A 57671-nucleotide genomic window follows, 5' to 3' on the forward strand; every position below is an offset into this window, starting at 1 on the left:
GCTTCTTCAGCAATTTTCGCTTGCTCTGCATTGATAACGTCCATAATGACGCCACCTTTTTGCATTTCTGCCATTCCTCGTTTTACACATTCTGTACCTGTTTTCATTTTCACATTTCCCCTTGCTATATTTTTATTACTGAACATCAGTGTTAATAAATTAATACCAAAATTAATATGAGTACCTCTATACAAACTACTGTACTTCCTTGTAAAAATATTATAAATCCCCTTTTGTTTCTATTAACCTTTTTAATTTTATATTCAGTGGATCTTTATTTACCCTCCTACCAATTTCTTTTTCTAACATGATAATAAACTCTTGTTCAATCTTTAAATTAATACTTTCATGATAAGTGGTTATTAGGAATTTATCGTCTAAATTGTGCAATAGCAACTTAATCTCCCCCTTAGAATTTTATATTCTTCTACTATTAAATTTAATGAATACCTCAATTTTTATTAAACACTACTAATTTCATTTCTGTAATTTCCTCAATCGCATTCTTTTCCTTCACACCACCTTATGGCATATTGTCGAATGTGCTTTATCAATAATTACCACCCTTTATTATTATTTCAAAAGAAATAGTTTCATTTAACTATTTCTACACTTTTTACAATGCAAAAAACGTGCCAAATATTCAGTTTTATCTAACTATGTGTTGAATTTAAATAACCGAGATCTAGCGGCCAAAAGTGCCCACTAAAAAGCCTTGTAACGAACCAAGACCTTCCCCACTTGGGCTTTACAGAAACAAATATAATAACAGATAATTACCTAAATCATCTATATCAGACCCTAAGGAAAGAAAAGAACCTGTCTAACACCTCAATTAATGATATATACAAAATCATTAAACAAGTGCTGCAGTATGCTCATTAGAGAAAATGGATTGTTGAAAATGTTACGGAGATGGTAGAAGCACCTTCGAGAGACAAAAAAATTGAATTATGGGGATATGATGAGTATCAAAAGTTCTTAAAAACAACTAGAGTACATTGAAAATACATAGAATACTATAATGCGAAACGGATAAAGGCAAAATTAAAAATGAGTCCGGTTCAATACCGAACTCATTTTGAGCAAGCTGCCTAACGAAATAACCGTATCTAACTTTAAGGAGTCACTTCAAATCAAATTTTTTTTGTTTTCTATTAGATGGAGCATAACGGGATCGAACCGATGACCTCTTCGCTGCCAGCGAAGCGCTCTCCCAGCTGAGCTAATGCCCCAAGTTAAGTGGTCTTTGCTCTATTATAGCAATATGTTTGAACAAAGCAACAAATTTACACACAAATAAATGATTAAATTTTTTCTAAGTTGGCAATTAGAGTAAGAGCATTAATCTTAAGGGGGGGGTTCATTTATTGTTTACGTTATCTGATATACCAATTCTACTCGTTTCCCTTTTCATCATCCTCCCACTTATTACGATTATCCACCAAGCTGGACATGTGTTTTTTGTGTGGATCTTCGGAGGAAAATTAAAGTTCGTGATTGGTGCAGGGAAACGATTATTCGGCTTTGGCCCTATAGAAGTTAGACGCATCTACTTTTGGCATTCTTTCTTTCAGTTTGAAGAATTAAAACACGATACAACTCTTAGTCATTTTCTTGTGTTTATTGGCGGTTCGCTTTTCAACTTTATAAGCATCCTTATTGTAAACGGGTTAATTCTAATGGATATATTTGCTCCCCATATTTTCTATTATAACTTCGTTTACTTTTCAATTTACTATATATTCTTTGCATTATTTCCCGCTCGTTATTCGAAAGATCATCCAAGTGACATGATGGCGATAATCGATTTGTTAAAATACGGAAAAAGATGCGATCCTTTAGACTAATTTTAACAAATTTTGATTTATTTTGAAATTTCAAGTTTAGATAATTTTCAACTTAGGTAAACAGGGAGTGTAACATCACTAAAATTTTTTAGGAGGATGATTTACATGGCTAGTAATAATAATCAAAATAACAGTAAGACAATGAGTTACGAGGAAGCCGGACGTAAGGGCGGAGAAAAAGTGAAGCAAGAGTATGGTAAAGAACACTTTGCTGAAATAGGCCAAAAAGGCGGAGAAAACTCAAATAATCAAAACAATACTACTACTAATAGCAATAGCTCTAACAATAATAACAACAGCAACAACAACTCTAACAGCTCTAACAACAGTAACAGCTCAAATAGCAACTCCAACAACAATAACAACAGCAACAGCTCGAATAACAACAACTCTAACAACAATAACAACAGCAATAGTTCGAATAGCAACAACTCTAACAGCTCTAACAACAGTAACAGCTCGAATAACAACTCTAACAGGAATAACCACAGCAACAGCTCGAATAGCAACTCCAACAACAATAACAACAGCAACAGCTCGAATAACAACAACTCTAACAGCTCTAACAACAGTAACAGCTCAAATAGCAACAATTCTAACAGCTCTAACAACAACAGCCAATCGATGAGTTATGAAGAAGCAGGGCGCAAAGGCGGAGAAAAAGTGAAGCAAGAGTATGGGAAAGACCATTTTGCAGAGATCGGCAAAAAAGGCGGACAACGTTCTAGCTAATTAAATACCGGACTATCTCCAACACAAAAAGGGAGCTTTCTAACGAAAGACTCCTTTTTTGTATGCAAATTATTAAAAAAATAAGTCGAGGATCCACCAACCTAATGCTCCTATCACCCCTACTACTAAAGAACTCACTATATTCTCTAAAGTGAGTTTTTTTTGCTTGGTTACATCAAAAACAAGCCATCCACAAAAAATAGCGAACCCAAAAATGATTGCCGTTATCATAATTCCTCTCCTCTTCACACATTCCCTTTCATCTTAGCAGAGATGCGATTGTTTGAACAAGAGACTGGTTATACTGGGTACTATCATTAATTAATCAATGGCGAGGTGTGGATATGTTAGAGTTCGTTGTTTTACGTGCACTTGTCGGGCGTATCCCCCTTGTTGCACGCTTAGTTTTTATCGTTTTTCTGTTGGCTGCAACGATTGGACTTATCATCCACTTAATCGAACCAGCCGTTTTTCCTACGTGGTTTGATGCTGTGTGGTGGGCATTAGTGACGGTTTCTACGGTCGGTTATGGTGACTTTGTACCGATGACGACGATTGGAAGGATCATAGGCATTCTATTAATTTTTTCTGGTGTTGGTTTTATGACGCTATTTGTTACCTCGCTTGCAACTAAAACAATTTCAAATGTAAATGCATTTCGTGAAGGGGCGTTGACTTATATGGGAGAAGACCATGTCATTATGATTGGATGGAATGAACGGAGCAGGCATGCTATAGAAAATTTACAAAAGGTGAAGCCAAAGGCCAGTGTAGTTTTAATTGATGAGACATTAAAAGAAATTCCTCAAGGGTTTAAACATATTCATTTTGTAAGAGGAAATAGTAGTGAAGATGCTACTTTAAAACAAGCAAATGTCGGTCTTGCAAGCAGTGTCTTAATTACAGCTCAGAATCAAGGAAGTGAAATCTCCTCAGATGCACAGTCTATTTTATCCACACTCGCTGTCAAATCACAACATCCAGAAGTTTATACGATTGTGGAAATATTAACAACTGAACAAATTGGAAATGCTAAGCGCGCTGGCGCAGATGAAATTATTGAGTCGACTACTTTAACTGGATCGGTCCTGATCAATAGCCTGCTCTACCACCATATGAGTGATGTTCTCGATGATTTACTGACATTTGATGAGAAAAACCAACTAACCTTTCAAGCATTGACAAAGGATCAAATCGGGTTGCCATTCGCAAGATTATTACAAGGTCTTTATGAAAGTGGACAATTGCTAATAGGAGTAAAACGCAATGAAGACGTTTTACTCCACCCACCACAGGATATGCTGATGCAAGAGAATGACTTATTAATCGTTATTAATAGACCGCATTTAATACAGTAAAGTAAGTTCAAGCTCCTGAATTAAGCTTCTCGCAACAGTCATGTACTTTTGATCTACTTTAGCGTCTTTATCCACAGGCTCTGTAAATTGGTTAAAGACACTATTGTAGGTCATAGGAACTAACCCATTCAAAGGGTCTGTATTATCATCTAGTCCTTTTTGATATTTATGATTTAACAAGAAAGGTTGTCCTAATGCGACACTCACTCCACGCTGGTCTAACTCACCATCAATCGGTTTAAAAGGGATACGGAGAAAGGTATAGCCAACATCTTCATCAATTTTATAATCAAAATAACCATGCTCGTAACCCCAATTCCCACCAATACTATAGCCCAGCGGCTTCAATTTCTCTTCTAACGCTTGAAGTTTGAACTCTTTCCCTTCGATAGCAGATTGTAACGCAATCATGCCAAACACTCCTTCGCACACAATTTTATACCAATAGTGTGACCCAAAAAGAAAACAATATGACAAGAAAAGCGGAAGCGACTGTACTGGCATGCGGTAAAACGAGGGGGAGCAATATGAAGTCGCACTTTGACTTCATTTGATTCACCGCTTTTACCCGCAGGACAAGGATCTGAAGCTAGACATGAAAAGCGGAGGGGCTCGTTTAGGTATGAGAACGGTGGAGGTTTGACAATTAGAAGCGCTTTTTGCTTCGTTTGGCAAAGTGAAGCGATCGATGACCTGAGCCCTGAAGCCAGACAAAGAAAAGCGGAAGCGACTGCACTGGCATGCGGTTAAACGAGGGGCAAGTGAGCCTCTCATATCCCTTTTGTGCGAAATTATTGAATTATGAGCGAGCGTGGTGGTATTTAGTGCGAACTCCAATGCGATATGTGCGATAGTTGGCGAGTTATGTGCTAAAATTTGGTTTTATGTGCTATCGACTATTTATTTCTCTTTATATGTGCGAAACAACTTCTTAACACTCCTTCACCACCTCAATATCTTCAAAATTTCCAGCCAAAAAAAAGGACCATACGACTAAAACGTCGCATGGCCTTTCCGTAAGTTCATATTTATTTTAAACGCTTTTCAAGTTCAGCTTTCTCAACTTCGAATCCTGGTTTGCCAAGTAGTGCAAACATGTTTTTCTTATAAGCTTCAACACCAGGTTGATCGAATGGGTTTACTCCAAGTAAATACCCACTAATACCACAAGCTTTCTCGAAGAAATAAATTAAATATCCAAAGTGATACTCATTTAATTCTGGGATGTTCACAATTAAGTTTGGAACTCCACCATCTGTATGAGCAAGCATTGTACCTTCAAAAGCTTTCTTATTTACAAAGTCCATCGTTTCACCAGCAAGGTAATTAAGGCCATCAAGATCGCTATCTGCTTCTTCAATCTTAATTTCTTCACGTACCTTACCAACATTTAATACCGTTTCAAATAAGTCACGACGACCATCCTGAACGTATTGTCCCATTGAGTGAAGATCGGTAGAGAAATCAACTGCTGCTGGGAAAATGCCTTTACCATCTTTCCCTTCACTTTCTCCGTATAATTGTTTCCACCACTCTGATACGTAGTGAAGAGATGGTTCGTAGTTTACCATTAGTTCAATTGTTTTCCCTTTATTATAAAAGGCATTACGAACAGCTGCGTACTGATACGCTTGATTTTCAGCTAAGTTTGGATTAGCTAAATCTTCACTAGCATCCGCTGCACCTTTCATCAATGCTTCGATATCAAGTCCACTTACAGCAATCGGAAGAAGTCCTACAGCTGTGAGAACCGAGAAGCGTCCACCTACATCATCAGGGATAATAAACGACTCATAGCCTTCCTCTGTTGCAAGTGTCTTAAGAGCACCTTTTTCACGATCAGTGGTTGCATAAATACGACGACGCGCTTCTTCTTTTCCGTATTTCTTCTCTAAGAACTCACGGAAAATACGAAATGCGATAGCTGGCTCAGTTGTTGTACCTGATTTTGAAATCACATTGACTGAGACATCTTTTCCATCAAGTAGTGAAAATAAATCTTTAACGTAGTTTGAAGAGATATTATTTCCTACAAAGAATACTTGTGGCGCTTTGCGTTCTTCTTTTGAAAGAACATTGTAAAAAGAGTGATTAAGGGCTTCGATTGCCGCGCGTGCTCCGAGATAAGAACCGCCAATTCCCACAACTAATAACACGTCAGAATCGTTCTTGATTTTATCTGCTGCTGCTTGAATACGTGCAAACTCTTCCCGATCATAAGCAGTCGGAAGGTCAATCCATCCTAAAAAATCACTTCCTGCACCCGTCTTATTATGTAGAGCCTCATGTGCTGCAGTCACTGCATCTTGCATGTAATCAATTTCATGTTGTCCAAAAAAAGACAAAGCTTTTGAATAATCAAACTGAATTTTTTCCATGAAGGTAATGCCTCCTTAGTCGTTAACATTCATACCACTATTCACTTTAACCGAATGCACATATAAGAATCAAGTTCAAGAATGAATGTAAGCGGAACCACTTTAAGATTATAGAGAAAACGAAGAAAAAGACGAAAGCTCGCCTTTTTCTTCGTTTACATCATTTATAGTGCAGCAGTTAAAATGTTTTCGACATCTTCTTTATTTAGCTTTTTGAAGTTTCCAAATTCCCCGTTCTCAGCTGCAATTCCAGCCATACGCTCAATTTGTGAGCGATCAATCTTATAGTCAGCTAAGCGATGCGGTGCACCAATTTTTGTCCAGAAGGCAGATAGCTTCTCAATACCTTCAAGTGCAATATCGCGGTCAGACTTCCCTGTAGGATCGACACCAAGTACTCTTGTTGCAAGTTTAACATGACGCTCAATTTTCTCATCAAGGCTATAACGAAGCCAGTGAGGGAAGATAATCGCTAAACCACCTGCATGCGGAATATCATACACCGCTGAAACCGCATGCTCAATGTTATGTGATGCCCAATCACCACGAAGCCCCATTTGCGTAATGCCATTTAGAGCCATCGTCCCACAATATAAGATCGTTTCACGGTGCTCGACATTTTGTAGGTCTTCAAGTAATTTCGGAGCTGTTTCCATCACAGTAAGCAAGATGGATTCCATAATGCGATCTTGCAATAGAGTATTTTCTGCATGGTGGAAATAAGCTTCAATGACATGACTCATCATATCAACCATTCCATAGATCGTTTGATCTTCTGGAACAGACAAAGTGTTTTTTGGATCTAAGATAGAGAATGTCGGGAATGAAAATGGGCTACCCCAGCCAACTTTTTGACTTGTTTCCCAGTTTGTAATAACAGAGCCAGCATTCATCTCTGAACCAGTTGCTGCTAGCGTTAAAATTGTTCCAAATGGCAAAGCTGATTGAGGAGTATCTTTTTTCGTGATGACATCCCAAATATCTCCCTCATATTTCGCCCCAACTGCGATCGCTTTTGTTGCGTCAATGACACTTCCTCCACCTACTGCTAAAATAAACTCAATATCATGTTGTTGGCAAAGTTCAATTCCTTTTTTAACTGTTGTTAAACGAGGGTTCGGTTCAACACCTGCCAGTTCAACCACTTCAGCATTAATTTCTTTCAATTGACCGATTACATGATCATAAAGACCATTTCTTTTTATACTTCCACCACCGTAAACAACTAATACTCGCTTACCATAACGCGCCACTTCTTTTGCTAACACTTCATTTTGACCTTCACCAAAGATCAACTTCGTCGGGTTCTTAAAAACAAATGGATTCATATGTATCCTCCTTAGTTAATTAGGGATTTACTATTATTATCAACAAACGGTTCCTTTATTGTAAAGCAAAGAGGCTCATCAGCTAAAATAACCAAAATATAACATCCTCTCCTAACAATAGCCAATGTTATATATGCATAATTGTTAGGGAACAACCTCATTCTAAAAAGGAAGCACACCCTCACATCGATGGTTGTGCAAATCCCTTTAAAATGGAGGTGAATGGTGTGAGTGGTATTCAACGTACAGCGCTTGTCTTAGCGATTATTGGCGCAATTAACTGGGGGCTTATCGGATTCTTCCGTTTTGACCTTGTCGCAGCTATTTTTGGCGGACAAGCAGCAGGCCTATCTCGTTTAATCTATGCCCTAGTTGGTCTTGCTGGTCTTTATTGTATTTCAATTCTGTTTAAGCCTGATGAAGAGCTTGAACGCGTACCAGAAACAGAACGTTAATACATGGCTTTCTTTTGCATCTCAAGTGATTATTCATTTGAGATGCTTATTTAATAGTTGAAACTATACTTAGTTCTATTCTTTAGCACAGCCTTCTTTCCCTCCTGCAATTCCAGAAAAAAGACAAATAAAAAAGCATCCGATTACCGGATGCTTTTTTTGTGAAGTTATTTTTTCGCACGCTTGTTAAGATCCGCTTGAATTTCGTTAGATTGCTTTAACCATTCTTTAAGCTTATCTTCTAGTGTGTTGAAGCCTTGTTGTGGTTTGTTTTGTTGTTGAGGCTTACGTCCGCCACCTTGACCGCCACCAGTGTTACGAGGCTTAGCTGGGCGAGCTGGACGCTCAGGAGCTTCTTGAGTAGCACGGATTGAAAGTGAAATTTTACCAGACGCTTCTTCAACGTTCATGATTTTCACTTTAACTTCATCGCCTACAGTAAGAACATCATTAATATCTTTAACGAAACCGTGAGCTACCTCCGAAATGTGTACTAAGCCTTGCTTTTTCTCGTCAAGTGCAACGAAAGCACCGAAAGGCTTGATTCCTGTTACTTTACCTTCTACAATACTGCCTACTTCATAATTTGACATCTACATACATCTCCTAACTATTTATTAACCTTTTAATATTAACATAGGATGTTACTTTACGCAAAAGATCATTTAAAAATATTTTAACTTTTCTTTAGCTTTTCAGTCTATTTTAACAGGTTTGTGTGCATCCGTAAAATAGACTGTATGATCGAGCTTCATTCACAAACATTTTAACAGCCTAAAAGCCCCCTCAAAATTGCAGGCGGCTTTTTTTGTGATTTAACGTTTATTGGACTTTGGCTTTACATCAGTTAGGGAGCCTCCAACAACAAACCGTTCTTCAAGTTCAATCCCTAACTCTCTTTTATACTTTTCTACCTTGTATTCATCTTTTCGTTCAATAAACGTTACGACAGTACCTTCTTTCCCAATTCTTCCCGTTCGACCTGCTCTGTGCAGATAACTATCAGGACTTGCAGGTGGGTCCACTTGAATGATATGGGTGACATCGTCAACATCTAGTCCACGTGCAGCTAAATCCGTTGCTACTAAGATGTGGATATCCCCTTTGCGGAACTGATTTAAAGCCTTTTCTCGCTCTTGTTTCGTACTATCAGAAGAAAGGGAAGCGGCTTTAATTTTACGATAGACAAGCTTCTCAGTTGTCTCAGCTAATTTTTCAAGCTGATTTACAAACACAATTCCTCTTTCAACCTTTTCAGCATGAATCACTTTGCGCGCCATATCTACACGTTCTCTCGCTTCCACTCGTACGAACAAATGCTTCACATGATCAACCAACAAACCACCCTCTGCTTCCATTTCTACTGTAAACGGAGCGAATGCAGCAATTTGATCTGCAAAATCTTTAGGTAATGTTGCGGATACGAATAAAAACTGACGATCTCGTCCAACTCTTTTTGCAATCTCAGTAAACGCATCCCAAGAAGGTTTCTCACCCATCATTCGATCCGCTTCATCAACTGCAACTACTTTTAAATCATGTAATTTTAACTTTTTCATCTCCACTAGCTCAAGGACACGTCCTGGTGTACCTACTGCAAGCTGTGGTTTTTTCTTCTTCAAACGTTCTAATTGGCGTTTTACATTTGCCCCACCAATAAATGAACCAATTTCAATTGGTGCATTCTCAGTAAGCCCTCTAGCTACTTCAACAATCTGCATAGCAAGCTCTTGAGTGGGAGCAAGGATTAAGGCTTGCAATCCTTTTTCATCTTCATTGATTTTTGCTAATGTAGGCAAAAGAAAAGCAAGTGTCTTCCCTGTTCCTGTTTGTGAGCGAGCGATAATTGATTGCCCTGCTATTGCTTCTGGAATCATTTTTGCTTGGATATCGGTTGGTTCCGTTACACCGATTTTTGATAATGCCTCTTGATAAATGGACGGCAACCCGTCGATTTGAAACGTTCCTGTCATTAGTTAGCCTACTCTCATTAAAAATTATTTTTTTGTTCGTATTAACTGCTTAATATCTAAATCTGTCATCTTATTTAAATGATTAAGAAATGCTTGTTGGAAAGAACCAATGCCTTCTTCGTTCGTCTCAGCAAATGCACGTTCACTTGCTATTCCATAATAAGCAACTGCATCGACACAAGCTGCTTTGATATCCTTTTTTGATACCGAAACAAATGCTGCAACAACCGCGCCTAATAAGCAGCCTGTCCCAACGACTTTCGTTAACCACGGATGTCCGTTGTAAATGGTATGCACATGATGACCGTCTGTTATGACATCCATTTCACCGGTTACAATCGTTACACACGAAAATTTCTTCGCAGCATGTTTCGCAAGTTCTATCGTATCACCTTCTATGGCTCCGTCAACACCCTTCACAGTCGCTTTCACACCGACGAGAGAGGCGATCTCCCCTGCATTCCCCCTTAAAACAGTGACATCTACTCTATTTAAAAGATCTAAACACACTTCAGTGCGAAAGGAAGTAGCTCCAGCTCCAACAGGATCTAGTACCACGGGAACATTGTTTTTATTCGCTGCCTTCCCCGCTAAGATCATCGCTTCTACTTCGTCAGTTGACAAGGTTCCAATGTTTAACAGAAGGCCTCCTGCTATGCCCGCAAGATCAGCTACCTCCTCTTTTGCATAGGCCATTACTGGTGACGCACCTAACGCAAGTAGACCATTTGCAGTAAAATTAGTCACCACAACATTTGTCATACAATGAATGAGTGGATTCTCTTTTTTTATTTTTTTAAGTAACATTAGTCGACGTCCTTTCGTGCTTTTTCATGTCATTTTTGAAATGTATCTCTTGAGGAAATCTTACCTTTTTTCATTTCTGAAAACAAATTTAATTATTTTTTAGAATTGATGTTTAAAATTGTATCCATTGGTGATAATGAGTATTACAATCGTATTCCCCCATAATTGAGGCAAGGGCGCCATGCTCTTGCCTCCTTTTTTGTTTTCGCTATTAAAAAATGCACACTTCTAAAAACGAAGTGTGCATCCTTACTTAAAATTGCTTCAAAAATCGTCCTATTCTTTCTACCGATTGTTCAAGGTTATCCATTGAGGTTGCATAGGAGCAACGAATATGTCCTTCGCCCCCTGAACCAAAAACATAACCTGGGACGACCGCTACCCGTTCTTCCATCAATAGTTTTTCAGCGAATTGTTCAGACGATAGACCAGTCTTTTCAATAGATGGGAACGCATAAAACGCACCACCTGGCGTATGACAAGTAAGACCTATTTCAGCAAATGATTTGATAAAGTAGTTTCGACGTTGCTTATAAGACTGTTTCATTCGATACACTTCATCCATGCCTGTTTTCAATGCTTCTAGTGCACCGTATTGAGCCATTGTCGGCGCGCACATTAAGCTATACTGATGGATTTTCAGCATGGCACTTAAGAGATCTGGCGGAGCACATACAAACCCAAGACGCCAGCCCGTCATCGCAAATGCTTTTGAAAACCCTGAAATAATAACGGTTCGCTCCTTCATTCCTTCAAGACTTGAAAAACAAACATGCTTTTCATCATAAGTTAACTCTGCGTAGATTTCATCGGAAAAGACAAGAAGGTCGTGACGTTCTGCTAATTCCGCAATCGCTTTAAGCTCTTCTCTATTCATAGTTGATCCTGTTGGGTTGTTCGGAAAACAGAGCATCATCGCTTTCGTCCGGCTTGTAATGGCAGCTTCTAGTTGTGCTGCGGTTACTTTAAAGTCTGTATCAATGTTCGTCCCTACTGCGACCGGAACGCCTCCTGCCATTGAAACGAGCGGAGCATATGAAACAAAGCTCGGTTCCACAACGATGACCTCATCACCTTCATCAAGGATCGCGCGCATACCGACATCAATCGCTTCACTTGCCCCTACCGTAACCAAAACTTCTGTTTCAGGGTCATAGTCTGCAGCGAATCGCGAGCTCATGTAATCAGCAATCGCTTCTCGTAACTCGATAATTCCAGCGTTTGCAGAATATGCTGTGAATCCACGTTCCATTGAGGAAATACTAGCTTCACGTACATTCCACGGTGTGACGAAATCAGGTTCTCCGACACCAAGCGAAATAATATTATCCATACTGGATGCCAAATCAAAAAAACGTCGAATTCCAGAAGGTTGAATCGCTTGAACTTTTTTAGATAAACGTTTGTTTAATTGTTTTGTGGTCATGGTGTCACCACAATTCGGCGATCTGCTTCTCCTTCTCCAAAGACGACCCCATCATGCTTATATTTTTTTAATTGAAAATGAGTAGTTGTTGACAAAACTGATTCCACTGTCGATAATTTTTCTGAGACAAAACGTGCAATCTCTGACATCGTCTGTCCTTCTATAACAACTGATAAGTCATAAGCCCCAGACATCAAATACAATGCCTTCACTTCAGGAAAACGATAAATTCTCTCAGCAACTTGATCAAATCCAACCCCACGTTGAGGTGTAACCTTTACATCGATCATTGCTGTAACACCTTCATTTAGATCAACCTTACTCCAATCAATTACCGCAGAATAACTTAAAATAATGTGATCATCCTCTAGCTTCTTTAATAACCTCTTTACATCCTCTTCAGATGCGTCTACCATTTTAGCTAAGGTCGGAATGGAAACGCGTCCATTTTCTTCTATAATTCGTAAAAGTTCAATTGCCTTGCTCTCCATCTCTCTCTATCTCCTTTCGCGAAAATCGCGCATGGATTGTTGTAATTTTGTTTATCATAACATATTAGCTAAATGACGATACGCGTTTCACGTAAAATTCTGAATAAATCCACTTTTAAGGGGTGCTATAGGATGGAACTTTCAAATTCCTCAAATAAGAATACAGCATTATTAATTATAGATATGATTAGCGATTTTGAGTTTGAAGATTCAGAGCTTCTCATTAAACATGCCTTGCCTGCTGCTAAAAAAATTGCGGCTTTAAAAGAACGAGCATATAAAGCAAATATTCCTGTCATCTATGTAAATGACAATTACGGTAAATGGCAGTCTGACTTCCCTCGACTAGTTGCTCATTGCCTTGAAAATGATGTAAAGGGTCGTCCCATCGTCGAATTGCTACGTCCCGATGAAGATAATGATTATTTTATATTGAAACCAAAGTTCTCCGGCTTCTTTGCGACACCTCTAAATCTGCTGTTGGAACACCTTAATGTAGATACGTTAATATTAACAGGAGCAGCAGGGGACATGTGCGTTCAATTCACAGCAAATGACGCGTATATGCATGATTACCGTATCTTTGTACCAAGTGATTGCTCCGCTTCTAATACACCAGAAGCTAATACTAATGCTCTTCATATGATGAGAGATGTTGCCAAAGCTACAATTACACCTTCTGTGGATTTAGATTTACCACTTTAACAAAAAAACGCCAGCCTCTTAGATGCAAGGCTGGCTTCCTTTATTGGTGAGAGGATTGTTTCTCATTTACATAATCTAAAACTGTACGCGCCTCGTAAAATTCTGCCTGCAAATGAGGCAGTACCTCAGTCTCCACTGAAAAGCCTTTACTCGGATCAATCCCGCTTTGCACTAAGATCTTTTCATACGACATTAAAGCATCGACATAATCCCGATATTCAGCTTCACTTAATACATCTTTACTGGACGGCAGATTGTTTAACTGATCAAAATACGGCTGAATGATCATCAAAGTATGTTCAAGCTTCTCAACTGCTTCATTTGGAATTTGATTATAATCTATGTTTCCATGGGGATCGCCATACTCTAATTTGGCCGCAGTAATTACCTTCAGATGACTTTTGAACTCTTCGAAATCTTCTTTTCCCAAGTCTCCTTTTGCCTGCTCTAGCTTTGCGTTCAAAATTAAATATTGTTCCATTGTCGCATAAGAGATTTTTTGCTTCACATCATCAAATGATCCGTACAATTCATCAGCAAACATCGTTTGAAAAGCAAAGGCACTCGTCGGTAACAAGAGAAGCGCTGCGAGGATTGCTCCTGCCAGCCTTGCCTCAAAAGACTTTCCACTTTTCACAATTGTAATTTGACTCATTACACGCCTCTTTAAATCTTGGGAAGGTTGAAGAGTTTCACTTTCCATTTTCAAGGATTCCTTAATCCGCTTTTCAAATTTCATAGAACATTCCTCACTTTCTCAAGATTAATAGGGTTGTGCTTACTTTTCTGACGAAGCTTCTTAAGTGCTTCATGGATACGAGATTTCACCGTTCCAACAGGAATCTTTAAAATTTCTGCAACCTCTGATTGTTTGTAGTCATTTAAATAATGAAGAATGACAACTTGCTTTAACTTAAATGGAAGCTGGTCAATCAAGGTAATTAATGTTTCATTTGATAACTGTTCAATCAAACCTGGTGTGAAGTCCTCACTATATTCACGGGAAACCGTCTCTGCTCGTTTGAGTATCCGAAAGCTCATCCATTTTTTCCTACGGTAAGAATGAATTTGTTTGATCGCCACCCCTATTAACCACGGCTTAAATGGCTTTGTTGGGTCATATTTTTTTAGAGATTTGTACATTTGGATGTATATTTCTTGAATGACATCCTCAACATCCGTTTTATCTTCCATTAAAAAGTGAACATTTTTATATACATCTTTAATGGTGGCATCATACATATCTTGATAAGCATGGTCATCACCATTAAGTGCACGTTTTACTAAGGGTAAGTAATCCACTTCTTCATCCATTTTTTCGCCTCCCTTGCTGTTCTACTTTATATTGGTACGTTTTTGTATTTCCGTTCGACTTTTTTACATTAATTTTAATTTATAGTAAAAAAAGAGAACCCGCATTAAAATAATGGCAGGTTCTCTTCACTTTATTTAGTTTCCCACTTCTCATTAAAAATCAAGCTCTCTAACTCGCGTCGCTTCTCCCACCCTGATGATTGAAGAATGGGTTTGTCTGGATAGTTATCTGTATAACCGATCGATAAGAGCGCAAGCGGCTCAATATGCGGTGGAATATTTAAAATATCACGAATATCGTTTTTCTTATAGAAACTGACCCAACCAAGAGCAAGCCCTTCAGCAGTAGCAGCTAGCCACATGTTTTGGATGGCACATGCCGTTGAGAGGATATCTGTTTCTGGGATTGAATTACGTCCTAATACATGAGAGCCACCACGGGTTGGATCACATGTCACACAAATTGTTACAGGTGCTTGCTTCAATCCTTCAATTTTCAACGATAAAAACTTCTGATGCCGTTCGTCTTTATTTTCATAGTGGATTGCTAGGGCGCGACGTTCTTTATCCGCTGCCCACGCTAGCTTTTCTTTTACTTCATCACTTTTCACCACGATGAAGTTCCAAGGCTGCATAAAGCCAACGGATGGTCCTTGATGACCCGCTTCAATTATGTTTTGAATTTTTTCCTCTTCTACTGGATTCGTTAAAAATGTGCGAACATCACGACGTGTCGCAATGACTTTATAGATTGCCTCTATTTCTTGTTGATTGAACATTTTATGGAACTCCCCCTTACTAACATCTTATGTTTCTTCAAATAGCTAATAATACTTTTACTTAACCTAATGATTTCGTATCCAATTCATATCATACTCCATTCTATGAGTATTTTTAAGAATGAGCTAGTCTTTTATTAAAATATCACTATTAGTTTTTAACTACTATTAAACAAGGAAACTACCGAGGATTGTATCCAACGTCACTATAAATTGTTGTAGCTTCTCCTCCTATTTTCAGAAAAATCAATTTTATGTATTGTGCATGAAGTGTATCATGCTATATAATTTTTTAAAAAAGCATTTCCTTCAGTATCATTTAGAAAGGAGGTTCTCATGCAAGAGCAGTCATTTATAGATTTGGTAAAAGACTATTTCCCTTTTCTATCACCAGGTCAAAAAAAAGTAGCAGAATGTATTCTACACGAAATGGATCATTCCGTCTTACTGACCGCTTTTCAACTTGGACAAAGGGTAGGTGTAAGTGAAACAACAGTGATTCGATTAGCTTATACATTAGGATTCAATGGTTACTCGCATATGCAAGAAGCGATTCGCAAAAATTGGTTAGTTAAAAAGACCACTGCTTCTAACCAAACTCATGAAGATCCGAATGAGTCTAGCTTCCAAAATCAGATTAATCAAGAAATTAAAATCTTACAGCTACTATCTCAAAACCTTGACCACAATAACATTTCACAAGCTCTAAACTTACTAGTTAAATCAGAGCGAATATTTATTGGTGCTTTCGGAAGTTCGTTCGCAGCAGGATATTGGCTTGAGTATCATTTAAAACAACTACGCCCAAATGTTATTCTCTCTCACCCTTATGGCTTCACCCCTCAAGACATTCTTGAGATAAACAAAGAGTCGGTCGCTCTCTTATTCTCCTACCCTAGGTACAGAAAAGAAACGATTCGACTAGCAAACTGTTTTAAAAAACAACAGACAAAAATTATTGCCATTACCAGTGATATCCTCTCTCCGGTGGCCCAACTCGCTGATATTACTTTAGTTACAGAAAATAATATAGGGGCAGGTCACCACTCTATCGCCTCGGTTATTAGCTTTCTTGAGATTCTCATCACTGGTTTTGAAGAAAAGGTACCGGAGGCCTCAGGTAGAAGACAGCAAAAATTAGAATCAATTTATCATGATCAGGACTTATTTATCGAATAGATCATTAGGAGATATTAATTATTAGGAGGAGTTATATGGGGCTTATAAATCTGAAAGAGGAAGTGCATCCAACATCTTTTAGTAAGAAGGATTATGCGAAGTTTGTGATCCCATCGTTGATTGGTATGTTACTCTTTATCACACCTATTGCAACTGAGGATGGAATTACCATTGCTGTTGCCTACTTTGCAAGCCAAATTAACGCGCTAATTGGTGACTTTATTCCCGCTATCACTGTTGGGATTATGATTCTATCTGTTATCGGATCAATATTCTCAATTGTTCTCAAGCCAGTTTTCATTCACAGCAACCCATTTATGAACAACTTATTTAACATTAGTATATTTTGGTTGATAGCAAGAATCTTAGGTACACTATTTGCAGCAATGACTGTATTTAAAATAGGACCTGAATGGATTTTCTCGGATGATACAGGTGGATTGCTCATTTATGATTTGATTCCAATTTTATTTTCAACATTTCTTCTTGCAGGGTTATTATTACCTCTGTTATTGAATTTCGGGTTACTTGAATTTTTTGGAGCCTTATTACGTAAAATCATGCGACCTCTTTTCACCTTACCTGGCCGGTCATCTCTTGATTGCTTAGCGTCCTGGGTAGGTGATGGTACGATTGGGGTTTTATTAACAGCAAAGCAATATGAACAAGGTTACTATACAAAACGCGAAGCCGCTGTTGTTGCAACAACTTTCTCTGTTGTATCTATTACGTTTTCCATTGTCATCGTATCTTACTTAGAGCTTGAGGCTTACTTCATTCCGTTTTATTTAACGATTGTCTTTGTGGGAATTATTGCGGCAATTATTATGCCGAGAATTCCTCCACTATCTAGAAAGCTAGACATCGGATATGAACAAACTGAGTTGAAACAAGAAGAACCAATTCCCTCTAATGTATCTTTGGTTCGTTTCGGTTTAGATCGAGCTGTCACTAAAGCACACCACAATAAAAAGACATCTTCCATCTTTACTGATGGTTTAAAAAATGTATTAGATATGTGGTTTGGCGTATTACCAATCGTAATGGCCATTGGTACAGTAGCATTAGTCATTGCTGAGTTTACGCCTGTATTTACTATTTTAGGTAAGCCCTTTGAACCAATTCTTATGTTAATGCAAGTGCCTGAAGCACAAGAAGCAGCACAGACAATGGTTGTTGGATTTGCTGATATGTTTTTACCAGCTGTAATTGGAAGTGGAATTGAAAGTGAGTTAACTCGATTTGTTATTGCTTGTGTATCCGTTACTCAACTTGTTTATATGTCTGAGATGGGGGGCCTCTTACTCGGTTCGAAACTTCCGGTTAAATTTAGAGACCTATTGCTTATCTTTATTATTCGTACGTTGATCACTTTACCAATTGTAGTTGCGATTGCTCATATTATTTTCTAAAAAATCAGCAAGGAGAGTTCAATGGAGATTAATAAAATCATCTTAAGACATGTTAAAATGGATCTTCTTACCCCATTCACAACAAGTATAGGAACTGAATACGATAAAGACTTTATTCTCGTTGAAGTTCAGTCTAAAAGCGGACAATCTGGTTGGGGGGAATCTGTCTCAATAAAAGAACCGATCTATAACGAGGAAACAGTGGAAACAAATTGGCATATGATGCGAGACCACTTAATCCCATTATTGAGAAAGACGGAGATTATGCATCCAAATGATGTTTCGCAACATTTTTTACCTATCCGTAGAAATTACAACGCTAAAGCTGCCATAGAAGGAGCAATTTGGGACCTGTATGCAAAAGAAAACAACATCTCTCTTTCTAAAGCATTAGGTGGGGTTAAAGAGAAAATAGAAGTGGGTGTCAGTGTTGGTATTAAACAATCACAATACGAGATGCTTAGACAGATTGAAAGTTATTTAGGGGAAGGTTATAAGCGCATTAAAGTTAAAATCAAACCGGGATGGGATATTGAAATTATTAAAGCAATTCGAAAAGAATTTCCTGAAATCGCTTTAATGGCTGACGCCAATTGCGCATATAACTTAGACGACATCTCTCATCTTCAAGCATTGGATGAATACAGTCTCACGATGATTGAACAGCCACTTGATTGTGATGATATTGTTGATCACGCCATCTTACAATCTCATCTAAAGACCCCTATCTGCCTAGATGAAAGTATCCATACAGTTGAAGATGCAAGAAAAGCAATTGAACTTGGCAGTTGCAAAGTGATTAACTTAAAAATTGGTCGCGTTGGAGGGCTTAGTGAATCATTGAAAATACATGATTTATGTAAGTCTCACTCAATTCCTATGTGGTGTGGCGGGATGCTTGAGGCAGGAATTGGAAGAGCACACAATATTGCAATTACCTCTCTTTCCAATTTTTCAATCCCAGGAGATACAGCTCCTTCTTCCCATTACTGGAGTGAAGATCTCATTGCACCTGAAATAACCATGGAGGACGGCTATATTCACGTACCCAATTCGGCAGGAATTGGCTTTGAACCAAACCTTGATAAAATTAATAACATCATGGTCACCACCCAGCCATTTACCATTTAATGCAAAGAAAGCCTCCCACATTATTAGTGGGAGGTAGTTTTGTATACCAATGCCTCATATGGGCTTAGGGTCACCATCGCATCATTTGGCAATTCTGTTGGATAATTACTTATTAACACCTCATATGGGGTGCAATCATTTAATTCAAAAGTTGTCTTTTCTCCGTAAAAGTTACATAAAACAAGAAGCTTCTCGCCATTTAGTTCTCGCTCATAAGCAAATACAGCTGGGTGGTCTTCTGCTAGCAAGGTATAGGATCCATATACCATCACCTCATGCTGCCTTCTTAGCTCGATTAATTTCTTATAGTAATGAAAAATAGAATTCTCATCTGCTAAAGCATTCTCTACGTTAATCTTTTTATAATTAGGATTAACCTTTATCCACGGGGTACCGGTTGTAAATCCTGCTTCTGCACTTGAATTCCATTGCATCGGGGTCCTCGCATTATCACGGCTTTTCGCATAGATGGAAGGCATGATGTCATTAGGAGTCTTTCCATGTTCCCCTACCATCTCCTGATAGTAATTAAGCGTTTCGATATCACGGTAATCGTCAATTGAGTCAAAATGACAATTTGTCATCCCAATTTCTTCACCCTGATAAATGTAAGGTGTCCCTTTCATCATATGCAAAAGTGTCGCAAGCATCGTTGCTGATTGACGGTGGTATTTACCATCATCACCAAAACGAGATACAATTCGAGGCTGGTCATGGTTACACCAATATAAGCTATTCCACCCGTCATTCTCTAACTCTTTTTGCCACTTTGAAAGATTCTCTTTTAAGTCCCGAAGCTCGAGCGTCTTAAGCTCCCACTTACTCTTACCTTTATATTTATCAAGGCCCATATGTTCAAATTGAAAGACCATATCTAGCTCTTGTCTATGTTCTGCTGTATATTTTTTTGCTTCGCTTGGTGTCACTTTCGGGCATTCTCCAACGGTCATGATATCGTATTTTGATAACACTTCCTCATTCATTTCACGTAAGTAATCATGCACACCTGGTAAATTAAATTGATACGGTTCAGCCTTTGCATAGCCAGCTTGGAATTCCTCATAAGTTGGTAAAATCTCTTTTTTAGAGATCATATTGATGACGTCCATCCGGAAACCATCTACACCCTTATCTAACCAAAAACGCATCATTTCATAAACATCTTTACGAACCTTCTCGTTTTCCCAGTTGAGATCTGGTTGTTTTTTTGAAAACATATGTAAGAAATACTCGTCTGTCTCCTCATCATATTGCCAAGCAGAACCACCAAAAGAAGCGATCCAGTCAGTTGGAGGTTTACCGTCTTGACCCGGTCTCCAAATATAATAGTCACGATATGCGTTTTCTTTTGACTTTCTTGATTCAATGAACCAATCATGTTCATCTGAAGAATGGTTAACCACCAAGTCCATTACGAGTTTCAACCCTCGTGTATGCATTTCTTCTAACAACTGATCCCAATCAGCCATTGTTCCAAAGTCAGACATAATCGCTTCGTAATCACTTATATCGTAGCCATTATCATCATTTGGTGATTGATAGACCGGTGAGAGCCAAACTACATCAATTCCTAGTTCTGTCAGGTAATCTAATTTAGAAATAATCCCTTGAATATCACCAATACCATCCCCATTACTATCATTAAAACTTCGAGGGTAAATTTGATAGACGACACTCTCTTTCCACCATTGCTTACTCATTACTTCTCTCATCCTTTCTCTTTATTCTTTACTGTTTCGCGTAGCTTCACCTCAAAAGGAATCATTATTTTCTCAAATGATATCTCTTCTTGACCAATTTGTCTGAGCAACATATCCGCTCCCTGCCTACCTAGGTCTGTATAAGAATAATGAACACCTGAGAGTTTTAACCTAGAAGCTTGGGTGAGCACCGTATCATCTAATCCGAGGACCGATACATCATTTGGAATGTTAAAACCATGGTCTTGTAGACAATTTAATGCTCCAATTGCCATACCATCATTAACAGCAATGACCGAATCAAACCTCTTTCCTTTTTGAATAATTTTTTCCATCTCATTGTACCCGCTCTCGATCAAGTAATTTCCTTGTCCGATTAACTCACGATCCAATTGAAGCCCTACTTCCCCTAACGCTTCTTCTACACCTGATTTCCTTTCAGCTGAGTTAACAGAGTTCTCTGGGCCACCTAAATAGGCGACAGCTTGATGACCTTGTTCGAGCAACGTTTTAGTAGCTTCTTTTGCAAATCGCTTATTATCAAACGCCACAAATGGGATCTCCTGCTCTTGTGTATCTTGCAGCAACACTACAACTGGTATAGGTAGCTTTTTAATCCATTCAGCGTGTTCTGGCTTAAACTGACGCGTAGCAAATATGATCCCATCTACTCGTTTTAGTCTGAATAACTCAAAGTGTTTTTTTTCGTTCGCAAAGCTTCCTTCAGAACAAGCAATTAAAAGGTTATATCCATTTTCATCTAATACTTGATTGACCCCGTTAATCGCTCTAGGCAAACCTTCCCCTGTCAGACTGTGAACAATCATTCCGATTAAATGTGTTTTTTTCTCCGCTAATTCTCTGGCTAAAACATTTGGTCTGTAGCCTGTTTCTTCAATAATCGCTTGAATTTTTTTACGAGTGCTTTCTTTGACACGACCTGAGTTATTAAACACTCTTGAAACGGTCGCAATCGAAACACCTGCTTTCTTTGCCACTTCACTAATATTAATATCTTTTTGCAAGTTGAACACCCCACAATGGGCCCATCATCTCATTGATAAATCCCATTTCTTAGCCTGAAACGAAGCTTGTCCGCCTTGTGCAAAAAACTGAATACCCGTACTATGATCTGAAGGAAAGATGCGCGATGTAAATACTTCCTCGCCATCATTTATAAACACTTCACAAGAGGATACATCGACAAACAAATGAAAAGTAATGGTCTCCCCATCGTATCCGACTGCCCTCGTGGTACCATACGTAGTACCCACCTCTTTACCAGATTCACTTCGATCAAGTGTTATTTTTTTGTTTAGATGATTATAGTGTACAATTGTTTTTTCGTTTTCACTAGTTCGGAATTCGATACCAACAACTTCACTCGTTCCTACTTCAAACTCTACTTCTAACTCATAAGTAGTACCATAGATGTGAGGGTAACTCTTTCTTTCATTCAATAGTTGGTCTGCCACCTCTTCTTGGTTACTACGTAGGTTGGCTAATTCTCTAACTGGTCTTTGGATCAATTTTTCATCCTTTAATACAAGTTCTCTTGGCAAAGTTAAGCAATGGGCCCATCCATTTTCATCTGTAGGGTAATTCATTTCAGGAAGCCCCATCCACCCGATCATGATTCTTCTACCATCTTCAGAAAGAGTGGTTTGTGGGGCATAAAAGTCAAATCCTCGATCTAATTCTTGAAATGGACCATGGTCAAAATTCATTGTGGATCTATTTAATGGCCACCCAACGAGATACCCTGATTGATAGATATTATTATAGAGATCTCCCTCTGCTTCAATCCCTTGAGGAGAAAAAATAAGTATACCTTTGTGATCTAATTCAATGTAATCAGGACATTCCCACATATAACCGAAGGCATCTAGTTTCGTGATTACCTCACCTAGAAACTCCCACTCTTTTATATCTCTTGATTGATAAAGTAAGACACATCCAGTCTTATCTTCTCGCTGTGCACCAATAATCATGTAAAATAGAGATCCAGTCTTCCACACTTTCGGGTCTCTTACATGCTCAGTATACCCCTTAGGAGGAGAAGAGATGATTGGACCTGCAGCTTTCACTAGCTCATTTTCTTTCGTCATTTTCGCCATACATTGGTAGGGATGTCGATGCCATTCCTCATCACGAGTGTTGCCCGTATAAAAAAGGTACAAATCTCCCTGATCAACAATTCCACTTCCTGAAAAAGCTCCATGACTTTCATAAAATTCATTTGGTTCTATGGCTAACCCCTTATTCTGCCAATTGACCATATCTGTAGACGTTACATGATACCAATGTTTTAAGCCATGGACCGGCCCATGTGGAAACCACTGATAGAATAAATGATATTCGCCGTTAAAATAAGCAAAACCATTTGGATCATTTAACAAACCCGTTGGTGGTTGAATATGAAAAGACTGCCTCCAAGGACATGCATTTACTTTTTTCTTCAAGAGCATTCTTTCCTTTTCACTCACATCCCGGTATTTACGATATCGTTCTTCCCTTGACCATGTCATAACTTAACCCTCACTCTTTAAGATGTTTAAGCTTCCTTTTTCGCAGCACGTTTTGCTAATACAATCGTCATTGCAAATGAGACGGCAAACGCAATAGCTAATCCAATTAAAAAATGCATCATTGAGTCAGGACGGATGGCAATAACACCAGGTAATCCGGCTGGCCCCAATGCGATTGATAATACTTTCATTAAAGTTACATAAGCAGAAGATACACCAGCTCCAATAATGGCTGCATAAAATGGGTACCGCAGCTTTAAATTCACTCCAAACATCGCTGGCTCTGTAATACCGAGTAATGCCGAAATACCTGAAGCAGAAGCGATGCTTTTCATTTTTGCATTAGCTGTTACAACAATAACTGCAAGAGCTGCAGCCCCTTGTGCCACATTCGACATGGCTGCAACTGGAAAGACAAAAGATCCACCTGTTCTTGCAATATCAGCTAGTAATTGTGTTTCGACTGCAATGAAACTATGATGCATCCCCGTAATGACAATTGGCGCATACAAAAGACCAAACAATCCACCACCTACGAACCCTGCTGTTTCATATAAAAAGACAAGTCCATCCGTTACTAAATGTCCACTCTGCCTCATCAAGGGACCTACAACTGTAAATGTAAGAACACCCGTGATAAAGATTGTTAATAACGGTGTTAGTAAATTATCTAATGCAGACGGCACAACACGTCTAAAGAATTGTTCAACTTTTGCTAAAATAAAGGCTGCTGCCAATACTGGCAAAACCGTCCCTTGATAACCGATTTTCTCAATTTCAAAACCAAGGATATTCCATACAGGAATCTCTCCATCTACCACTGCACCACCATAGCCCCATCCATTTAATAGATCTGGGTGAACCATGATCATCCCCATTGCTGCACCTAAATATGCATTCCCACCAAATCGTTTGGCTGCAGAAAATCCTATTAATACCGGTAAGAAAACGAAGGCTGCATTCGCAAAAGTATTAACCATGGCTGCTAAGTCAGCAATTTGTGGATAAACATTAATGATTGATTGCCCATCAAAGAATAAATCCTCTGATGTTAATAAATTGTGAATACCCATTAATAAACCCCCAGCCACGATGGCTGGTATAATCGGAACAAAAATATCAGAAAGCATTTTTACAAAACGCTGAATTGGATTCATCTTTTTATTTCCTTCAGCTTTCACTTCATCTTTTGACATCTCTTCAATTCCAGTCAACTGAACAAACTCACGATGCACATTATTAACAGTACCGGCCCCAATAATAATTTGATATTGACCAGCTGTGGAAAAGGTACCTTTGACTGCATCAATCTCTTCTAGCTTTTTTTCATCAACGAGAGATTCGTCTTTTAATACAAGGCGTAATCTTGTGGCACAATGAGCTGCGGCAGATACATTTTCCTTACCACCAATTGCTTCTAAGATCTCACTTGCAATCTGTTTATAATCCATCTCTTTTTTCATCCCCCCAAAATGTAAAGCTTTACATTTTATTTGATAAAATTAGTGTAAAGCTTTACATTGTATCCGTCAATCTTTTTTTGAATGCGCTATCACTCTACTCGAAAGATGAGATGTTATCTTCTATAGGTACGTCCAGAGTTAAAATACACTTTGAACGGTTCTCTCCCGTTTGTTGAAGAACAAATTATAAAGAACGAGGACTATCGGGAAGCGTATTAGCAAGAATTATATATATCAGCAAATTAACAGGTGAAAATAATATAAAAGTTAGTCTTATAAAGAAAGAAGATATCCCAAAAAACTCAGCTATTCCTCACAAACTCCAGATACAGATTTATCTATTAATGACTTTCGTAATTTTCTATCTTTCAAATGCAATTCCCCCACAATATCCCATAGCCACAGCTCCTTCAGGATTTTTAATTTGATTAACTTCTTCAATCGGTTCACAATAGTCATCATGAAAATCCATATGTAAAATATTGGAAAAAGGGGTCTAATTCTTTATTTAATCTGCTAATTTCCCAAGCGGAAAAAGCCCAATTGAGTATTAAATTTATGAGCAACCTTCTGATTAATAAAGTTACATTAAAAAGTTTTTTAATAAAAGCCTCCTTTATTAAGAGATTATTATTTTTTTAAAAGGGCAGATTATTTCTCAAAAAGAAACAATCTGCTCAATTAATTCTGAAGATCACTTAAATATAATTAGTTTAGGCTGTCTCCAGTTTGATTAAATATTAGAAATTTTAATAGCTTACTACCAAATTCATAAGCAATCACTATAGCCAATCCCTTTAAAAATACTCAAGATTCTGATTCTTCTAGACAAACTTTTTACCGAAGTTTTAGTTAGAGAACGAGGAAATACAAAACGGCCTCTAAACTTTGTATAAGCTTTCTAAAAAAATCAAACTTCCTTGTAGTCCCTGTTTACCCATTCCATTTCTGTTGCATAATACAAAGATTCATCATCACCTGGGAGATAATTTGGAATAACCTTTCTAAATTCAAATTCATTATTTAATTGGAAAGTAAGGACTGGGTCATAGAGTTCTTTATCTTGAACTTTTTGAACATACTCATATGGGGACATTTCATTTGCATGTTTGTAATAAAACGGAATTCGACCACCAAGGATAATGCTTTTTAAGTTGAAATTTTTACAAACATTTTTGCGCGCGGTATATAATCTTCGGCCAACCTTTAAGCTGCGATAATCTGGATGGACAGAAACCTCAACCCCATAAAGGTTCACACCATTTGGATTGTGATTTTTGATAAAACCATTATCACAAATAGCTTGATAGTTATTGTCATTGATATAATCTTCAAAATTTACAATTAAACTAGAACATGAGCCAACGATTTTGCCTTTATATTCTACGCAGATTTGTCCCTCAGGAAAGATCTCCACTTGGCTTTCAAAATGTTCTAATTTAAAGGAGATATCTGGGCCAAAGCTAGTAACGGATAAGGCTGCAACTTCCGCAACATCCTCTTTGTTCATTGTCCTTATGGCTATATCCTTTTCTATTTCAGGTATCTCTAGTTTCCCCATATCCTGTTTTCCCCTTTCTCATTTTTACTTTGTTAACGATCCGACCGATACAAATTTTTCTTCCAAATATTCGAGGATACCAGATTTCCCTCCTTCTTTCCCGATCCCACTTTCCTTAAATCCACCAAACGGAGCTTGTGCAACAATAGGGGCAGGATCATTCATTCCAACGATTCCAAAATCTAAGTCTTGCATCAAGCGATAACTTCTGCCTAAATTATTTGTAAAGCAATAAGCGGCGAGCCCATAATTTTCATGGTTTGCTTTCTTCACAACTTCTTCCTCACTCTGAAAAGTGAAAATTGGTGCGACTGGACCAAACGTTTCTTCCTTAGCAATTTTCATCTCATCATTTGCGAAATTGATAACCGTGGCTTCAAAGAAGTTACTATGTTGATTGACTCTTTTTCCACCGCAAAGTACTTGACCCCCTTTTGTCATTGCATCTTTCACATGGCTATCAACCTTTTCTACAGCTTCGCTGTTTATAAGTGGACCAACATCCACACCACTTTCCATTCCATTTCCAACCTTAAGTTGAGCCACTTTTTCAGCTAGTTTTCTTCCGAAGTTCCCAGCAATCGCTTCATGTACATAAATTCTATTGGTACTAATACATGTCTGACCTGCATTCTTAAATTTTGTTAAGAGTACGCCCTGTACTGCTACGTCAACATCCGCATCTTCAAATACAATAAAAGGCGCATGTCCACCAAGTTCCATTGAAACTTTTTTTACTGTTTCAGCTGAATTTTTAAGTAATAATTTCCCAACTTTTGTTGAGCCTGTAAACGTCAATTTCCGAACATCTCGGCTTTCCGTCATTACTTTCCCTATTTCTTCTGCTTCTCCCATTACTAAATTAACAACGCCTTTCGGCAATTTTGCAGCATCAAAACATTCAAATATCTTCATTGCGGATAAAGGGGTGGCTGGTGCAGGTTTTAAAACTACTGTACATCCTGCAGCAATCGCTGGTGCAATTTTTCTTGTTATCATAGAGGCTGGAAAGTTCCAAGGTGTAATCGCAGCTGTCACTCCTACCGGTTGTTTCAACACCAATAGTTGTTTGTCTGGATGTGAAGCTGGTAGGATATCCCCATATATTCTTTTTGCCTCTTCTGCGTACCACTCTACATAATTTATAGCTCCGATTACTTCACCCTTGGCATCCGTTAGTGGTTTACCCATTTCAAGCGTAATGGTCTCTGCTATTTCATCTTGCTTCTCTCTCATAATTGAAGCAACCTTACTGAGATATTTCCCTCGTTCAGGGCCGGGAAGTCTCCTCCATGTAATAAAAGCGTGCTTAGCAGCCTCTATAGCTTCAAAGGTTTCCTCTCCCCCCCCTGATGCAACTGAACCTATCAACTCACCAGTTGCGGGATTGTAAATGTCTGAAGTGCTCCCTGATTTTGACTGCTTCCATTCACCATTTATATAGAGCATTTATACCCTCTCCTTAAAATTAGATTTCTTCAAATGAGCCCTCCGTTGGATGCCCAATACTAAGAAACACTTTTCTTTCTGATAGATTCATAATGATTGAAAAAACAGTTTCCATTCTCCTATGCTCAGGAGCATTTAAGTTTTCATAATGGTTTATTGAGTTAGGTTCATTGAATCGATCGGATAGCCATGTTTTAAACATGGATTCATCAATTTTTTGATTACGAGCATAGGCTGTATTGATTAGTTGTTCTGCCCTTTTTTTTCGTATCATTGAATCGTCAAAAGCGAACTCATTCATATCTTTAACCTTTTTCTTTATTTCCATTGAACAGACGTGATTTGTGTGAACTAATTTACCATCGCTTTCACCTACCATATCGATTCCGTACGGTGACGTTTCAATATTAAGAGCCATTCCTTTTCCAGTGCCGTCATCCATGCCAATCATTACACTTGCAGCAGAAGCAATTTGCTCTCCTTTTATTTTTGAAATAGCTTCGTGAAGGGAAGATGAATTTAAAATACTTCTTAAACCTAAGTGAATAGGTACTTGATTGGATTTTTTATCCGTTAAAAGAGCATTAAAACAAAGTCCTAATCCAGCAGAATTAAACCCGATTTTTCCAATAATACCTCCTTCTGTAACCATTGTAATGATTGGTTTAGATTCCTGATGTATTTCTAATAAAAGTAGACTTTCTTTCTGTGTTGCTTTCCAATCCCAGTTTTGCCCAATGATTGTTATATCGGAAAGTGGAGCAGACACTGAAATAGCTGTACAACCGTCTGTAAATACATTTCCATAATTAGCTAAAGCAATTTCACTGCGGGCATTTAATGCAAGGATATCTTCAAAGTCAACGCCCGCCCCTTCTGCAAGCCCTTTCATTTCTTCGACTAAATCTGCATCATATTCTTCAATTGCTTTTAAATGAACCAGTGCTAATTCTTTTGCCTCTGTCCAGTTAATCCCTTTAAATCCAAGGAAAAGTTTTTTATATGTCTCGAGGCTACGAAAAACTTCGTCTTTTCCTTCAGAACCATGAATTCTTCCTATTTCTCTAGGGGAACCCTTTAAAACTAGCTTTTTAATCATTTAATAACTTCCTTTCTTTTGCGGTATTGAGACTTATAGATATTTCTTCTCAAACACTGATATTGCATCATCTAGAATACTAATGATCTCCTCAACTTGTTGTTTGTTAATAATAAGAGGTGGTGCTATAGCGACAATATTTCTTCCTACATTGGACACAAGGGGTCTTAAAATTAACTTCCGCTTGAAACATTCCTCAACGACTTCAGTGGCAGATAAAATGGATTGGTCAAAAGGTATTCCTTCTTCTCGATCTGCGTATAACTCAAAAGCAGAAAGCAATCCTAGGGCTCTTGATTTTGTCACAGTTGGATGCTTTTCTTTTAAATAGTTAAATCCATCTTCTAGAACGATTTCCATATCTTTAACATTCTCTACAACTTGGTTTCTCTCCAGGATTTCTATGTTTTTTAGTGCCACGGCGCATGCTGTTGGATGACCACTGTAAGTAAAACCATGAGCTAACACCTCATCATATTGAACGATCGTATCGTGAATTTTTTCTTTAAGTAACACACCACCTAATTGGGAATAACCACTTGAAATCCCCTTTGCCACACACATTAAATCGGGTACAACCCCCCAATTATCAACACCAAACATTTCTCCAGTTCTTCCAAATCCACAAATCACTTCATCTGCAATAAATAAAATATTAAACTCGTCACAAAGTTTTCTCACAGCCTGTAAATAACCATCTGGCGGCATATGGACCCCACCAGACCCTTGAACCGGCTCCATAATGATGGCGGCAATTGTATCTGCCCCTTCTCTTTCAACGATATCACGAATGCAACCTTTATAATTTGGGTCACTCTTATCTCCTAACTCACAGTTCGTGACATGAGCAGTAGCATGGAAAACTTCTGTCATACCAGAACCAGAAAATAAATGAAATGCTGGAATAGCTGTTGCCGTTTGGGCACCAATTGTTACTCCGTGATAAGACTGTTTTAGAGCTATAATTTTTCTCTTATCAGGAAGCCCTTGTAATTTCCAATAAAATCTAGCTAACTTAAATGCCGTATCGTTGGATTCCGATCCACCAGAAGTAAAGAAAACTGAATTTAAATCTCCTGGCGCCATTGTTGATAGTTTTTCAGCAAGATGAACAGCTGGTTCATTTGAAAATCCAGCAAAGGAAGAACTAAATGCTAACTTAGACATTTGCGCTTTCGCAGTTTCAGCTAATTCTTTATTACCATGCCCAATGTTGACATTCCATAGCATCGAAAGGCCATCGATGTAGCTCTCTCCATTCAAACATTTTACATAGATTCCCTCCCCTTCTGAAAATGTAAGTTTTGGCCCATTTTCAACATGTAATTTTGGAACCGTTGTAGGGTGGAGATAATGCTTCTTATCAAGTTCTGCCAACTCTGATATATACGGTTTTCTTATAGAATGTTGATATGTCATAAATAGAACCTCCAATTATGTTTTATTCACTTATAAAAAATGCAAAATTCATGCCAACTTCCTAGTAGTGTTAAATAAGGTTTTTCAGTAATGAAATTGACCGTTTTATGCACAGATGCATGCTCTAGATGCCTGTGCATAACAAGGGTCATTAAAATATTTAGTTTTAAGAATAAAAACCACCCGCGAAAACGAGTGGTTTCTTTACTACTGAAAGCTTTTATAAGTGCCAAACCCTAAGTCTGAACAGTCCTCCAATTGCATTACTTCTTCTGACCAGGCTTCAAAAGGACTCTAGCTTTCTTCTTTTTTTACGATTAACTTCTATACTTTGCTAACCTTCTAGTGCCTTTAGAAATTAAACTAGTGCCGTTTGCATGTGAAATGATTGGCGAACTAGAGGTTTCATATTCGAAAAAAAAGAACTTCATTTCTTATTGAAAAGAAATGAAGTTCCTAGTGTCCACCTGAATGCTTTACTTGATTCTGCAGAATTTTTTGGTATTTACGACTTACCGCTGACTGGCTAATTTGCAAAACTTGTGCAGCTTTTGTTGTTGTTTTATATTTCTTCATCGCTAACATAATTAATTGTTCTTCTACCTCATCTCGAGCTTCGTGGAGGGGTAGAATACCAGTTATTATTGGCTTTGCTTTTTTCATTGCACCAAGACCTGTAGAGCGACTAACAAATTCTGGGCTTATGACTTCCTCATCAGTCGTAACAACTAGCCGCTCTATAAGATTTTGTAATTCTCTTATATTACCAGGCCAATCATATACTTCTAAGAGCGTAAGTGCCTCAGGCGAAAAGTGGTAATTGCTGTTATATTTTTCATTCAAGGTTTGAATAAAATGAGATGCTAATAACGGAATGTCCTCTGTTCTTTCTCTTAATGGAGGGACATGTATAGGAATAACATTAATTCGATAAAATAAATCTTCTCGGAATTTACCCTCCTCTACCATTTTTTCTAAATCTCGATTTGTAGCTGCAATTATTTGTACGTCAACAGGAATAGATTTTGTACTGCCAACCGGGGTTACCTCTTTTTCCTGCAGTACTCTTAGCAACTTCACTTGTAAACGTGGTGGAATTTCTGCAATTTCATCTAAAAAAAGAACTCCATTATTCGCCTGTTCGAAATAACCAATCTTCCCTTTTGTGTCTGCTCCAGTGAAAGCACCTTTTGTATACCCGAACAACTCACTTTCTAACAGGTCTTCAGTGATTGCACCACAATTTATGGCTAAAAAAGGTTTATCTGAACGATTTCCTTCACTATGAATCGATTTTGCAATTAACTCTTTTCCTACTCCGGATTCACCTAAAATAAGAACTGTTGAATCAAATTGAGCTAATTTTCTGATATTATCTATTACTTTCTCCATTTTAGAGCTACAATAAATAATTTGATTTTTACTTTTTAGCTTCTCTAATTCCTTTTTATAGTTCCTTGAAAGTCGTTTTGTTTCTCTAAGTTCGTCTTTTAACATTGTGGTCTCTGTGATGTCCCTAGACGCGATGACAACACGGTGGATTTCTCCGTCATCATTGAAAATGGGATTTCCGACTGCTAGAATTACCTTCCCACTAGGTGTTTGTTGAACAACGGAGACTTTCTTCTTCTTTTCGAGAACTTGCCTTACGACTGAAGGACTATACTTACCGCTCTTTTCAATTTCTAATAAGTTTTTCCCTTTCAGTTCTTTTATATCATCCACTCCCCAAATATCTGGAATGAAATTTTCACTATAACGAAGGAGTTTTCCTTTGTTATTCACTACAAGAATCTCATCGTACATAGTAGCCAATATGGCATGTAAGTCAGTATTTAAATCTTTAACATATTCAATTTCCATTGCCATTTCTTCTACCATCGGCAAATCCTGAACAATAATAAACAAACCTTCTACTTGGTTTCTTTCATTTTTAATAGGACTGTAATCGACCAAAATGCCCATATCATCAGTTATATGAACTTGATTTAGTAAGGTTTCTCCTGAAGACACCACCATCTCAATGTGTTCTTGATTAAAAATATCTCCGACCTTAGCTTTCATAACCTTCTCGTAAGAGGACCTAATCATTTTTATACCAGCTTCGTTACAATTTAATATATTCATATCACGACCTACGACAAAGATCCCCATTGGAATAGAAGAAAGCATAACTTTAAAAATATCAACGTTATGATTGTCTTGACGAAACATTTCAACTAATGCGTCTACTCTATGAATATAACCTATATATTCATCTTTCTCATCCTTAATTAGAGTAATGTCCTCACCCATCACTTGGAAAATCAAGCCCAAAGATACAGGGTGTCCGATTTCCCATTCACCCAAATGCTTAATTGGAATTGCATGTTCTTTTATAATATCTATTTCTAGTTTTTTATGATCCTCACAAAGGTTTTCAAGGTCGATATAAGCATATATTTTGTCTTCAATTGTAAGAAATAAATATGAAGAGTGTCTGTCAGCTAATGTTTGCTGTACTGCTTCAATTGGGGTATCAACAGCTAGACAAGTAAGAGGAATCAGTTTGTCATATGTTGTGGGATTCATTTTGATAATTACCTCCTAGAGTAATACATATAATAGATAAGTATATCAGTAATTTAGTAGATAGGTAAGAAGGACAAAGTAAGAGAAGTATATTATTTATTTAACTTCTATTTTCAAAAAAAGAATTAGTCTCTTTCTGCGGAGAAAAATTCGGTTTCAACACAGGCTAGAACCATCCCTGGAATAACATCTTCTCCCTTACTGACTTCAATTGACTGAACACGTCCATTTATCCCAATTGAAATACTAGCGATCGTATCATCTTGAATTCGAATATAAAATAACGATCCCCCTTCAGATATTAAACTTCCCTGTTGAATACAAATTTCCTCTACTACACCGTAGTAAGGACTGGTTATTAATTCACAGTAGTTCAACGTAATTCTCCTTTCATTCTTTTTTCCTAACATCTTCAATACACTTCCACTTTTTTTTGAAATTCCGCATGTTCATTTTCAGTAGAATCTATTGGTAAATACTCTATTTTATAGTTCAAAAACCCATAAATAATGGCCATAATCGGACTGATAATACACAAAAAAGCAAATGGGGCATAACTTAGTGCTGATACACCTAGAGTACCGTACATAAAGGCTCCGCAGGTGTTCCACGGAACTAGTGGTGAAGTCATTGTCCCAGCATCCTCAATAGTCCTTGATAAGTTTTTGGGGTGTAGATTTTTATTTTGATACGCCTTTGAAAACATGCGACCGGGTAGTATGATGGACAGGTATTGATCACATGCAATGATATTTGTTGCAATACACGTGGCAACGGTAGAAGCGATTAAACTTCCAGTATTTTTAGCAAACTTTAATAAAGCCAGTACAACTGCCTCCAGTATCCCTGCTTTTTCTAAGATTCCACCAAAAGCCATAGCAATTAATATTAATGAAACCGTATACATCATACTTTCCATTCCGCCATTGTTTAACAGGTTACCTACTACTTCAACTCCCACTTCCATAGAGAATCCATAGTATATAACACTAAACGCATCTCCTGCATTCATTCCCTGAAAACCGATAGCAAAAATAACACCGATCAATGTCCCCATGGTAAGAGCTGGGATCGCAGGCATTCTAAAAGCCATCATCGTGATAACGAGCGCTGGAGCACTTAACAACCATGGTGTTACAACAAAGATCTCACTTAATTGATGTTGCAAACTTTGAATTTCTTCCATACTAGTCTGAACTCCAGAAAATTGAAACCCAATAATTGTGAATAATATTAACGATATTATTAGAGCTGGTATTGTTGTGTACATCATGTGTTTAATGTGTTCAAATAGCTCTACACCCGTAATACCCGGAGCCATATTTGTCGTTTCTGAAAGTGGAGATACTTTATCCCCAAAATAAACGCCTGAAATAACAGCACCAGCAACCATAGCTAAGTTCATTCCTAAACCTTCACCAATCCCCATTATGGCGATCCCAATTGTCCCTGCTGCGGTCCAAGCATTCCCTGACGCTAGGGCAATTACACAGGATATACCACAAGCTGAAACAAGAAAATATGTTGGCGACAATAAATCCAATCCATAATATACCATTGTCGGTACAATCCCCGCTGCTATCCAAGTACCTATAATGGATCCAATGATGAGTAAAATAATTACGGCCTGTAAAGATAACCTAACTGTATTTAAAAAGGAATTCTCCAGATCTCCCCAAGTATGTCCTAGCCATAAAGCAATAAATGCTGCAACTACACCACTTATTAACAATGGAATATGAGCATCCAAGTCAAGTAATGCAATTCCGACATATAAGGATACAATCATGAAGACTATTGGAATCATTGCAACCATAAGCGATGGAGATTTCACAGTGTTTTTTCGGTTACTTTCGTTCATAAACTTCCCCTCTCCTTTTTGTTGAAATTTTCACGCTTAAAAACATGTCCTATTTACATATTGCAAATTTAGTGCCAATACCAAAATGCCTTCTTTTCAAACTTTTCTGATAACATTTCGCTTTAACTTACCCATCTATGCATAAATTATTCCTATACTCATACTTAATAGTTTTATATTACTTATACTTTTAAACTGTACCAACAACGTAATACACCTAATGACAGTTTTTTATTTACGCGAAAAGTAGTAAGCCCCCAATCAAACAACGCATATAAACACGCAGTCCCTCCTAGTACAATAAATGTAGCAATTTAAGGAGGTTCTTTACTATATGCCGCAACTAAAACTTACAATTGTGTCCGTTTTTCATTACATTATGAAACTAAAAGTACGATTCCAATCCATCTCTTCAACCACTTCGACATTAACCATTACCAGTAGCGTACACAATTAAATCGGCAAACCTAAGAAATGCCCTTCTTCAATGATGAGGATGAGCACATCATCAAAATCATCATGACGGTGATAAAATATTAGGAAATACGACTATAAAAGATTGCATATACACATCTATTAACATGCCTTTTATTGCTTCTCCATACACCCTTGTCCCTAATGGAATGACTTCCGGGTCTACAGCAATCACTTTTTGATCGGGGTTTTAGTTTAGGTCGATGCCCATTTTAGTAATTCCAATGCAGCCTTCACAACCTCTTGTATAAGCTGTAGACATTATACTGAATGTTTTCCCTTTTTGAGTTTCAATTGCCTCAGCTGGTTGAGGTGGTATGAAAGTAGCAACTGGATTTTCTTCTACTGGTCAGTCTCTGGCTCTTTTGTGCCAATGACATAAATTTCATCAAAAAAGAGCATGAGGGGGAATCCTCATGCTCTTAATAAATTCACGCAAACACTTCTCTTAAACTTGCTTTATCTTGTTCTAGCCAATACTCCATTAATTTCTTTGCACCTTTTAAGTCGTGAAGTTTCGCTTGTCCACATTGCTTTTCTGTAGCAGCAGGAACTTCTTCTAGCTCTTTTGAGTACTTCATTGTTTTCTCGAGTACATCAATGATTTCATCAACGGATGGTGCTCCGTTCATAATTAAATAAAAACCAGTCTGACACCCCATTGGAGAAAGGTCAATGACATCAAAATGATCATAGTCTTCTGCAAACCGACGAATATTAAGAGCAAGTAAATGCTCCATCGTGTGGATCACGTCTGGCTTCATCGCTTGCTTATTAGGCTGAAAAAAACGAATATCGAACTTATTTATTTCGCCATCCGTCCCCACATCATGTTTTCCACAATGACGAACAAAAGGTGCTTTTACAATGGTATGATCTAACTCAAAACTTTCAACAGTTGGCATAATCTATAACTCCTCCTCATTTGCTCCTTTTAGCAATTGACTAAAGTATAACGAATGAGAATGAAGATGTCTAAGTATTTGCGTAAATTTTCTGATTATATCATTCTTCTTTTCTTGGTTTTGTCACGGTTTGTTTGATTGTTAATTGATGATGTGTAACAAACCTCTCTATTTCCTGCTCAAATGAATCCGGCTTAAAACGATGTAGTTTCATTTCTTCACCTTTATTCCCACTCATAATAAAAATGACCTTTGTACCAGCGATAATTTGGTGCACCTTGCTTATCTCTTTAGCTTCCATTTTTTTATGGCGGAGCGTGACTCCGACTACTTTCACCGTCATCGAAAGCGTGTCCTCAGAGACTGTTAAGTGATAGCGTGTGGTAAGAGCGGCTAAACTAAATGCCATCCCTACATAAGCCAAGTATTCAGAAGGACCATCAAGTGCATAGGCGTAGGTCATAGCCATAAAAAAGAGAATCGTCCAAAGTAATTTTGGTTCTTGTGCAATATATGTTTTCATTCTTTATCCGTCATTCCTTTGCTATGAACAAACGTCATTACTGTAAATAAGATAAAACTTACAACCAAGACCGTTCCCCCAATAATGTAGAACAATAGCTGAACGATTTCTGGAATAAAATCAGGTTTGATGTAGTAAATGTACATCCCACTTGTTAGTCCAAACGCCCCTATAAAGGCTGTCCACACTTGAATCGTTGCTAACTTAGAGTTCTTTGGAATTGGATAGACACGGTAGAAAATAGCAAAAGCAAATAATGAGAGCCACCCTACCACTAAAATATGGGCATGGATTGCTCTAAGCAACATCGAGCCTGCCCCCGCCATATGTGAACCCATGAAGGTACCAATCAACGCATAAATAGCAGAAGTCCTTAATAAAAATTTCGTACGACTCATTTTCAAACCCCTTCCCTTTCATTTGTATCCAAGTATTTATTATACATGGTTTTGACTAGGGTTAAGCAGGGGAATAATGAATACTAAGCGAAAATTAATAGAGCAGAGATCAACAATATTAATGCGACTCCTACTAGAAGGGATCTTACTATGAAAAAAAACTCATTTATGAAGTACTTTATGGAGCAATTAAAGACAGACCCGATACCTGACTGGGCAGCAACGTTTGCTTATTATTTCATGCTATCCATTTTTCCACTTCTTATTTTTATGATTGCACTACTCCCTTACTTCCAGTTAAATATCGATCAAGTCTATCAAATCATATATGACTACGTACCAAGTGACTTAGCTGAATTATTTGGTTCAACGATTTTAGAAGTCATAAGCCAACCTCAAGGTGGATTACTCTCTTTCGGTGTGTTAGCAGCTATGTGGTCTGCTTCAAATGGTATTAATGCACTGATCCGGGCTATTAATAGAGCCTATAACATTGAGGAAACAAGGAACTTCCTATCGTTACGATTGCTATCGATTTTGCTCACTCTTTGTATGATCTTTGTTGTTGTAACCACCCTGCTTCTCCCTGTATTCGGTAAGCTAATCATTAATGGCCTGGAATATTTCTTTGCCGTACCACCTGAAACGGCTGAATTTCTCAATTTGTTACGCTGGATTATTGGGATTGTTTTAATGACACTTGTACTTATGTTTTTGTATTGGGCAGCACCAAATGTGAAATTGAAGTTTAGACATGTCATAATTGGGGCATTAAGTGCTACTATAGGGTGGCAAATTATTTCTCTTGCTTTTTCTTTTTACGTGACAAACTTCGGGAACTATTCAGCTACTTATGGAAGTTTAGGTGGAGTGATTATTTTGATGCTTTGGTTTTTCCTCACTGGCCTGATCATTATCATAGGTGGCGAGATCAATGCAACAATCTTTCATCAGAAAAAAGAGGCAAGAATACAGAAATAATAACCATTCACTAAAAACATGTATAAAAAGTTCAAAACAGTCAATGCTTGTATCAGATTGGCAGGACGATGAATTTAGAGGAGTTGAGAGAAAATGAATAAAACAGAACTAATTAATGAAGTAGCAGAACGTACTCAGTTATCAAAAAAAGATGCTGGAAATGCAGTAAATGAGGTATTTGATGTCATTTCAGAAACGATGTCAAAAGGTGATACTGTACAATTAATCGGCTTTGGAAACTTCGAAGTCCGCGAGCGTGCTGCAAGAAAAGGTCGTAATCCGCAAACAGGCGAAGAGATTGATATTCCAGCAACTAAAACACCAGCATTTAAAGCCGGTAAACAGCTTAAAGATGCAGTTAAGTAAGCTATATCATGACAGAAAAGGCATGAACCATATGTTATGGTTCATGCCTTTTTATGTTCAGTTTTCTATTTGGTATGGATTATCGTTGCTGTCTGCCTTCTGATACGTCACATATGTGTTTGCTATTATATCATGAATACTACGCTTATCTTTTCTAAGCCCTACCATAAAAGCAGATACAATGTAGGCAATTCCTAGTGTAATGACGTAAACAAAGCCCGCTACAAGTACTCTTAAAAGCATCGTACCAAATCCTACATTACTTCCATCCATTTTAACAATGCGAATGCCGCAGATTCTCTTTCCAATCGTGTAACCATACCACAATACTGGCAGAATCAATAGGTAACCTAATTGTACAATTGAATCAAAGATAAGCTGACCATTTTCTGAGAAATTTAAAATTGCTGCAATAATTATTCCTATTAACCCAAGCAAAAGACCATCTAAAATCGAAGCCCCAAAACGGATCCAAAATCCAGCTGGTTGATTAACCATGAGAATATCCCCTTTCAAGTCTGTAAATCAAACATTTTCCATTATACCATTAATTAAGCATCCTCTCTAACAATACCTCTATGTCAACATCAAACAAATAATAAGTTGACATAGAAGAATGTTCAGATTATTCTATTGTTAACTACACAACAACAAGAGGTGGACATATGTCAGGACGTACTCGTTATTTCAGCACAATTGAACTTGTATTAATTCCAATGTTTGCAGCTTTAATGGCTATTGGAGCCAATGTAACATCTTTTTTAGTAATTGGTGGGGTTCCTATAACCCTCCAAACTTTATTTGCCACTCTAGCCGGTGCCTTGCTTGGAAGCAGACGTGGAGCTCTTTCTATGCTTATCTATCTTCTTATTGGACTAGCTGGCTTTCCCGTATTTGCTCAATTCCGTGGTGGCTTAAGCTCACTCGTGAGCCCTACTTTTGGTTTCTTGATCTCATTTATTATTCTTGCTTTTGTAGTAGGTAAGATCATTGAAGCAAGTAGTAAAAAGTCTGTTTCAACCTTTATGATTGCCTGCTTTGTTGGCCTTACAATAAACTATGTATTCGGCACAAACTATATGTATTTTGCTTATCAATTCATCGCAGAACTTGATGCGATCACATACAGCATGGCTTGGGCATGGATGGTTACACCGTTGATTAAAGATATAATTCTCACTATTTTTGCCGCTGTATTAGCTTCAAGGATTTATCATACTGTTAATAAAAATTCCAATCCTCTTCAAAAAAAATTAGCTTCATAAAAGTTAAAACCCCCTCGACCTGAGGGGGTTTTAACGTCTTATAAGATCATTGCAGCAACCCATCCAAATATGAGAAGTGGAATATTAAAGTGTAAGAAAGTTGGTACACATGTATCCCAAATATGATTATGTTGCCCATCTGCATTTAAACCAGCTGTTGGTCCAAGCGTACTATCAGAAGCTGGCGCACCGGCATCACCAAGTGCCCCTGCTGTTCCAATTAAAGCAATAATAGCGAGCGGACTAAGGCCAACTGCTAGCCCTAGTGGAACGAATAATGTGGCGATGATTGGTACTGTGGAGAAAGATGAACCAATACCCATCGTAATGAACAAGCCAACGATAAGCATTAGAAGAGCTGCCACTCCCTTACTATCTCCTAAAATACCTGAAACTTGATCGACTAATAATTCAACATGACCTGTTTCACGAATCACAGCAGCAAATCCTGAAGCAGCAAGCATAACGAATCCGATGAAAGCCATCATCTTCATACCGTTTGTTACAACATCATCTGCTTCCTTCCATTTAAGCGCGCCACTCACTAGTAAGATTACAATTCCTGCTAACCCAGCGATAATCATTGAGTCAGAAATGCGTTGTACAACTAGTGTAGCAAGGACTGCTAGAATAGCAGCTGTTATAGACCATGTCGTATAAGGTGTTTGCTCAATCGCTTCTCCAATAATTGGACGATCCTCATAGCTACGACGTTTGCGGTACGTAACAAATACAGCGACGATTAAACCGAGAACAAGACCTGCTGTTGGAATCGCCATTGCCACTGGAATATCTCCAAGATCTATAGCAAGACCACTTTCAGCCATATTATCGGCAACAATTCCGTGGAAAATAGCACCGAAACCAAATGGTAAGAAGATATAAGGTGCCGTTAATCCAAATGTAATAATGGTGGCAATCGCTCGACGATCAACACCTAATCGATTAAGTACCTTTAAAATCGGTGGAATTAAAATCGGAATAAAAGCAATATGAATTGGAATTACATTTTGAGAGAAACAAGAAATGATTAGAATAGAAAAGAAAATAAAGACCTTAGATAAGACCTGTTTCTCTGTATCTCCCTCACGACCTACAAACTTTATCACTGTGTTTACCATGACATCTGGCAAACCTGTTCTTGCAATGGCTACAGCAAATGCACCAAGTAATGCATAACTCAATGCGACAGTTGCACTGCCTCCTAAACCATCACTAAACACCGCCACCGTTTGCTCAAGCCCAAGTCCCCCTACAAACCCACCAATTAATGCTCCAATGGTTAAGGCAAGGACTACATGCACACGCACTAAGCTTAAAACAAGCATGACGATGACCGCTATTAACACTGCATTCATCGTATTCAACCCCTAATCCTTTATCTAATTAAATCACTAATGAACTAAAACATACGTATACATTATCATTCTACTAATATCGTTGTCAATGCATTTCTTTCATGTGATAAAGCGATAAAGAAAAACACTCAGTCTATATCCTGAGTGCTGATCATTAATAGCGTAATTTCAATAAAATTTCTCTAATATCTTGGTCTGCCATAACGGTTTCTTTGTACCGTTGAGTGATCTTCGTTAATGCCACATCATGATAGAAAAATTCAGTAAAAAACTTAACCAAAGGTGGCGACTGTGTACGAATGGCTTGCCAGCTTGCTTCTTCAATACCTGCAAACACCATTTCTTTTTGATCAACAATTAAAATTCTACTTCTCTCTAATGTATTATGTTGTTGATCTGGAATTAAGGTAGAAACGGCGTGGATCGAAGTGTGTATTTCTCCAATCGCATGAATGGTTACCTCTACTCCCGCTTCATATTTCTCTTCTAAAGTAGATAGGTAATGTACAAGATCATCCGCCCAACCGGATATATAGATCGATTCCTGAGCTTTCTCAGATAACTCTAAGATCAGAGACTGAATCGATTGATTTTCTTTAAGCATCCAGACCCGATCATCGGTCGTTACTTCCTCCACTTCAATCTTCCGCAACTCCTCAATATTCGATTCAAAGTCCGCTTTTAATTTTTCAATCATTGATTCTAGTGGCAATGCGTTATAAAGCCGCTTTTTTTCTACAGTGGCTTCAAGTACCATTCCTTTTTCACTTAAGCGACGAAGCACTTCATATACTTTTGATCGTGGTACACCTGAACGCTTTACGATCGCTGTAGCATCTAAAGGTTGATTCACCGTGATCAGTGAGGTGTAAACTTGACTTTCATATTGTGTAAAACCAAATTGTTGGAGCATGATTGATTCCCCTTCTACCATCATTATGTTTATCATAGCACACTCAAATGCTCGATTAAATTTGTTCTTGTTTCTTTTCTTTTTTAATGTTACTCTTCTAGTGGTAACTATATAAAGAGGTGTTTTCATGGATAAACGAGTATACTTATTAACGATTGTTTCGTTCGTTGTTGGATTAGTAGAATTAATTTTAGGTGGGATTCTCGATTTAGTTGCTTTTGACTTAGGCGTGACTCTCGGCCAAGTTGGGATGCTTATTTCGATTTTCTCGCTTGTGTTTGCAATATTTGGGCCGATCTTATTAACCGCTACTGCAAAAGTGGAGAGAAAGAAGCTTACGTTAATTGCGTTAGTTGTCTTCTTTTTTGCCAACCTGCTCGCTGTGTTAAGTACAGGTTATATGATGTTACTTATCGCAAGAGTCATTTCCGCGATGAGTGGAGCATTATTAATTGCTTTATGTGTAACGATTGCTTCGAATATTGTTACAGAGCAATACCGAGCTCGAGCAATTGGAATTGTATTTATGGGGATTAGTGCTTCCTTAGTTCTAGGTGTCCCTGCAGGGCTGATGCTAGGAAACGCCTTTGGCTGGAGAGCACCATTTATTATGATTACAGCTTTAGCTGCCCTGTCCTTTATTGGCGTTTACTTCTTAATGGATCGCATCCAACCTAAGCCGGGTATCTCTATTAAGAAACAACTGCAAACATTAAAGAACCGAAAAATCTTATTGATTCAATTAACTTCATTTCTTTTTCTAGCTGGACATTTAACGTTATATGCTTATTTAACGCCATTTTTAAGGATGACGATGGGCATGGATGGCACGTGGATTAGTATCATGTACTTAATCTTTGGGGTTGCAGCAATTATTGGAGGTGGTGTCGGTGGTATGCTCTCTGACCGCTACGGTACAAAACCAACGATCGTCGCTGTCATTATCGCATTCGCGATTTCAATTTTCACGATCCCTTATACTACGTCCGTCCTTCCACTATTCCTTCTTGTGATGGTGATTTGGAGCATGTTAAGCTGGGCAATTACTCCAGCCATTCAAAGCTATTTGATTGAAACAGCTCCTGAAACATCTGATATTCAGCAAAGTCTGAATAACTCAGCTCTTCACTTTGGAATTGCCTTTGGTTCGATGATCGGTGGAATTGTCATTGAGCAATCGTCGGTCGAAATGAATGCCACTGTTGGAGGAGTGTTCGTTCTCCTTTCGTTAGGGGTCGTTGTGATGTCTATGAAGCGAAGAAAAGATAAGACAGTATCGACGACTGCAGCTTAGGCTAAACCATAAAAAACGAGCTACCTCCCAGGAGGTAGCTCGCTTCATTTTATAGCTGTAAACTCTTTAGCTTCACTATTTGTTATAAAGCCAAACACATTTATTGATTGGGGCATTAGAGGATGTTTTTGGATAAGCTCTATATTTTTCTTAATAATCTCTTTAATATCCTGCGGCCCAATTAACCACGTTTCTATATTTTTTTCTACAACTTTAATATAATCGAGTGTTTCGATCGTTTTTTCAGCGATCCCTGCATCACTAATTTTCTTTAAAAGATCTTTAGCATTAACAGCATATTCATGATTAGTTTCCTCACCTATTACATAAATTTCTTTTATATTTTCGTAGTAAGCTGCCATTATTATACTCCTAATTATACATCCATAAGGTTGAGAAATTAGACCTCCAAAAGTATTGATGATCATTAATTCTTCAGGCTTTCTCTTAGTTATTAATAGAATGGTTGGATCCAAATCCCCTTGTAGACTAGTGATGACTAACGCTTTTTTTTCTACCACTGTACGTTTCATCTTTCTGTTCCTCCTCTTATTGCATGAATTTAGCCATTTCAAAATAAATGGGTATTCCAACGATTAAGTTAAACGGGAAAGTAACGCCTAATGCCAAACCTAAATAGATAGAAGGGTTTGCATTTGGTACAGACGTTTTTAATGCTGCTGGAGCTGCAATATATGAAGCACTTCCTGCTAGTACCCCCATTAAGGTCGCACCTCCTAGAGAAAGGTCTATATAGGTCCCAACCAAAACTCCTAAAGACCCAAACAATAGTGGTGATAATAATCCAAATAAGAGTAATTTCACTCCATACTTCTTCACTTCAGGGATACGCTCTCCCGCTATTAACCCCATATTTAATAAAAATAAAATTAATACACTACCATATAAATCAATAAATAAAGGTTTCACCATTGGGATAGCCCCTTCGCCAAGTACAAGCCCTATTAATAAACTCCCAATTAACAATAAGATACTCTTTCCAAAGAGACTTTCTTTAATTACTTCTTTATCTATCCAAGGAGAAGACGAAATTATTCCCATACTTTGAGAAGGTGAAATACCTGCCAACTGCTTGTTCTTTTCTAGCACCTTTAGTAATATCAAGGATAGCAGGATGGCAGGACTTTCCATTAGAGCAACTAATGCATTCATGAATCCTTCATAAGGTGTGCCAATTTTGTCAAGGAAGGACACTGCCGCCCCGTACGTAACAATACTCACAGATCCATAAGTAGCTGCTAAACCAATTGAATTTTCTAAATCTAATTTGATAAAGCGTAAGATTAATAGGGTAAAAATCGGGATACTAAATCCTAAGAATAAAACCCCTATAATAGGGACAAACACCTCCTCAATCGAATACTTCGAAAGTTCAATCCCTCCTTTAATACCAATAGCAAGTAATAAATAAATACTTAACGCTTCACTTATCCCTTTTGGGAATTTCAGATCTGATTTACATATAGCTGCTATTATTCCTAAAAGGAAAAATAGAACTGCTGGTGATAATAAATTTCCGATAATGATCTCAGACATTAAAAATTCCTCCTTTCTTCCAATAAAAAAACCGACAATTTCAGAATCCATTTTAATGAATTCTAAAAGTTGTCGGTTTATCTTCAGCTACCAAGATAGGCTTCTAAAGACCTCCCATTCCTATAAATCTTTTCCCATCAATTTCTTTTCAAAGTTACCAAAAAGTTTGAAAACCATTACCCTCTCACCTGTAGTCGTACTAATATCCGTATGAAAACTCTTCACTTGTTCACCAGTGATTCTCAGAACAATTTCCATTAGCCCGTCTTTACCAGACTCAATTAAATGGGCTCTCAGTCTTTTTATCGATAACATTCCCTCTTTCGATTCACAAAGGGAATATTCCGCAGGAGTTAATATTCCAAGCAAGTTTACTATAATCATATCGCGCAAAATATCCGTCTTAACTGATACAGATCCTCGACCAAGATAATCTTTCTCCCATTGGGTCAAGGCTTTACTGATTTCTGCTTCAAGACCGCCCTTTGTTTTATTTTCCATAGTTCTCCCCTTTTCCTATAACAAAAAACGGTATATCCCTCAACTAGAATCACCTCTAGTTAAGAAATATACCGATTTATTTTATTTTTTCCTTCGCTATGTAAGAGTTACTTTTTCACTCAGCCAATAAATTGATTTATTAACTGCCTGCTAAAGTCCCTATCCTATTCGAAGTTAAAAACGAGAAATCTCTCGGCTATTTAATTATTCATATCTTACAGTTAATCAATAATCGTGTCAACATAATTTTCAAAAAACTTATTTAATTTTACAGCTGACTTTACTCAAGTGTTACAAAAAAGAAATAGCCAATATACACCTTATAAAAATGCCATAAGAGCTCCACCTAATGCTCCTGTTACTACGATGATCCATGGTGGAATCTTATAGTAGACAAGCATCGTAAACAATAGCGCAGCAAAAGCAAAATCGATTGATGATAAGATCGAGCTTATAAATATAGGTTGATAGAAAGCTGAGATCAAAATTCCAACTACAGCAGCATTTACACCCATTAACGCTCCTCTGACCTGATCATGACGACGCAATGCATCCCAGAACGGTAGGGCACCTAAAATAAGCAAAAACGCTGGTAAGAAAATCGCAACGGTAGCTAGCAATCCACCTTGCCAACCGTTCATTACCGCACCAAGATAAGCAGCAAATGTAAACAACGGCCCTGGCACGGCTTGAGCAGCCCCGTACCCTGCGAGGAAGGCCTCTTCGCTTACCCAACCTGTTGGCACGAATTCCCGTTCTAAAAGCGGTAACACAACATGGCCTCCACCAAAGACGAGTGACCCTGCACGGTAAAAACTATCAAACATCGCGACCCAGCCAACAGCTGTAACTTCTCGGAAAATCGGTAACACGATTAATAAACCAAAAAATAGCGTTAAACAGATGGTTGCAAAACGTTTACTGATCGGAAAAGTCATTTTGGCTACATCCACTTCTTGATGATCTTTATAAAGGATAAAGCCGATCAACGCAGCAACTAAAATCACTCCTACTTGAGTAAAAGCTGTTTGCCATAGAAGCGTCCCCATTAATGCAAGAAGGGCAATCGTCTTCCTTTTCACATCGGGAGTCAGATTTTTAGCCATACCTAAGATTGCATGGGCTACGACCACTACAGCCACAATCTTCAAGCCATGAATCCATCCAGCATCTCCTATATCAAAACTTTGTAGAAGCAAAGCAAACAAAATCAGCGCGATAACCGAAGGAAGAGTAAAGCCAATAAAAGAAACGATGCCGCCTATGACCCCAGCCCTCACTACCCCAATCCCAATACCGACCTGACTACTAGCTGGGCCAGGTAAAAATTGAGCAAGTGCAACAAGGTCTGCGTAACTTTTCTCATCCATCCATTTACGCTTTCTGACATATTCCTGATGGAAGTACCCTAAGTGTGCTACAGGACCACCAAAAGAGGTGAAACCTAATTTTGTGGAGATTAGTAATAATTCAAATAATGTTTTAAAATTCCATTGATTTCTCTGACTCATCTTTAACCCCTTTTCATGATCTAGTCAATATAAATGTAACACTATGTAAACCCTGTACTCAACCTCATCACTCAACCTTTACATTCTCTTAATATTGTCTATTTCTTTACTCCTTACCTTGTATCATTGTTTGGCAACAATTTGAGTGATAGGATATTCATATAATTATCTAACAAGTGAAAGGACATCCGAATGATCAAACGTAAACTTCAAGTAGCAAGCCTGACTATTTTTCTAGTGGTCTTAATCGGCTCATCTTACATCACTTCCTGGGAACAATTTAATGGCTTTTTTGAAGCATGGTATTTCGTTTCCTTATTTGCTATTTTAGGTATTCTTTTTTATCTCTTGCCAGTATCCATTCTTGCTGAAATGCTAACACGTCACATGACCAATTCAATAATACGTGGTTTCGTTTCTCTTTTCATTCACGTTGGACTCGTCGCTTTATTCGGACTATGGGATTCTTCTTTAGGGTATGTTGCCGTATTTGCCGCTTTAGCCTTTTTTATTATTGATGAACTAACGAGGGGCTTCATGGAGGTTACTCATTTCAAGAGGTTCATTCTTGTTTTTGCTGTTTTAGCAGCAGCTTCGACTATTAGTTTCATGATCGTTGGTTTCCTTTCCGTTCATTAATCAAAACGATAAAGAAGAAGCTAGGACATTAATGTCCTAGCTTCTTTGCTTATCACTTATTCATGCTCTGCAATTTCTTCAAGTAGAAGATCAAACATTTCGCGACCTTCGTCTCCAATGATTTCATCACGGAAGAAGTCACGAATTGGTAATTGAAGATCGCGGAACGCTTCACGTTCTTCTTCTGTTAATTCAATAACCTCTGTTGGGTTATCTGTATCATTAACAATCGAATCAAGTAACTCTTCATTTAACTGTTCTTGAATTTCAAACCCACGAGGACGCATTTCTTCTACCGTCTCATCTAGTGCCGTACGGATGTCATCTGGTAAATCATTATAGATACCAGGGTTAATCGTCACCATCGCAACATACGTATTGTGGTTTGAAATTGTCATATGATCTTGAACCTCATGGAAAGAAGCATCTTCAATGAAGAAGATAGGGTTTTCTTGTCCATCTACTACACCACGATCAAGTGATACATAAAGCTCTGACCAGCTAAGTGGGGATGGATCTGCACCATAAGCACCGTATGTTTCAAGCATTAAAGGAGAGCTCTGTGTACGCATTTTAAAGCCGTTAAAGTCATCCGGTGTACGAAGCTCACGGTTACCTGTCCATTGCATTGCACCCTCTGACATGAATGCAAGTGGCTTTAAGTTTTGTGCTTCATATAATTCTACTAAATGAGTGTTCAATGCTTCACTCGTATTAAAAATTTCTTGTGTCACTTCTTGATCATCTGGGAACAAGAATTGTAGAGAGAATACTTGACCTTCTGCCACAAGTCCGCCAGTAAAGCCTGGTGAAATGATTCCTAATTCAAACATTCCTTGCTGTACACCTTCAACTTGGTCAACTTCACTACCAAGTGATCCAAAATCATATACGTCGATATTAACTTGTCCATCCGTCTTTTCATTTAATAGCTCAGCAAATTCTTGAGCATATTCATACTGAACCTGCCCTTCAGTCTCCTCAACGACAAAGCGCCAGTCATAAGTCTCTCCATCTGCGCCACCCTCGTCTGAACTTGCATCGTCACTTCCACATGCAGCCAGTCCTAGAGTCAAAGCAGAAGCCATAGCAATCGATAGCACATTTCTCTTTTTAAAAAACATCAAATACCCCCTGTTTTTTTGTTCTATTTATGAAAGGATCATCACATAAACCGAAGTAGGAATAGCGATATATCCTCAAATAATATGATTAATATTGAAGCAATTAATAACATGATAATGTATGGCGGTGTTCCACGAATAACATCTAAGTATGACTTATTAAACACAGCACTCGCGGTAAAAATATCGACTCCAAATGGTGGTGTGGCTGAACCTAAGGCTGCTTGGAATACAATAACAACTCCTAAATGAATAGGGTCTACCCCTGCTTGAATAGCAACAGGATAAAAAATAGGAGTCAAAATCAAGATCACAACAATTGGATCAACAAACATACAACCGATAAAGAAGAAGATCGCCACAATCAGTAATACTTGTAAGGCTGTTGGATCAGCAGGAATAAAGGTCTCAGTTAACAGCCTAGGAATCCTAGCATAGGAGATCAGCCATGAAAATGCTTGACCTGCTGCTACTAAAATGAAGACCGCTGCCGTCACAAGTCCCGTTGATAAAGCAATCTTTGGAACATCAAAGATCTTAATCGAACGGAAAATAAGGACTTCTAAAATCAACGCATATAATACCGAAATTCCAGCTGCTTCGGTTGGACTAAAATAACCGAAATAGATCCCACCGACGATAATGACTGGAAATCCAAGTGGGAACAGGGCACGAACTGTTGTTTTCCCTCGATCTTTCCAACTCAATTTTTCACCTAGCGGAATATTGAAAATTCGGGCATGGATGTAGCTATAAATCGCAAACATCATGAAGATTAAAATACCAGGACCTATACCTGCGATAAATAGATCCCCGACAGATACGTTAGGTGCTGCTAATGCGTAAATAATCATGCCAATACTTGGCGGAATCAGCAGTGCAACATCACTTGCATTAATGATTAAAGCAATCGCACTTGAATCTTTGTAACCTACTGACAATAGGCGCTTTCTCATTGGTTTACCAATCGCTACTACCGTTGCTTGGGTAGAACCTGAAATAGACCCAAACAATGTACAAGCTGCGGCAGTGGTAATGGCATACCCTCCGCGAACATGACCCACAAACGAGCCTACAAAATCTAATAGCCGTTTCGATGTTTTTCCTGTTGACATAATGTCAGCTGCAAAGATAAACAACGGAACCGCTAATAGCACATAAGACGAGATTCCCTCCATCATTTGTTGAACTAAAAAAATAGGATCAACATTTGGCAGGAAGAAGATGATGACGACAACTGAAGCTGCAAGCATAGGGATCATCATTGGAAACCCAAGAGCTAATAAGACAATCATCACCGTTAACATTGTTGCTACCATGGCTATTCCTCACAATCTATTTGTATTGATTACGAGTAATCTTTTTTATCTTGAGCTAGATAGACTTCTTTTTCTTTAATATTAATCCACATATTACGTAAGAATTGAATACCACCTAATGTAAATCCAATCGGCAAGAAAATCGCCATCATGTACACAGGCATTTGCATCGAAGTTGTCACTCGACCTGTAGCATGTACAGATAAAAAGTATCCGTATGAATAAAAAGCTAAGATAAAAAGGATCACTGCTGTGACGGCTGGAATGAAGATGGCTAAACCTTTTCTAATGGGGTATGGCGCTAAATCAAAAAATGCAGACATGCTAATATGTCGGCCCTTTCTAGCAGCATAACTAATCCCAACAAACGTTGCGATTATGACAGCCATTTGGCTCACTTCATTGGCAAACGACCAACTACTCCCCATTATTGAACGACTTAACACATTTCCTACAACCATAACGGCAATGAGAATGATGGAATAACTTAAAATGTATTCCTCTAGCTTCATCAACCCGTAATCAAGTTTTCGTATGACGTTCAAGCACACATCCACTCCCCTCTGAATTCATTTGTAAAACCTTGAAAAAGAATAAAAAAGAATCACTTACTAAAAATCATACTGGAAACAACTTCCCATCACAAACGTGATATCTGCTTATATTCCTTGTTAAGAGAGTCTGAGATAGGATGAGGAAAGATATACCATATGAGCTGTCTATATGCTAAGCACATCGCCGAAATATTCGGATATTCAGTCATTCACCAAGTAAATTAGACCCATACATTTACATAGTGATGCGATATTTCATGAGATTAGTAGCAGATTAGCACTTCAATGCAAAAAGAGCATCCCTCATTTAGAAGGATGCTCAACTAATATTATTCTGTTTCTACTTCACGATTGAGTGCAAGCTGAGCAAGGGTACGAGCCATGACTCCTGTTCCCCCTAATGGGCAAAGGTTATGAGGCTTTGCGTTCCAAGCAGTTCCAGCAATATCTAGATGAACCCAAGGTGTTTCCCCTGCGAATTCTCCGATAAATAAGCCAGCTGTAATACTCCCTGCTAAACGTCCTGGAGCATTGTTTAAATCTGCCACATCACTTGATTTCAGCATATCACGATATGGTTTATAGTTTGGTAGGCGCCAAATCCACTCGCCTGTTTCAACGGAAGCTTCAAGTAACTCCTCCATCAAACTTTCATTATTTGTGATCGCACCCGTTGTACAGTCACCTAAAGCAATTAAAACTGCACCAGTTAGTGTCGCTACATCCACTAAACTTGTTGCCCCTAATTGCTTAGCATAAGCCACTCCATCAGCTAAAATAAGACGACCTTCCGCATCCGTATTACGCACTTCAATCGTCTTTCCATCCATTGCCCGTATCACATCACCTGGTTTAAGGGCCGAACCATTTAACATATTTTCTGAGGACGGAATGACCGCGAGTACATTTACATCTGGCTTGGTTTCTCCAATGATGTCCATCGCACCAAGGACAGCGGCAGCGCCCCCCATATCCATTTTCATCTGATGCATATTCTCACGTGGTTTAATCGAGATCCCACCTGAATCAAATGTTAAGCCTTTGCCGATAAACCCTAACACATCATCCCAAGTTTCTTTAGGTTGGTATTTTAAGACGATCATCTTAGGGGGCTCGTCACTCCCTGCTGCAACAGCTAGAAGGGCTCCCATCCCAAGTTTCTCCATGTCTTCTTTTTCAAGCACATCAATCTCAAAGCCATGCTTATCAGCAAGTTCTTTTGCCTCTTTAGCAAGTTCAGTTGGTGTTAATAAGTTCCCTGGTGTGTTAATTAATGCACGAGCACGATTTGCCCCTTTACCATAAGTATAGCCACATGTAGCCGCTTCCACTAATGCATCAGTTGAGTCCTCTGCGTAAAAAGTGACTTCTTCTAACTCAATATCGACTTGGTTCGTTTTTTCTTTGTAATCGGCTACTTTATATGTACTAAGAGCAAGTGATTCTCCGGCTAAAACGGCAAGATCTTCTATATGTGCAGCTTCAGATTGAAAGCTATCTAAACCGAAAGCAAGTGTTTTAGCGCGTTCTTCTGTTGCTTTTTTCCCTATAGCTCCAAATACTTCTCGTAAAGCTTCTGCATCTAACTCATTCTCCTTACCAAGTCCAACTACATAAATAACTTCGGTCTCCATTTGACCAAGCGTGTAAATAGGTGTAATAACTCCTCGCTTCGTTTGAAGTCGGCCGTTCTTCTTTAAACTAGAAAGCTGTTCCCCAACTAGCTCATCTACTTTCTTAGCTGTTCCCCCTAAAAGCTTCTTCTCAAAAGCGCCTATAGCAATAATATCGTGCTTTGATTCGCTAAGTAATGAAGTATTTACTTTAAACATGTCACACTCTCCTCTAATTTTTTAAAATGAATCGCTTTCTCTAGTATACATGATCCTCATACTATTTCGATATCCGAAGCATAACTTTCTATGTTCAGTAAGCAACGAATTGGGTATAGTATGGTATAATAAAATTCACTTGTAGTGAAGATTTTGCACGGTTTGATTCTTTTTTGGTGTTCGTGCTGATATAGAAAGGAAGTACATATTTATGGAGATTTTTCACAATTTTCCGCTTTGGGCAGCGCTATTTGCCATTTTCTTTGCTCAATTCATTAAGATTCCACTCGCATTCCTCCCAACTAGGAAGTTTGATTGGACTTTGTTTACGAGTACTGGAGGAATGCCAAGTTCTCATTCAGCAGCCGTAACGGCTCTTTCCACTGCTGTAGCAATAGAGCACGGAATGGATTCTACTATTTTTGCTGTTTGTGCTGTTTTCGGTATCATAGTGATGTTTGATGCGACAGGTGTACGCAGGCACGCAGGTTATCACGCCACAGTATTAAACCAACTTGTGACGGATTTTAATAAATTAGTATCAGAAGTAAAATCATGGCCTAAAAAAGAAGAGATTGAAAAGCGTAAAGAATTAAAAGAACTTCTAGGCCATCAGCCAATTGAAGTTTTCTTCGGTGGATTATTGGGGATTGCCTTAACGTTAATCCTTCACGCAATCATTCACTAAGCATATAAAACAAAGAGCCTTTTCTAAATAAGAAGGCTCTTTACCATATTTAGGAGGGTTCGTCATGCGTATCGTTTCAATATGTCCAAGTAATACGGAGCTTATCGCTTATTTAGGTTTAATAGACCAACTAGTAGGGGTGGATGATTTTTCAGATTGGCCAGAGCAAGTTCACACTCTCCCGAAACTCGGACCTGACCTATCCATCAATATGGATAAGCTCGAATCTCTTGAACCTGATCTCGTCCTTGCCTCACTCAGTGTGCCTGGAATGGAGAAAAACATTGAAGAACTAGAGCGACGAGGGATTCCTCACGTCGTTTACAACCCTCAATCATTAGCAGAGATTGCAGATGACTTGCTTGATCTAGGTCAAAGAGCAGGACAAGATGCGTTGGCAAATCATCTTGTTTCTTCTTATCACACGATGATTGAGCACTACAGAGAGATAGCTTCTACCACTACAACACAACGTCTCTATTGGGAGTGGTGGCCAAAACCTGTCTTCACTCCAGGTCAAGTAAATTGGCTTACTGAGATTAGTGCTTTAGCTGGTGGAGAAAATATCTTTATCGACAGAGCAGAAGCAAGTATTCAAACAGATTGGGATGATGTGTATAACCGAAATCCGGATCATATTTGTCTTGCTTGGGTCGGCGTTCAAACCAAAAAGGTAAAACCTGAACTCTTGTTAAAACGGCCTAACTGGTCAGAGTTATCCGCGATAAAAGAGAATCGCGTGCACGTCCTTGAAGAACCTCTCTATTGTCGTCCATCACCACGATTGTTGCTTGGCCTCAAGAAGCTAGCAGCGATTCTTCATCCCGAACATTTCCCAACTGACGACGGTGTTGATCCGCTCTTAAAAAGGGCTTAATCACAATAAAACCCTCGTAGCTACTTAAGCCACGAGGGTTTTATTATTCATATGATTTTTCATTTCGAAATACTTGAACCGCTTCATCTTCATTTAAACTCATAAATTCTTCAGGGGTAAGCTTACCATCGCCTCGCTCGATCACATACACATCTATTTCTTGCTTGCCCCACTTATTAAATACTTCATCGACTGTTTCATAGTATAAATCAATGATGTGGCCTTTGATCGCTGAACCTGTATCAGCTACCACCCCATAGCCATAACCTGGGATAAAAAGGACTGTACCAATCGGAAAAACAGTTGGGTCCGCAGCAATGGTAGAATACAAATCCCTATGTACCTCTACCCCAGAATAGGTAATCCCATATCCAGGGTGTCCTGGATTTTTACCCGTCGACTCATAGCCTGCTGTATATCCAGTAGCAACAACTCGCTCAGAAGGGTAAAGAGACCAATCGATCGCTTCTTCTAGCGAAACTGGCTCTGCTTTTACTGCCTCTATTGACATTGCTTGCTCTTCTCTTTGCATTGTCGGAATGGCCCGTTTAAATATGGTCATCCTCTTTTCAACATGCTGAATGGCTGTTCTCTTTAACTCCTGTGTGCCATAAGTCGCTTGCTCAGAGACCCACCGTCCCAGTTCAGCTGCTCCTACACCTGAGAATGTCTGAAACGTAGTTAGGAGTGCTGTGAAAAATAGAGTCGTCATCATAAGCCTACGAGCAATTTGTTTCCACGTATTCATAATCTCCTCCTCTCTTTGAGTCATCTTGTCCCAAAGAGAGGAAACTTATTCATATTTACCGTTATTATTAGATTCGTTTAGCCAATTCCCTCATGCAATTTCACTCTTTTATTTGAAACTGTTTCATCTGCTCATCAAGATTTTGACTAATATCAGCTAACTTTTCAACGGTATGTGTTATTTCCTCAGTTGAACGTAATTGCTCATGAGTCGTTGCTGAAATTTCTTCACTACCTGCTGCTGTTTCTTCTGTAAGGGCACTTATACTTTCAACGATTTCAAGAACCTGCTGAGCTTTTACCTTTGTATCCTTTGTTGACTCTTGTAAACTATTTAATTGTGTGAATACCTCTATTGCTCCTTGCTCAATCGTTTTAAAAACGGTGCTTGTTGCTTCCATGACCTCAACTTGCCTGTTTTGCAAGACCTCACCTTCTTTTACAGCAGTATGCGCATCATGCATCTGTTGACTCACAGCATTTGTAGTCACAAAGATTTTTTTAGTAGTATCAGCTGATTGTTCAGCTAATTTCCTTACTTCATCTGCTACTACTGCAAAGCCTCTGCCTGCCTCACCAGCTCTAGCTGCTTCTATTGCTGCGTTTAAAGCTAAAAGATTGGTTTGAGCAGAAATGTCTGAAACTAATTGAGCCATTTCTTCAATTGATTTGATATGTTCGCTGAGTGAATCTACAGAGGCAACCATTTGACCTGTTGCTGCTTTATTTTGTTCGGAGATCTCACGCTGCTGTTGGATCGAATGCTCCCCTTCTTTCACAGAAGAGACCACCTGTTCACCAAATAGGCTCGTCGCTTTTACAGCTTCCACATTCTGATCAAATGCCTTATCAATTCCTTCTATATAAACAACCGCTTCTTGAAGGTTTTCTGAGACCTTCGTTGCTCCACTTGCCATTTCTTCAGTCGAAGTCATGACTTGCTTGCTTGTTTCGACTAAATGTAGCGTGTCTGAATTAACTCTTTGACCGTAAGTCATGACCTCACTACTTGTATGACGAAGAGAAGTTATTAATTCTTTTAATTGCACCACCATTTGTGAGAATGATTGAGTCAAGCGACCTATCTCATCATCTGTTTTAGATGTAGGTAATTCTGTCATTAAATTTCCTCGCGCCACTTGCTCAGCATGATGAGATATAAGGTGCAAAGGTGAGGTAATAGATCTTCTTGTCCAAATGCTAATAATAATAGAGGCTATTAATAAAATAACAGCACTTCCCACTGTTGTTAAAATAAGTTTCTGCATAGCTGATTGTGATTCACTCATCAACTCCTGATAATGAGCACTGGTAAGGTTATTTACCATAAATAAATCATTTAAAACTCCTAATGAACGGACGGATTGTCGCATGACTTCTGTAGCGTCCGCTGCTTCTAGAGCAGAGGCAGCCTCATTGGATAATAAATTAAATTTTAGCTTAGCTGACTCGAAAACAGACTGACTTGGGTCACCAATCAACCTTGCTTCAAGCTCTTTAAAGCGTTCATCAATCATGTCAAGATGAAGCAAAGCTGCCTCGCGATTTTGAGCTGTTTGGCTGTAGGCATAATGGTTTAAACTTTGTTGCCCAGTCACCACAGCAGCATCTAAACGCTGGACTCCAATTAATACATGAGCATAATCGCGGTTGGTTGATTGAAGAGAAAGCATGCTTAAAATAATATATAAAATCAATAGTAAAGAAAGACCCAATATGGTGACGTTTGGAAGGAGCAATTTATGCTTTAGCTTCATTCATTCGCCCCCCTTTCTTGGGAGACCTGAATGTCCCCTGATATGATACCTTCTTTTATTTGTTCAATTTCTTGAAGGTATCTTTTTTCATCCACTAATCTAAACGGTGCCAAGCCAACACCATTTTCAACTAACCCTAGAATGACCTCGCTATCAAGTTCATCCCTTAAATATGAGTCCACTGTTTGATAAACCGCCTCATCGATATACTTCATCATGGATGTCATAACCGAATCTTCAGCTATAAAATATTGATCTGAGTCTACTCCAATACTTTTCACCGTTTCTTTTTGAGCTTCTTGCAGAACACCTACACCTGTTAATCCGGCTGCAGCATACAACACATCCGCCTCTTTGGCGATCAAGTCCCCAGCAATTGCCTCGCCAAGCTCCGGATTACCAAAATCATTAGCATACTCAATGATAACGTTTATCTCGTTATCAACGTATGTCGCTCCTTGAAGAAAGCCCGCAGCAAATTTATTAATTAATGGCACATCTGCCCCACCTACAAATCCAATTGTTCCATTATCTGAAGCAATGGCTGCAGCTGCACCGGCAAGAAAACTACCTTCATGCTCTTTAAATGAAACCGATGCTATATTAGCTACCTCCGAGATGTCATCTATAAGAACAAACTGTTGTTCAGGATATTGTTGCGCTTTTTCCTCAAGAGCCTCTTTCACCATAAAACCTAACCCAATAATTATGCTATGCTCTTGTTCAATCAGTTCCTCAAGACCTTGATCGTAAGAACCCGATTGTTCTAGTTCACGATAATCAAACGTAACCCCTAATGTGTCTCGTGCACGAATTAAACCATTGAAAGCGGAATCACTAAACGATTGATCTCCAAGTCCGACGTCTGACAACATAATTCCGATACTAATGTGACTCTCTTCATTTTGTGTACCTTCAGTTTCACAACCACTTACTATACTGAATAAAACAATCATTATGAATCCTTTAACGAAATGCCCTTTCACTATTCACCCTCCACACTACTATACGACTAGTTTTTTATACCTATAAACTCTATCATAATATCGGTTAGAAAGGACCTTCTTTTTACTCGTATATAATACTAGGAATATTCAGTTTTCAATCAATAAAAAAGCC

The 57671-nt window shown here is 38.3% G+C and carries 57 protein-coding genes, 1 tRNA gene and 2 pseudogenes; 16 read left to right on the forward strand and 44 right to left on the reverse strand.

Annotated elements, in window-relative coordinates:
- Positions 1–107, reverse strand: a pseudogene (locus tag RYX56_RS06710) (pyridoxal 5'-phosphate synthase lyase subunit PdxS); the annotation flags it as partial.
- A 112-nt stretch (positions 108–219) separates the two neighbouring features.
- Positions 220–396 (reverse strand): sporulation histidine kinase inhibitor Sda, encoded by a 177-nt coding sequence (gene sda, locus RYX56_RS06715; RefSeq protein WP_317121324.1) that lies wholly within the window; start codon positions 394–396, stop codon positions 220–222.
- Between the two features lie 609 nt (positions 397–1005).
- On the opposite strand from sda, the pseudogene RYX56_RS06720 reads away from it, so the two are divergent.
- A pseudogene (locus RYX56_RS06720) lies at positions 1006–1098 on the forward strand (IS3 family transposase); the annotation flags it as partial.
- Between the two features lie 64 nt (positions 1099–1162).
- Here the strand turns inward: RYX56_RS06720 and RYX56_RS06725 are convergent.
- Positions 1163–1235 (reverse strand) — tRNA-Ala (locus RYX56_RS06725).
- Positions 1236–1370: 135 nt separating this feature from the next.
- Between RYX56_RS06725 and RYX56_RS06730 the strand changes: the two genes are divergently transcribed.
- Together RYX56_RS06730 and RYX56_RS06735 are read left to right on the forward strand one after the other, a co-directional pair.
- Positions 1371–1850: a hypothetical protein gene (locus RYX56_RS06730; RefSeq protein ID WP_317121325.1), complete on the forward strand. Its 480-nt coding sequence runs from the start codon at positions 1371–1373 to the stop codon at positions 1848–1850.
- Positions 1851–1955: 105 nt separating this feature from the next.
- Positions 1956–2582 (forward strand): hypothetical protein, encoded by a 627-nt coding sequence (locus RYX56_RS06735; protein ID WP_317121326.1) that lies wholly within the window; start codon positions 1956–1958, stop codon positions 2580–2582.
- A 72-nt stretch (positions 2583–2654) separates the two neighbouring features.
- On the opposite strand, the gene RYX56_RS06740 is transcribed toward RYX56_RS06735, so the two are convergent.
- Positions 2655–2813: a hypothetical protein gene (locus RYX56_RS06740; RefSeq protein ID WP_317121327.1), complete on the reverse strand. Its 159-nt coding sequence runs from the start codon at positions 2811–2813 to the stop codon at positions 2655–2657.
- Positions 2814–2926: 113 nt separating this feature from the next.
- Here RYX56_RS06740 and RYX56_RS06745 point away from each other — a divergent pair, with 113 nt between their 5' ends.
- Positions 2927–3940 (forward strand): ion channel, encoded by a 1014-nt coding sequence (locus RYX56_RS06745; protein ID WP_317121328.1) that lies wholly within the window; start codon positions 2927–2929, stop codon positions 3938–3940.
- On the opposite strand, the gene RYX56_RS06750 is transcribed toward RYX56_RS06745, so the two are convergent.
- The 3 genes from RYX56_RS06750 to RYX56_RS06760 form a co-directional block, all read right to left on the reverse strand.
- On the reverse strand, positions 3929–4351 hold the full coding sequence (locus RYX56_RS06750) for a YugN-like family protein (RefSeq protein WP_317121329.1): 423 nt from the start codon (positions 4349–4351) through the stop codon (positions 3929–3931). The genes RYX56_RS06745 and RYX56_RS06750 overlap by 12 nt on opposite strands.
- A 617-nt stretch (positions 4352–4968) precedes the next feature.
- Positions 4969–6318 carry a glucose-6-phosphate isomerase gene (locus RYX56_RS06755; RefSeq protein WP_317121330.1) on the reverse strand — a complete coding sequence of 450 codons (1350 nt, stop codon included), beginning with the start codon at positions 6316–6318 and terminating at the stop codon, positions 4969–4971.
- A gap of 164 nt (positions 6319–6482) precedes the next feature.
- Entirely contained in the window at positions 6483–7646 is a 1164-nt protein-coding gene (locus tag RYX56_RS06760; RefSeq protein WP_317121331.1) for an iron-containing alcohol dehydrogenase, read from the reverse strand.
- Positions 7647–7873: 227 nt separating this feature from the next.
- On the opposite strand from RYX56_RS06760, the gene RYX56_RS06765 reads away from it, so the two are divergent.
- Complete coding sequence (locus RYX56_RS06765; RefSeq protein WP_012960258.1) at positions 7874–8101, forward strand: DUF378 domain-containing protein; 228 nt, start codon at positions 7874–7876, stop codon at positions 8099–8101.
- Between the two features lie 167 nt (positions 8102–8268).
- Here RYX56_RS06765 and yugI read toward each other — a convergent pair whose 3' ends face one another.
- The 5 genes from yugI to RYX56_RS06790 all read right to left on the reverse strand — a co-directional run bounded on the left by yugI (position 8269) and on the right by RYX56_RS06790 (position 12798).
- Positions 8269–8694, reverse strand: coding sequence for a S1 domain-containing post-transcriptional regulator GSP13 (yugI, locus tag RYX56_RS06770; protein WP_317121332.1), 426 nt, complete (start codon positions 8692–8694; stop codon positions 8269–8271).
- Positions 8695–8916: 222 nt separating this feature from the next.
- A complete protein-coding gene (locus RYX56_RS06775; protein WP_317121333.1) occupies positions 8917–10074 on the reverse strand; it encodes a DEAD/DEAH box helicase in 1158 nt (385 codons plus the stop codon).
- 24 nt (positions 10075–10098) lie between these two features.
- On the reverse strand, positions 10099–10881 hold the full coding sequence (gene thiM / locus RYX56_RS06780; protein WP_317121334.1) for a hydroxyethylthiazole kinase: 783 nt from the start codon (positions 10879–10881) through the stop codon (positions 10099–10101).
- 253 nt (positions 10882–11134) lie between these two features.
- On the reverse strand, positions 11135–12307 hold the full coding sequence (locus RYX56_RS06785) for an aminotransferase (RefSeq protein ID WP_317121335.1): 1173 nt from the start codon (positions 12305–12307) through the stop codon (positions 11135–11137).
- Positions 12304–12798 (reverse strand): Lrp/AsnC family transcriptional regulator, encoded by a 495-nt coding sequence (locus tag RYX56_RS06790; protein ID WP_047973487.1) that lies wholly within the window; start codon positions 12796–12798, stop codon positions 12304–12306. The genes RYX56_RS06785 and RYX56_RS06790 overlap by 4 nt, the downstream gene beginning before the upstream one ends.
- Before the next feature lie 132 nt (positions 12799–12930).
- Between RYX56_RS06790 and RYX56_RS06795 the strand changes: the two genes are divergently transcribed.
- Positions 12931–13503 (forward strand): cysteine hydrolase family protein, encoded by a 573-nt coding sequence (locus tag RYX56_RS06795; RefSeq protein WP_317121336.1) that lies wholly within the window; start codon positions 12931–12933, stop codon positions 13501–13503.
- Positions 13504–13543: 40 nt separating this feature from the next.
- Here the strand turns inward: RYX56_RS06795 and RYX56_RS06800 are convergent, their stop codons facing one another.
- The 3 genes from RYX56_RS06800 to bluB form a co-directional block, all read right to left on the reverse strand.
- A complete protein-coding gene (locus RYX56_RS06800; RefSeq protein ID WP_317121337.1) occupies positions 13544–14158 on the reverse strand; it encodes a DUF3600 domain-containing protein in 615 nt (204 codons plus the stop codon).
- Between the two features lie 80 nt (positions 14159–14238).
- A complete protein-coding gene (locus RYX56_RS06805; protein ID WP_317121338.1) occupies positions 14239–14817 on the reverse strand; it encodes a sigma-70 family RNA polymerase sigma factor in 579 nt (192 codons plus the stop codon).
- A gap of 131 nt (positions 14818–14948) precedes the next feature.
- Positions 14949–15596 carry a 5,6-dimethylbenzimidazole synthase gene (bluB, locus tag RYX56_RS06810; RefSeq protein ID WP_317121339.1) on the reverse strand — a complete coding sequence of 216 codons (648 nt, stop codon included), beginning with the start codon at positions 15594–15596 and terminating at the stop codon, positions 14949–14951.
- A 336-nt stretch (positions 15597–15932) separates the two neighbouring features.
- Here bluB and RYX56_RS06815 point away from each other — a divergent pair, with 336 nt between their 5' ends.
- From RYX56_RS06815 to menC, 3 genes are read left to right on the forward strand one after another with little or no spacing between them, the layout of a single operon-like run.
- Positions 15933–16775, forward strand: coding sequence for a MurR/RpiR family transcriptional regulator (locus RYX56_RS06815; RefSeq protein WP_317121340.1), 843 nt, complete (start codon positions 15933–15935; stop codon positions 16773–16775).
- 35 nt (positions 16776–16810) lie between these two features.
- Positions 16811–18187 carry a YjiH family protein gene (locus tag RYX56_RS06820; RefSeq protein WP_317121341.1) on the forward strand — a complete coding sequence of 459 codons (1377 nt, stop codon included), beginning with the start codon at positions 16811–16813 and terminating at the stop codon, positions 18185–18187.
- A 21-nt stretch (positions 18188–18208) separates the two neighbouring features.
- A complete protein-coding gene (gene menC, locus RYX56_RS06825; protein WP_317121342.1) occupies positions 18209–19318 on the forward strand; it encodes an o-succinylbenzoate synthase in 1110 nt (369 codons plus the stop codon).
- Between the two features lie 23 nt (positions 19319–19341).
- Here the strand turns inward: menC and RYX56_RS06830 are convergent, their stop codons facing one another.
- From RYX56_RS06830 to RYX56_RS06905, 15 genes are all read right to left on the reverse strand, one after another.
- Positions 19342–21018, reverse strand: coding sequence for a glycoside hydrolase family 13 protein (locus tag RYX56_RS06830; protein ID WP_317121343.1), 1677 nt, complete (start codon positions 21016–21018; stop codon positions 19342–19344).
- An 8-nt stretch (positions 21019–21026) separates the two neighbouring features.
- Positions 21027–22043 carry a LacI family DNA-binding transcriptional regulator gene (locus RYX56_RS06835; RefSeq protein ID WP_317121344.1) on the reverse strand — a complete coding sequence of 339 codons (1017 nt, stop codon included), beginning with the start codon at positions 22041–22043 and terminating at the stop codon, positions 21027–21029.
- A 24-nt stretch (positions 22044–22067) separates the two neighbouring features.
- Complete coding sequence (locus RYX56_RS06840; protein ID WP_317121345.1) at positions 22068–23546, reverse strand: glycoside hydrolase family 32 protein; 1479 nt, start codon at positions 23544–23546, stop codon at positions 22068–22070.
- Between the two features lie 26 nt (positions 23547–23572).
- Complete coding sequence (locus RYX56_RS06845; RefSeq protein WP_317121346.1) at positions 23573–24997, reverse strand: sucrose-specific PTS transporter subunit IIBC; 1425 nt, start codon at positions 24995–24997, stop codon at positions 23573–23575.
- A 196-nt stretch (positions 24998–25193) separates the two neighbouring features.
- The gene (locus RYX56_RS06850; protein WP_317121922.1) at positions 25194–25319 is read right to left on the reverse strand and encodes a PspC domain-containing protein; all 126 of its coding nucleotides are present in this window, start codon (positions 25317–25319) and stop codon (positions 25194–25196) included.
- A gap of 600 nt (positions 25320–25919) precedes the next feature.
- Entirely contained in the window at positions 25920–26570 is a 651-nt protein-coding gene (locus RYX56_RS06855) for a GNAT family N-acetyltransferase (protein WP_317121347.1), read from the reverse strand.
- A 24-nt stretch (positions 26571–26594) separates the two neighbouring features.
- Positions 26595–28019 (reverse strand): NAD-dependent succinate-semialdehyde dehydrogenase, encoded by a 1425-nt coding sequence (locus tag RYX56_RS06860; RefSeq protein WP_317121348.1) that lies wholly within the window; start codon positions 28017–28019, stop codon positions 26595–26597.
- 19 nt (positions 28020–28038) lie between these two features.
- Positions 28039–29118, reverse strand: coding sequence for a C45 family autoproteolytic acyltransferase/hydrolase (locus RYX56_RS06865; protein WP_317121349.1), 1080 nt, complete (start codon positions 29116–29118; stop codon positions 28039–28041).
- Between the two features lie 33 nt (positions 29119–29151).
- On the reverse strand, positions 29152–30537 hold the full coding sequence (locus tag RYX56_RS06870) for an aminotransferase family protein (protein WP_317121350.1): 1386 nt from the start codon (positions 30535–30537) through the stop codon (positions 29152–29154).
- A 456-nt stretch (positions 30538–30993) separates the two neighbouring features.
- Entirely contained in the window at positions 30994–33108 is a 2115-nt protein-coding gene (locus tag RYX56_RS06875; protein WP_317121351.1) for a sigma 54-interacting transcriptional regulator, read from the reverse strand.
- A gap of 125 nt (positions 33109–33233) precedes the next feature.
- On the reverse strand, positions 33234–33485 hold the full coding sequence (locus tag RYX56_RS06880) for a biotin/lipoyl attachment domain-containing protein (RefSeq protein ID WP_317121352.1): 252 nt from the start codon (positions 33483–33485) through the stop codon (positions 33234–33236).
- 35 nt (positions 33486–33520) lie between these two features.
- Positions 33521–34969, reverse strand: coding sequence for a Na+/H+ antiporter NhaC (gene nhaC, locus RYX56_RS06885; protein WP_317121353.1), 1449 nt, complete (start codon positions 34967–34969; stop codon positions 33521–33523).
- 905 nt (positions 34970–35874) lie between these two features.
- A complete protein-coding gene (locus RYX56_RS06895; RefSeq protein WP_317121354.1) occupies positions 35875–36348 on the reverse strand; it encodes an S-ribosylhomocysteine lyase in 474 nt (157 codons plus the stop codon).
- Positions 36349–36448: 100 nt separating this feature from the next.
- A complete protein-coding gene (locus RYX56_RS06900) occupies positions 36449–36871 on the reverse strand; it encodes a hypothetical protein (protein ID WP_317121355.1) in 423 nt (140 codons plus the stop codon).
- Positions 36868–37269, reverse strand: a complete 402-nt coding sequence (locus RYX56_RS06905; RefSeq protein WP_317121356.1) for a hypothetical protein — start codon at positions 37267–37269, stop codon at positions 36868–36870. Before RYX56_RS06905 ends, RYX56_RS06900 begins: the two co-directional genes overlap by 4 nt.
- Positions 37270–37419: 150 nt before the next feature.
- Here RYX56_RS06905 and RYX56_RS06910 point away from each other — a divergent pair, with 150 nt between their 5' ends.
- The gene (locus tag RYX56_RS06910) at positions 37420–38250 is read left to right on the forward strand and encodes a YihY/virulence factor BrkB family protein (protein ID WP_317121357.1); all 831 of its coding nucleotides are present in this window, start codon (positions 37420–37422) and stop codon (positions 38248–38250) included.
- Between the two features lie 93 nt (positions 38251–38343).
- On the forward strand, positions 38344–38616 hold the full coding sequence (gene hbs, locus RYX56_RS06915; RefSeq protein WP_317121358.1) for a non-specific DNA-binding protein Hbs: 273 nt from the start codon (positions 38344–38346) through the stop codon (positions 38614–38616).
- Positions 38617–38673: 57 nt separating this feature from the next.
- Here hbs and RYX56_RS06920 read toward each other — a convergent pair whose 3' ends face one another.
- Complete coding sequence (locus tag RYX56_RS06920; RefSeq protein ID WP_317121359.1) at positions 38674–39114, reverse strand: RDD family protein; 441 nt, start codon at positions 39112–39114, stop codon at positions 38674–38676.
- A 167-nt stretch (positions 39115–39281) separates the two neighbouring features.
- Here RYX56_RS06920 and RYX56_RS06925 point away from each other — a divergent pair, with 167 nt between their 5' ends.
- Positions 39282–39881, forward strand: a complete 600-nt coding sequence (locus tag RYX56_RS06925; RefSeq protein WP_317121360.1) for a biotin transporter BioY — start codon at positions 39282–39284, stop codon at positions 39879–39881.
- Between the two features lie 38 nt (positions 39882–39919).
- On the opposite strand, the gene RYX56_RS06930 is transcribed toward RYX56_RS06925, so the two are convergent.
- Both RYX56_RS06930 and RYX56_RS06935 read right to left on the reverse strand, forming a co-directional pair.
- Positions 39920–41239, reverse strand: a complete 1320-nt coding sequence (locus RYX56_RS06930; protein WP_317121361.1) for a Na+/H+ antiporter family protein — start codon at positions 41237–41239, stop codon at positions 39920–39922.
- 154 nt (positions 41240–41393) lie between these two features.
- Entirely contained in the window at positions 41394–42152 is a 759-nt protein-coding gene (locus RYX56_RS06935; protein ID WP_317121362.1) for a TrmB family transcriptional regulator, read from the reverse strand.
- 127 nt (positions 42153–42279) lie between these two features.
- Between RYX56_RS06935 and RYX56_RS06940 the strand changes: the two genes are divergently transcribed.
- Positions 42280–43446: an MFS transporter gene (locus tag RYX56_RS06940; RefSeq protein ID WP_317121363.1), complete on the forward strand. Its 1167-nt coding sequence runs from the start codon at positions 42280–42282 to the stop codon at positions 43444–43446.
- Positions 43447–43490: 44 nt separating this feature from the next.
- On the opposite strand, the gene RYX56_RS06945 is transcribed toward RYX56_RS06940, so the two are convergent.
- The 4 genes from RYX56_RS06945 to chrA all read right to left on the reverse strand — a co-directional run bounded on the left by RYX56_RS06945 (position 43491) and on the right by chrA (position 47015).
- Positions 43491–43979 (reverse strand): carbonic anhydrase, encoded by a 489-nt coding sequence (locus RYX56_RS06945; protein WP_317121364.1) that lies wholly within the window; start codon positions 43977–43979, stop codon positions 43491–43493.
- 16 nt (positions 43980–43995) lie between these two features.
- Positions 43996–45003, reverse strand: coding sequence for a sodium-dependent bicarbonate transport family permease (locus RYX56_RS06950; protein ID WP_317121365.1), 1008 nt, complete (start codon positions 45001–45003; stop codon positions 43996–43998).
- 120 nt (positions 45004–45123) lie between these two features.
- Entirely contained in the window at positions 45124–45504 is a 381-nt protein-coding gene (locus RYX56_RS06955) for a Na-translocating system protein MpsC family protein (RefSeq protein ID WP_317121366.1), read from the reverse strand.
- Between the two features lie 320 nt (positions 45505–45824).
- Positions 45825–47015: a chromate efflux transporter gene (gene chrA, locus RYX56_RS06960; RefSeq protein ID WP_317121367.1), complete on the reverse strand. Its 1191-nt coding sequence runs from the start codon at positions 47013–47015 to the stop codon at positions 45825–45827.
- A 192-nt stretch (positions 47016–47207) separates the two neighbouring features.
- Between chrA and RYX56_RS06965 the strand changes: the two genes are divergently transcribed.
- Complete coding sequence (locus tag RYX56_RS06965) at positions 47208–47654, forward strand: hypothetical protein (RefSeq protein ID WP_317121368.1); 447 nt, start codon at positions 47208–47210, stop codon at positions 47652–47654.
- Positions 47655–47710: 56 nt separating this feature from the next.
- Here RYX56_RS06965 and dctP read toward each other — a convergent pair whose 3' ends face one another.
- The 4 genes from dctP to RYX56_RS06985 form a co-directional block, all read right to left on the reverse strand.
- Positions 47711–48778 carry a TRAP transporter substrate-binding protein DctP gene (gene dctP / locus RYX56_RS06970; RefSeq protein ID WP_317121369.1) on the reverse strand — a complete coding sequence of 356 codons (1068 nt, stop codon included), beginning with the start codon at positions 48776–48778 and terminating at the stop codon, positions 47711–47713.
- A 41-nt stretch (positions 48779–48819) separates the two neighbouring features.
- The gene (locus RYX56_RS06975) at positions 48820–50097 is read right to left on the reverse strand and encodes a TRAP transporter large permease (protein ID WP_317121370.1); all 1278 of its coding nucleotides are present in this window, start codon (positions 50095–50097) and stop codon (positions 48820–48822) included.
- Positions 50098–50126: 29 nt separating this feature from the next.
- Positions 50127–50642: a TRAP transporter small permease gene (locus RYX56_RS06980; RefSeq protein ID WP_439108467.1), complete on the reverse strand. Its 516-nt coding sequence runs from the start codon at positions 50640–50642 to the stop codon at positions 50127–50129.
- A gap of 338 nt (positions 50643–50980) precedes the next feature.
- Positions 50981–52483 (reverse strand): leucyl aminopeptidase, encoded by a 1503-nt coding sequence (locus tag RYX56_RS06985; protein ID WP_317121372.1) that lies wholly within the window; start codon positions 52481–52483, stop codon positions 50981–50983.
- Between the two features lie 211 nt (positions 52484–52694).
- On the opposite strand from RYX56_RS06985, the gene RYX56_RS06990 reads away from it, so the two are divergent.
- Together RYX56_RS06990 and RYX56_RS06995 are read left to right on the forward strand one after the other, a co-directional pair.
- Positions 52695–53171 carry a divergent PAP2 family protein gene (locus tag RYX56_RS06990; RefSeq protein WP_317121373.1) on the forward strand — a complete coding sequence of 159 codons (477 nt, stop codon included), beginning with the start codon at positions 52695–52697 and terminating at the stop codon, positions 53169–53171.
- A 64-nt stretch (positions 53172–53235) separates the two neighbouring features.
- Positions 53236–54048 (forward strand): cobalamin-binding protein, encoded by an 813-nt coding sequence (locus RYX56_RS06995; protein WP_317121374.1) that lies wholly within the window; start codon positions 53236–53238, stop codon positions 54046–54048.
- Between the two features lie 43 nt (positions 54049–54091).
- Here RYX56_RS06995 and spsC read toward each other — a convergent pair whose 3' ends face one another.
- The 3 genes from spsC to RYX56_RS07010 all read right to left on the reverse strand — a co-directional run bounded on the left by spsC (position 54092) and on the right by RYX56_RS07010 (position 57538).
- Positions 54092–54796, reverse strand: coding sequence for a stationary phase survival protein SpsC (gene spsC, locus RYX56_RS07000; RefSeq protein ID WP_317121375.1), 705 nt, complete (start codon positions 54794–54796; stop codon positions 54092–54094).
- 100 nt (positions 54797–54896) lie between these two features.
- Entirely contained in the window at positions 54897–56552 is a 1656-nt protein-coding gene (locus RYX56_RS07005; RefSeq protein ID WP_317121376.1) for a methyl-accepting chemotaxis protein, read from the reverse strand.
- Positions 56549–57538, reverse strand: coding sequence for a BMP family lipoprotein (locus RYX56_RS07010; RefSeq protein WP_317121377.1), 990 nt, complete (start codon positions 57536–57538; stop codon positions 56549–56551). The genes RYX56_RS07005 and RYX56_RS07010 overlap by 4 nt, the downstream gene beginning before the upstream one ends.
- Positions 57539–57671 lie beyond the last annotated feature (133 nt).

The sequence above is a fragment of the Alkalihalophilus lindianensis genome (genome assembly GCF_032843265.1).
GTDB classification, from domain to species: domain Bacteria; phylum Bacillota; class Bacilli; order Bacillales; family Bacillaceae_D; genus Alkalihalophilus; species Alkalihalophilus lindianensis.

Excerpts from the sequence above, each read along its gene's own strand:
- RYX56_RS06735 (WP_317121326.1), top strand. The coding sequence starts at position 1,956 with ATGGCTAGTAATAATAATCAAAATAACAGTAAGACAATGAGTTACGAG.
- RYX56_RS06740 (WP_317121327.1), bottom strand. The coding sequence starts at position 2,813 with ATGATAACGGCAATCATTTTTGGGTTCGCTATTTTTTGTGGATGGCTT.
- RYX56_RS06745 (WP_317121328.1), top strand. The coding sequence starts at position 2,927 with ATGTTAGAGTTCGTTGTTTTACGTGCACTTGTCGGGCGTATCCCCCTT.
- RYX56_RS06750 (WP_317121329.1), bottom strand. The coding sequence starts at position 4,351 with ATGATTGCGTTACAATCTGCTATCGAAGGGAAAGAGTTCAAACTTCAA.
- RYX56_RS06755 (WP_317121330.1), bottom strand. The coding sequence starts at position 6,318 with ATGGAAAAAATTCAGTTTGATTATTCAAAAGCTTTGTCTTTTTTTGGA.
- RYX56_RS06760 (WP_317121331.1), bottom strand. The coding sequence starts at position 7,646 with ATGAATCCATTTGTTTTTAAGAACCCGACGAAGTTGATCTTTGGTGAA.
- yugI (WP_317121332.1), bottom strand. The coding sequence starts at position 8,694 with ATGTCAAATTATGAAGTAGGCAGTATTGTAGAAGGTAAAGTAACAGGA.
- RYX56_RS06775 (WP_317121333.1), bottom strand. The coding sequence starts at position 10,074 with ATGACAGGAACGTTTCAAATCGACGGGTTGCCGTCCATTTATCAAGAG.
- thiM (WP_317121334.1), bottom strand. The coding sequence starts at position 10,881 with ATGTTACTTAAAAAAATAAAAAAAGAGAATCCACTCATTCATTGTATG.
- RYX56_RS06785 (WP_317121335.1), bottom strand. The coding sequence starts at position 12,307 with ATGACCACAAAACAATTAAACAAACGTTTATCTAAAAAAGTTCAAGCG.
- RYX56_RS06790 (WP_047973487.1), bottom strand. The coding sequence starts at position 12,798 with ATGGAGAGCAAGGCAATTGAACTTTTACGAATTATAGAAGAAAATGGA.
- RYX56_RS06795 (WP_317121336.1), top strand. The coding sequence starts at position 12,931 with ATGGAACTTTCAAATTCCTCAAATAAGAATACAGCATTATTAATTATA.
- RYX56_RS06800 (WP_317121337.1), bottom strand. The coding sequence starts at position 14,158 with ATGAGTCAAATTACAATTGTGAAAAGTGGAAAGTCTTTTGAGGCAAGG.
- RYX56_RS06805 (WP_317121338.1), bottom strand. The coding sequence starts at position 14,817 with ATGGATGAAGAAGTGGATTACTTACCCTTAGTAAAACGTGCACTTAAT.
- bluB (WP_317121339.1), bottom strand. The coding sequence starts at position 15,596 with ATGTTCAATCAACAAGAAATAGAGGCAATCTATAAAGTCATTGCGACA.
- RYX56_RS06815 (WP_317121340.1), top strand. The coding sequence starts at position 15,933 with ATGCAAGAGCAGTCATTTATAGATTTGGTAAAAGACTATTTCCCTTTT.
- RYX56_RS06820 (WP_317121341.1), top strand. The coding sequence starts at position 16,811 with ATGGGGCTTATAAATCTGAAAGAGGAAGTGCATCCAACATCTTTTAGT.
- menC (WP_317121342.1), top strand. The coding sequence starts at position 18,209 with ATGGAGATTAATAAAATCATCTTAAGACATGTTAAAATGGATCTTCTT.
- RYX56_RS06830 (WP_317121343.1), bottom strand. The coding sequence starts at position 21,018 with ATGAGTAAGCAATGGTGGAAAGAGAGTGTCGTCTATCAAATTTACCCT.
- RYX56_RS06840 (WP_317121345.1), bottom strand. The coding sequence starts at position 23,546 with ATGACATGGTCAAGGGAAGAACGATATCGTAAATACCGGGATGTGAGT.
- RYX56_RS06845 (WP_317121346.1), bottom strand. The coding sequence starts at position 24,997 with ATGGATTATAAACAGATTGCAAGTGAGATCTTAGAAGCAATTGGTGGT.
- RYX56_RS06855 (WP_317121347.1), bottom strand. The coding sequence starts at position 26,570 with ATGGGGAAACTAGAGATACCTGAAATAGAAAAGGATATAGCCATAAGG.
- RYX56_RS06860 (WP_317121348.1), bottom strand. The coding sequence starts at position 28,019 with ATGCTCTATATAAATGGTGAATGGAAGCAGTCAAAATCAGGGAGCACT.
- RYX56_RS06865 (WP_317121349.1), bottom strand. The coding sequence starts at position 29,118 with ATGATTAAAAAGCTAGTTTTAAAGGGTTCCCCTAGAGAAATAGGAAGA.
- RYX56_RS06870 (WP_317121350.1), bottom strand. The coding sequence starts at position 30,537 with ATGACATATCAACATTCTATAAGAAAACCGTATATATCAGAGTTGGCA.
- RYX56_RS06875 (WP_317121351.1), bottom strand. The coding sequence starts at position 33,108 with ATGAATCCCACAACATATGACAAACTGATTCCTCTTACTTGTCTAGCT.
- nhaC (WP_317121353.1), bottom strand. The coding sequence starts at position 34,969 with ATGAACGAAAGTAACCGAAAAAACACTGTGAAATCTCCATCGCTTATG.
- RYX56_RS06895 (WP_317121354.1), bottom strand. The coding sequence starts at position 36,348 with ATGCCAACTGTTGAAAGTTTTGAGTTAGATCATACCATTGTAAAAGCA.
- RYX56_RS06900 (WP_317121355.1), bottom strand. The coding sequence starts at position 36,871 with ATGAAAACATATATTGCACAAGAACCAAAATTACTTTGGACGATTCTC.
- RYX56_RS06905 (WP_317121356.1), bottom strand. The coding sequence starts at position 37,269 with ATGAGTCGTACGAAATTTTTATTAAGGACTTCTGCTATTTATGCGTTG.
- RYX56_RS06910 (WP_317121357.1), top strand. The coding sequence starts at position 37,420 with ATGAAAAAAAACTCATTTATGAAGTACTTTATGGAGCAATTAAAGACA.
- hbs (WP_317121358.1), top strand. The coding sequence starts at position 38,344 with ATGAATAAAACAGAACTAATTAATGAAGTAGCAGAACGTACTCAGTTA.
- RYX56_RS06920 (WP_317121359.1), bottom strand. The coding sequence starts at position 39,114 with ATGGTTAATCAACCAGCTGGATTTTGGATCCGTTTTGGGGCTTCGATT.
- RYX56_RS06925 (WP_317121360.1), top strand. The coding sequence starts at position 39,282 with ATGTCAGGACGTACTCGTTATTTCAGCACAATTGAACTTGTATTAATT.
- RYX56_RS06930 (WP_317121361.1), bottom strand. The coding sequence starts at position 41,239 with ATGAATGCAGTGTTAATAGCGGTCATCGTCATGCTTGTTTTAAGCTTA.
- RYX56_RS06935 (WP_317121362.1), bottom strand. The coding sequence starts at position 42,152 with ATGCTCCAACAATTTGGTTTTACACAATATGAAAGTCAAGTTTACACC.
- RYX56_RS06940 (WP_317121363.1), top strand. The coding sequence starts at position 42,280 with ATGGATAAACGAGTATACTTATTAACGATTGTTTCGTTCGTTGTTGGA.
- RYX56_RS06945 (WP_317121364.1), bottom strand. The coding sequence starts at position 43,979 with ATGAAACGTACAGTGGTAGAAAAAAAAGCGTTAGTCATCACTAGTCTA.
- RYX56_RS06950 (WP_317121365.1), bottom strand. The coding sequence starts at position 45,003 with ATGTCTGAGATCATTATCGGAAATTTATTATCACCAGCAGTTCTATTT.
- RYX56_RS06955 (WP_317121366.1), bottom strand. The coding sequence starts at position 45,504 with ATGGAAAATAAAACAAAGGGCGGTCTTGAAGCAGAAATCAGTAAAGCC.
- chrA (WP_317121367.1), bottom strand. The coding sequence starts at position 47,015 with ATGAGTCAGAGAAATCAATGGAATTTTAAAACATTATTTGAATTATTA.
- RYX56_RS06965 (WP_317121368.1), top strand. The coding sequence starts at position 47,208 with ATGATCAAACGTAAACTTCAAGTAGCAAGCCTGACTATTTTTCTAGTG.
- dctP (WP_317121369.1), bottom strand. The coding sequence starts at position 48,778 with ATGTTTTTTAAAAAGAGAAATGTGCTATCGATTGCTATGGCTTCTGCT.
- RYX56_RS06975 (WP_317121370.1), bottom strand. The coding sequence starts at position 50,097 with ATGGTAGCAACAATGTTAACGGTGATGATTGTCTTATTAGCTCTTGGG.
- RYX56_RS06985 (WP_317121372.1), bottom strand. The coding sequence starts at position 52,483 with ATGTTTAAAGTAAATACTTCATTACTTAGCGAATCAAAGCACGATATT.
- RYX56_RS06990 (WP_317121373.1), top strand. The coding sequence starts at position 52,695 with ATGGAGATTTTTCACAATTTTCCGCTTTGGGCAGCGCTATTTGCCATT.
- RYX56_RS06995 (WP_317121374.1), top strand. The coding sequence starts at position 53,236 with ATGCGTATCGTTTCAATATGTCCAAGTAATACGGAGCTTATCGCTTAT.
- spsC (WP_317121375.1), bottom strand. The coding sequence starts at position 54,796 with ATGAATACGTGGAAACAAATTGCTCGTAGGCTTATGATGACGACTCTA.
- RYX56_RS07005 (WP_317121376.1), bottom strand. The coding sequence starts at position 56,552 with ATGAAGCTAAAGCATAAATTGCTCCTTCCAAACGTCACCATATTGGGT.